Here is a 57,671-nt window from a genome sequence, read left to right as displayed (position 1 = left end):
ATCCTATTACACGCTATCGTTTCAGGTCGTAGTAAAGCTGTTCTACATATCCTTGACGAGCAAAGTGCAGGCATCGTTGCTGCACACGCGGAGAAGGAGAAAGCCTAATGCTAGTCCTGATGGAGACCTGGGAATCTATCAGGGATTTTGTTGGCACAGGCGGCCAGGTTTTATACGTGGTCGCGATAGCACTCTTTATTATGTGGGTTTTAATGATTGAGCGCTATTGGTTCCTACTAGCTGAATATCCAAAAATGAAAGCGGATATTGTAGCTAAGTGGGACGCCCGCCAAGACACCACGTCTTGGTACGCACACAGAATCCGCGATGCATGGATTTCTGAAGCGTCTGAGAAATTAGATGAGCGTATGTTGATTATCAAAACATTGGTTGCAATGTGTCCACTAATCGGCTTACTAGGTACAGTAACAGGTATGATTTCGGTTTTCGAAACCATGGCTACGCAAGGTACTGGTAATGCACGTTTGATGGCATCAGGCATCTCAATGGCAACGATACCAACAATGGCAGGAATGGTTGCGGCACTGTCAGGTGTATTCTTCAGCACTCGCTTGGAAGCTAGAGCGAAAATGGCTAAAGAACAGCTGATTGACAGCTTGCCACATCACTAGAGAGAGATATAAATATGGCACGTAAACAACGTTTTCGTGAAGAGGAAGATGCAGCAGTAGATATGACACCGATGCTTGACATCGTATTCATCATGCTAATCTTCTTCATTGTTACCACTTCTTTCGTAAAAGAAGCTGGTATTGAAGTTAAGAAGCCAAAGGCTGCTCAAGCTCAACAAACTAAAAATGCGAACGTCTTTATTGCTATTCGTGAGAATGGTGAAATTTGGATGGATAAGCGTCAAGTAGATGTTGAGCGTGTTAGTGCTAACCTTGAAAGTATCCTTGCAGAACAACCGACTGAGACCGTAATTATCCAAGCGGATAAAGGTGCTAAGCACGGTGTGGTTGTTAAAGTAATGGACCAAATCAAGGCAACTGATGACGGCCTGAAGATTTCAATAGCTGGAGCTAAGTAATGATTCGTTTTCTGTTTTCACTGATTGCAGGTGGGGCAGTTACTTTCGGCTTATTCTTTTTCATGTCATACCTAATCTCCGGCGGAGCTGATAGGGCTGATGAGAAAAAAGAACAGATAGTGGTCGAAATTTTGACGAATCCACCTGAATCTGAGGTGCAGGAGCGGAAACGTGTTCCGCCTCCACCGCCACCTCCACCGAAGCAGCCGCCTAAACCGCAGCCGCCTCAACCAGAAACTGCTAACCCTGCGGCTGGTGCAATTGGCTTTAACATGCCAAGCATCGACCTAGGGGGTACATCAGGCGGGTTGAGTGGCCCTGGTGAGTTCGGTCGCGACGGCGACGCAACACCAATCGTACGTATTGAGCCAAAGTATCCGGTTCAAGCAGCACGTGACGGTAAAGAAGGTTGGGTACAACTTTCATTTACCATCAATGAGCTAGGTGGTGTTGAAGACGTAGAAGTTATTGACGCTGAACCAAAGCGTATTTTCAACCGTGAAGCCATCCGTGCATTACGTAAGTGGAAATATCGTCCAAAGATTGTTGATGGGAAACCTCAGAAGCAACCTGGGATCACGGTTCAACTAGACTTTAAACTCAATCAAGGTTAAGGAGGCAAGAAATGACGCAATTTAAGAAAGCTACAGCTCTTGCGCTACTTATGTCTTTATCAGGCACTGTTTACAGCACTGCTGTTGTCGCTGCGCCTGATTATGCAAAGATTGAGGAACGTAAAAACGCCAAAACTAAAATCATGGGCGAACGTACGGGTAAGAAAGTAGTAAAAGCTTTTGACCTGTACAACGAAGACAAGATCGACGAAGCAATTGCTTTGCTTAGAGAACTTGAACCGTCTGATGATTTTGACAAAGCAACGGTTAACCGTTACCTCGGTAACATGTATGCACAAAAAGAGCAGTATGATGATGCGATTAAGTATATTCGCTTAGCCATTGCTCCTGATGCGCTCAACTTTAAAGACCAAGCAGACTTATACAAGTTGCTAGGTGACTTGTATGCTGGAACGAGTAAATTCCAAGAAGCGATTAAAACATACAAAGATTGGATGGACTTCACTGGTGAAGAAGATTCAAAAGTATATGCACGTATCGCTCAGGGTTATTATGAGTTAAAGCAATACGCTAAAGTTGAAGAACCTGCTAACAAGGCGATTAAGCTAGAAGAAGAACCAAACAAGCAATACCATATGCTTAAAATCGGTGCTTTCTTTGAGCTTAAAAGATACAAAGACGCAGTAAAAGTTGCTGAAACATTAGTGAAATTGTTCCCAGAAGATCCAAAAATGTGGACTCAGTTGGGTTCTTTCTACATGCAGATTGAAGAATATTCAAAAGGTCAAACTGTAATGGAAGTAGCATATAACAAGGGCTACTTTGATAAAGAAAACCACTATAAGATTCTAAGCAGCTATTACTCGCTTAACGATATTCCTAACAAGGCCGCTGTGGTATTTGAAAAAGCGGTTAAAGAAGGTAAAGTTGAGCGTAATAAGCGTAATGTATCAGCGATAGCGAGCTATCATCACCAAGCTAAAAACTTAGTTGATGCAGCTAAGTATTATGAAGAAGCAGCAAAGTTTGACAACGACGCTGAGCTTTATAGAAAAGCGGGTAGCTTACTGTTAACTGAGCAGAAGTTTAGTGCAGCGGTTGAGCGTTTGAATAAAGCGCTTGAACTTGGTACGGATAAGGAAGGAAGCACGTATTCTGACCTTGCTGAAGCGTACTTATATCAAGCAAAATATAAGCAAGTATATCAAGCAATCGTTAAAGCACAAGAAGATCCAAGAACACGTAAGTTTGCAAGAGGTTGGGCAACGTTCATTAAGGACAAAGCACAACGCAACGGCGTTAAGATCTAAAGAAGAAGCCCCGCAAGGGGCTTTTTTATTACCCAAATTACCTTAAATTGCTATGCCAAATATGATTTGTAATACACTGCGACTGCTGACAAGTGCAGTCATTGCAATACACCTTGCTGGTTGTGAAAAGAATACTTCCAAGCTTAATTATCACGCCGCAAAGCAAGAGATTCAGTTATTAAATAGCTTGCTCATACCAACGCAGTCAATTGAACACAATCCGATTTTTCCATTCTCAGAGAGCTACCTGAAAAGAAGGCACGTTATCTATCAACGCATAGATGAGCGCACTCTTACCAAGTCGCAGCGCGACGAGATAAACTACCTAAAGATTCAGCAACGCTATCCAGAGCGATATCTTCCTTGGCCTACACATGTGAATGTGCTTGATGTTGCGCTACAACAAAATGTTTCACAAGAGGCGCTAGCTAATTGGTTTGAAACGCTAATACAAACGTTGGAATCTGCAAAACAGAGCAATATCTATTTATCACGTGTGGAGCTTGATAAACTAAAAGGTTATGTACTCAATCAGCCGTCTGGTAACTTGCTGATGGAGTACTTAAGAGCATATAAGCCCAGAAGTGGCATAGGGTTATATCAATTACCAAATGGCAAAGAGTGGTATCAAAGTAAGTTGAATTTCTACTACGGCGAACCCTTAGCGCCCAATGTATTGCTTAATAAAGTACAACAAGCCCTTTCTAAAGATAATGATAAACCCGTTGTGGGCGAGTCGTTTGATTTATATAAACCTGCAGCACTGCAAGTTCTAATGCAGCATTGCCAGCAAATAGAAGGCCTCAATTGGCGCGATAACTACGTTAATATGCCTGCTACTTTGGCTCAATGTGAGCTAAAGCTAATACCGCGCACTCAGCGTATGCTATTGGCACTAATGGAAATAGACTTAGGCGTGCACTACCAAGGTTGGTCTTACAAACAAGCTTTGATAACGCTCCAAGCGCGAGTAGAGCTGACAGATGAGCAAGCATCCACTTTGGTGGAGAATGTAGCGCTGCATCCCGCCAGCGTGCTGGTATTTTTATCTCATCTCTAATCGGTATGGGCTTTTTGGCAGCAGCTGTGACATCGTTGAATGGTCGGATCGGCCATTAGATCGTGCATGTTTAGTTGCGTTTCGCAATCACAGCAGTAGCCAAATTGGCCTATATCAATTTGGCATAGTGCGGCTTCAAGCTTTACCAATCTTTGAAAGTTTGGGTACTGTTGAGGATTAAGTTGGGTTGCTGCAATATCTAACCATTCTGAAGGCGAGCTTTGCTCCAATAACTCAGCAAGTTCGCTAGCAAATTTTTGGCTCGATTGTTTCAACTCGTCAAGCAAAGCATGTCTGACCGACGTTAACTCGCTCTGCAGCTGCTCTTGAAATTGTCTTGTTTTGTCTGAATTCATAGTCGCCCTCCTGTGAGCGTCTATTATCATCAGCTTTGTAACGAACTAATATGATTTGAATCAAGTGACGGACACTTTGCGTATTTCTCAAGCACTAAAACCACATCATCTTTATGTTTGAGTGTTTTAATTTCCTCAAAAAGAATGTGGGCTTCAGGGTACTGGCGTTTTAAATAGCCCAGCCATTGTTTGGTTCTCGCTGAAAAGTACTTTTCGCTTACATTCGGATCCTGGTGCATAGACGAATGAAGGATATGATAAATTACATTTTCCCAGCTCAGTGTTTGGTGAGGGCGGTTGTGTACTTTGGCTTTTATTTTGGCTGCCAAGTCGGGCATTGCGAGCGCCCCTCGACCTAGCATCAAGTCGGTACAACCACTCCTTTGTTGGCATAGTAATGCGTCTTCTACTTGCCAGATTTCACCATTTGCAACGACGGGGATTGATAATCTAGATAGTAGAGGTGGGATCTTTTCCCAATAAGCCGGCGGTTTGTAGCCGTCTCTTTTAGTCCTTGCGTGAATGGCAAGGCTCGAAGCGCCAGCGCTTTGCACCGCGTCAACTATTTCAGTGCTATTACTGTCATCATCAAAACCGAGGCGAATTTTCGCGCTAACCACATGCTCAGGGGGGACAGCTTCTCTTACCGCTTTAATGATTTGGTAGATTTGCTCGGGTTCTTTTAGCAACACCGCACCGCCTTTGCTTTTATTCACCGTCTTTGCTGGACACCCAAAGTTCAGATCAACACCGTGTGAGCCAAGCATAACGGCCTTTCGAGCATTAGCTGCTAATACATGGGGTACCTGTCCGAGTAATTGTATCCTTACTGGGGTGCCGGAACGCGTTCTCCCTTGGTTGAGTAACTCTGGGCAGTATCGCGTAAAAACACGTCGTGGGAGAGTAAGGTCTACGACTCTGATAAACTCTGTCACGCACAGATCAAAGCCGCCAATATCTGTAAGTAATTGGCGCATCTTGAAGTCTACAACGCCTTCCATTGGGGCTAATACTAGTTTCATACTACTCAGTGCTTGGCTTAAAAGGCGGCCATTTTAAACGAGCCATAAAGAATTGCTAAGTGTAAATTTGCTTTTTTTAGCTTTTTGATGAAATATTTCTAGTTCATCAATGGTCTTGTACAAAGAATCGTTTATTCCTAAAAGAGAAATCGTCATGAACACAATAAAGAAAAATTCTATAGCTTTAACACTTGGTGCTGTTGTTGTTGGTACAGCTGGCTTAACTGCGACAGACGCGCAAGCAAATCCATTTGCTTTTGAAACCATGACAGCTGGCTATCAGCTAGACGGTACTGAGGGTAAATGTGGCGAAGGCAAATGCGGCGAAGAGCACAAAGGTAAGAAAGAAGGTAAGTGCGGCGAAGGCAAATGCGGCGAAGAGCACAAAGGCAAAAAAGAAGGTAAGTGCGGCGAAGGCAAATGTGGCGAAGAGCACAAAGGCAAAAAAGAAGGTAAGTGCGGCGAAGGCAAATGCGGTGGCGAACACAAAGGCAAGAAAGAAGGTAAGTGCGGCGAAGGCAAATGCGGTGGCGAGCACAAAGGCAAGAAAGAAGGTAAGTGCGGCGAAGGCAAATGCGGTGGCGAGCACAAAGGTAAGAAAGAAGGTAAGTGTGGTGAAGGCAAATGCGGTGGCGAGCACAAAGGTAAGAAAGAAGGTAAGTGTGGCGAAGGCAAATGCGGTTCACGCTAATCACTGATTGATTGCAAAATGCAGAGCAACTTCGGTTGCTCTGTCTTTATGTAGAGGTAGAAAATGCAAATTAGTGAACTAGGTGCGGTCGGACTTGGGTTGCGCAGAGAAATGCTTGATGACATATTGATTGACGCACCTAAACAAGCGCAATTCTTTGAAGTTGCCCCTGAAAACTGGGTCCGAATGGGTGGTAAATTTGGTCGTCAGTTTAAGCAACTAACAGAGAAGCATAAATTTATCTGTCATGGGTTGTCCCTATCATTAGGGTCTCCCGCGCCTTTAGACGTTGAATTTGTAAAAGAATTAAAGCAATTTTTTGATGAACACAATATTTTGCTCTACAGCGAACACCTGAGTTACTGCTCAGGGACGGGGCATATGTACGACTTAATGCCTATTCCGTTTACAGAACAAGCCGTCGATCATGTTGCTCAGCGGATCAGACAGGTTCAGGATATATTACAAAGACGCATCGCGGTAGAGAATGTGTCGTATTACGCGGCTCCAGGCCAGGAAATGTCAGAATTAGAATTCACATTAGCCGTGTTAGAAAAGGCAGATTGTGATTTACTACTTGATGTCAATAATATCTATGTAAATAGCATTAACCATGGCTATGATGCATTAGCGTTTTTGCAAGCTATGCCTAGTGATAGGGTGGCCTATGGGCATGTTGCGGGCCATTATGAAGAAGCTGCGGACTTATTGGTAGACACGCACGGTGCTGACGTGTGTGACCCTGTGTGGCAATTGCTTGAGCAGGCGTACCGTTTGCATGGTGTATTTCCTACTTTGCTTGAAAGAGACTTCAATATTCCCAGTATGTCGGAGCTACAATCTGAGCTGGGGCATATTCATGCCATCCAAAAGCCGTTTATCGAACACATTAAAGGGGTGGCTTGATGTCGTTTATTGATGTGCAAAACGCTTTTATGGCGCATATTAGAAATCCAGAACGCGAGGCCGCTCCGAGTAATCTCGAAGATCGGCGACTCGAAGTTTATAGAGAGCTATTTTTTAATAATATTGAAGGCTTTGTATCATCAGCGTTTCCGGTTCTAAAAAGTTTGTACGCTGAATCGGATTGGCAGGCACTGGTAAGACAATTTTTTGTTGAGCATGACTGTAAGTCACCTTATTTTTTAGAAATCAGTCAGGAGTTTTTATACTTTTTGCAATTTGAGTATGAGCCTCAAGTAACGGACCGCGGATTTATGTTGGAACTTGCTCATTATGAGTGGTCGGAATTAGATGTGGCAGTGTATCAAAGTAGCAATGACTATATCGGTATCAGTGATATCGAACAGCAACCATTGTACTTTAAAGATACTGCGAGAAATCTCTGTTATCAGTATCCAGTACATCAAATAAGTGAAGATTTTCAACCACAGCAACCAAGCGACCAACCACACTATTTTGTGATTTATCGAGATGAAGAAGAGGAGGTCGCCTTTTTATCGTCTAACGCTATGACGGCGATGTTGTTACAAGTAGTTGAGCAAACTCCGGGAATTATGCTCAGAGATTTAATTGAACAGGTGCATCAACAGCTACCACAATTTAGTTTTGAGCAACTTTATGTGGGCGCGCAACAAACCTTGTCCGCTTTCACTGGGCTGGGAATTATTGCCAGTAAAAATTGACATTAATACTTTAACCCAAAAGGCATATCGACTATTATGTGCGCCGTTTTGTCGTGCTAAAAATAAGGTAGTATTATGTCTAAAGGTGAATTTAAAGATCCGTTCAATGCAACTTACTTTATTGCATTCCTTGCTGTTTTTGCAGGCATCGGATGTTTAAATGCAATTCTAGGCTGGGCAACAGCGCTTGCTGCTTAAGCGAGTTAAGAATTGAACAGGCTGCATTTGCAGCCTTTTTTGTACATTAATACAACGTTCTGCGCAGTTTCCTTCATATTCCTTTTCCATAGCGTTCCATGTTTGGTCAATCTTGTTATAATCAATGTTTTGAAAATTTATTTAACAAAGCGTGCCAAAATGACACAAGTTAATTCGTCTATGATCAAAGACAGTATTGTTACGATTCCTAATTATCCTAAGCCGGGTATTATGTTTCGTGACGTAACAACGCTGATGGCAAACCCAACAGCGTTTCAGGCAACCGTAGATAGTTTCGTCGCGGCTTATAAAGACCAAGGATTTACAAAAATAATTGGTACTGAGTCTCGCGGCTTTATCTTCGGTGCGCCATTATCATATGCCTTAGGTATTCCATTCATTCCGGTACGTAAGCCAGGCAAGTTGCCACGAGAAGTTATTTCTCAGTCTTACCAGTTAGAATACGGAGAAGATATTCTAGAGTTGCACGCGGACGCAATCGTGGAAGGAGACAAAGTATTACTAGTGGATGACTTGTTGGCTACTGGCGGCACAATTGAAGCAACTGCAAAGTTAGTTTCACGTTTAGGCGGTAATGCTACTGACGCAGCATTTGTTGTTTCACTACCAGAGCTAGGTGGCGAGCAGCGAGTGATGGATATGGGTATTAAAGTGCTTAAGCTCGTAGAGTTCGAAGGCGAATAATATGAGTTATCAGGTTCTGGCAAGAAAGTGGCGTCCGCAAACATTCCACCAGTTGGTGGGACAGCAACATGTTAAGCAGGCATTGGTTAATGCGTTAAATGAACAAAGGTTGCACCACGCTTACTTGTTTACCGGAACCCGGGGCGTTGGTAAGACTACCATCGCCCGCATTTTTGCGAAAAGTCTTAATTGCGACCAAGGGATCACCTCTAATCCTTGTGGCCAATGTAGCAGTTGTCTGGATATTGAAGCGGGGAAATTTATTGACCTCATTGAGATTGATGCGGCTTCTCGCACCAAAGTGGAAGATACCAGAGAAATTCTAGATAACGTGCAGTATGCACCGACTCGTGGTCGTTATAAAGTGTACCTGATAGATGAGGTACACATGCTTTCCAAGCACAGTTTTAATGCGTTATTGAAAACTCTTGAAGAGCCTCCGCTACACGTTAAGTTTTTGCTTGCGACAACCGATCCGCAAAAATTACCCGTGACTATTTTGTCACGCTGTTTACAGTTCAACCTCAATGCAATGTCGCAACAAGAGATCATTACGCAACTGAGCGATATTTTGCCCAAAGAGCAGGTCAGCTTTGAACAGCAAGCACTCCAAGCGCTAGCTAAAGCCGCAGACGGTAGTATGCGGGACGCCTTGAGTTTGACCGACCAAGCGATTGCGCAGACCAATGGCCAGCTGACGCTTGTGGCTGTGCAGCAAATGCTGGGGTTGATGGATAGCGCACATGCAGTCACCTTATTGACTGCGATCGCCTGTCAAGAAGCCGAAACACTCCTGCAAGCTGTGGACAATATAGCGACACAGAACGGCAATTTTGTCAGTGTATTAGATGATTTGATAGCACTGACACATGCAATGCAACTGGCTCAGCTTGTGCCACAAGCGGCACGTTTGAGTGACTTTGACCCCGAAGACGTTGCGCTCCTTGCGCAGCAGATCGGAGCTGAAAAGGTTCAGCTGTACTATCAGCTACTCCTTAATGGTAAACGTGACCTTCAATGGGCGCCCGAGCAGAAATTGGGGTTCGAGATGTTGATGCTACGGTTATTGGCCTTTGAAAAAACCAATTTACAAGCAACTTCAACGATAACGCCAGCGCAACCAGTAGAAGAGTCAAACAGCAAAGTAGGGGGCTTACGCGCGCTACTTAATAAGTCGAATAATGCCACGCTCAGCACACCGATGATTGAGTCTACGCAGCCGATGACAGTCACGCAGAACGAAAATACTGCCCCCCAACAAATCGATGCTGAACAACCAGTGAGACAGGAACCTGTCGCGGAGCAGGTAGTCGAAATCGCTGAGGAACCGCAGGCCCAGCCAATTGAATCGGTTGAGACTGTTCAGCAAACAGAGTTTGATGATGCTGACCAAGCAATGCAGCAAGAATTCTCACAGCAGTATGAACAGGTGATGGCGCAGGCAAGTGAACAAGGGTTTACACCTGCTCCAGAGCATCAACTAGCTGAGCAAACATCCTCACCTTCGGCTGAGGTGCAGCACAGCGAAGCGCCAGCGCAAAACCTCGCAGCGCAAGAACAGCAAGCGCAATCGGCGATTGCGCGTATTTTACAAAACCGGAATATTTCCGGTGCGGGCCAATTGGTGCGAGCTTCGGAGGATGATGCAAAAAAGCCTCAGGCGCAGCCAGCGCCGATAAGCCAACCACCGACACCAATAAAAAAGAAAGCTGACTTTAAAACTCGCCACAAAACAGATGAAAGCAAGCTTGCGCCAGAGCTATTACAGCAGATAGCACCAGCAGCGAGTAAAAAAGAGCTTGAGCCACAAGCGCCGAGTATTCCGGTGCCAGAAGACTTTAGTAGTCCAATCAGTGACATCAAATTTGCTCACCAGCAAGATGAATGGGCACATTTGATTAAACGCATGGGATTGGGTGGTAGAATGCGTCAATTTGCGCTGCACTCAATTTTTACTAAAGACGGGCATACTTTTAAGCTAGAAGTAGATCAAAGCCAGCACCATCTGGATAGCCCAATGTTACGGCAGAAGTTAACAGCATCCTTATGTGAGATATACGGTTACGAAGTACAACTGGACATAAGCTTTGCGCCAGGGGTAATTGACTCCCCTTATTTAATACAACAGAAAATAGACGCCGACCGTTATCAGCAGGCTGTAGATGTCATTAATCAGGACGCTAACGTAGTACAATTTGTACAAGAATTTGATGCAACGGTCGACGAAAATACAGTTCAGGCATTGTAATCAACGACAATAGCCCTTATCTTTTAGCCCAATTGAATTGATTGTAAGAGAGCATATTATGTTTAAAGGTGGAATGGGTAACATGATGAAGCAAGCGCAGCAAATGCAAGAGCGCATGCAAAAAGCCCAAGAAGACATTAAAAATCTTGAAGTAACTGGTGAAGCTGGCGCAGGCCTTGTTAAAGTCACCATGCTAGGTAGCCACAATGTACGTCGTGTAGAAATTGACGAAAGCCTAATGGAAGACGACAAAGACATGATTGAAGACTTACTAGCAGCAGCATGTAACGACGCAGTGCGTCGCGTTGCTGAAGAGTCAGAAAAGAAAATGGCAGCCATCACTGGCGGTATGCAATTACCACCAGGCTTCAAAATGCCGTTCTAATTTTTTAGATAAATGTTTTAAAGATAGCGCCTGATGGCGCTATTTTTTTATCTGTTATCTGTTATCTGTTATCTGTTATCTGTTATCTGTTATCTGTTATCTGTTATCTGTTATCTGTTATCTGTTATCTGTTATCTGACGTTATCAGTTTCTATACCTGTTGCCACTTTGCTGACTCCATCACATATCGTGCATAGCGAAAATCTTGCAAGCGTTTAAGTGCATCGGCAGCGTATTCGAGTAACACCACATATTGAGGTGTGGTTTTGCTAATAGCTGGCTCAAACACCAGCATGGCGGGCTTGCCTTCTACCATACCGGGTTCGGCATGCCAGTCGGTGAGTGCATTGTAATTACTAAAGTAAAACTGAATGTCTTTTTTGCCTTGTAGTTGTGCTTTGGCCACCATATCTAACTTTATTTCGTCAATGGTCAGTGCTAATAGATCGTCAAACTTACGCTGATTAAACAGTTCGGTATACAGCTTTAAACGGCGTGTATCGTCATCACTAATGGTTTTCTCCATACTTGGCATATAGTGTTTTAGTTGTCCTCTGGCTCTAGCTAATGCTGATTTGATGGCATCTTCTGTGGTGTGAAGTAGTGTGGCACTTTGCTGTGCGCTATAGCCAAAACCATTATTGAGTATTAGTACACTGCGCTGTATCGGTGGCAAGGTCATCAGCCAGTCTAGGTCGTCTAGAGCAGCATTGTGTATCGCTTGATCGATATCAATGGGTTCTTGCACGACCATATGGCCTTCTGGTCTAGCTTGCACAGCTCGGTGATTATCTATCATTAGGTTGTGGGCTAATTTTAATAACCACGCCAGTAAATCGTTTATCGGGGCGCTGTGTGCTAGCGCTTGGTAGGCTCGCAGCAAAGTCGCTTGTACTAGATCTTCACCGTCAAATACAGATCCCGTAATACGCGTACAAAAACGATGTAGAGTAGGGCGAACTTCACTTAGGTGAGCGAGTAAGTCTTGCTCTGTGACGATAGGTTCGTGTTTTGTGCACTTATTTACCATGCTGAGTTGCCTCTTGTGGTGCATGCCACTTTTTACGCTCGGCAAGTGCGGCATAATGTTCAATGGCTTTTGTGTATTTCTCTTTGGCATTGCCTATTACAGGTTGCCCATGAATGGGCAGTACGTGTTCAAAGGGTAAGTTCAGTATTGCTCTTAGCTCATTGCCACTTGGCCGAGTCATAAGCCACCAGCCTACCCCAATATTATAGGGCTTAGCTAAACGAAATAAATGCATGAATATTTTCGCAGGTAAGTTGGTAAATATATTGGGCTTTGGTGTGTTATGCAGCACGTCACCTGCCAGCAGTATACCGTTGTTACGATTTAATATGATACAACCCTCTTTTAATTTGGGGCTATTCATTACCCAAAGCTGCGCGTCCGCGAGCGGTAAATTGGTGTGTTCATCAAGCCACACGTCAGGTTCAAAATAACTGTGTGTATTCTCTACGTCAGTGCGCAGCCCTTTGGTGTATTGTGTATCTTTTAGCGCATAAATGGTGGCATTGTATCGTGCTTTATAAAAGCCATCATCGGCACCGTGCATGGATGCCAAGCGAATGACGTTTTTGACTGTTCCTAGCGCATCTAGCTGCTTGAGTCCTTTTTCACTTAGTTGCATGCTATTGATGAGGGTTAGCGTGTTATCGCTGTTTCTTACTATGGTCATTGAACGTGAGATCCTTGGCTTCAAAAGTAGCGGCATATCCCAGCCTCCTTCAACAAACCAAATGTTTTCGAACACTTCTTGCAATTGACCATGTGCAAAAGCACCAGAGTGAGTAGAAGATGTACACATAACGAACTCCAAAATTTAAGTGTGTTATTAATAAGACGGATAGGACTTTTGAAAAGAGTCGGCTCTGGTACAATTTTTTGAAAAACTCAAAATTGTGTTCGAAATAGGCGATTTTCTAGCTGTTTGGTACCTGATATAAGTTAAGCCGAAAGAGCTTTAACCACAAGCGACAGTGTACTCTACATGATGGTTGTGGTACTTTTCGAAATATAAATAAACGCATGTCAGGTGAATCCTGACAAGCCAATTAGAAAACAGTATTTTATGCAATTATCACCTAGTTTAACTGCCCTTATCGAAGCCCTTCGTTGTTTACCTGGCATTGGTCCTAAATCAGCACAGCGCATTGCGTTTCACCTCCTTGAGAGAGACCGAGACGGTGGTACGCAACTTGGTAATTGTTTGACTAAAGCGATGCAGGTGATTGGTCATTGTGAATCATGTCGAACTTTTTCTGAGGCCGCGCAGTGCGATATTTGTCAAAGCGTTAAGCGTCAAGATAGTCGTCTACTTTGTATAGTTGAGTCGCCTACAGATGTGTTAGCAATTGAGCAAACGGGCCAGTATCAAGGCTTGTATTTTGTATTGATGGGCCATTTGTCACCGATTGATGGTATTGGGCCTAAAGAAATTGGCTTGGATGTCCTTGAGAAAAAACTTATTGCGGGCAATATTGATGAGGTGATTTTGGCAACCAACCCCACCGTTGAAGGCGAAGCAACCGCGCACTTTATTGCTGAGCTGTGCCAAAAATATCAAGTTGAGGCATCACGTATAGCACATGGTATGCCGGTCGGCGGTGAGTTAGATTTAGTCGACGGTATGACATTGATGCATGCATTCTCAGGCCGACGCAGTTTAAGTTAAACATAATGTAATGATTTATAAGTGTTCAGAGTGAAATGGAACACACTCTGATCATGCCGATTGGCAAATTAATTTATTTTTTCCCCTTGAAGTTAAAAAACTCTCCCCCATATCCTTTGACATATTAACACTGCATCTATTGGTTATACCGGAGAGAACAATGACCGCAGCTCAAAAAGAAACATTAGGCTTTCAAACAGAAGTCAAACAACTATTAAACCTAATGATCCATTCTTTGTACTCAAACAAAGAGATCTTTTTACGTGAACTGGTGTCAAACGCATCTGACGCAGCAGATAAACTACGCTTTTTAGCCTTATCAAATGGTGACTTATACGAAGGTGACGCAGAGCTTCGTGTACGTGTTAGCGTAGACAAAGACGCAAATACCATCACTATTTCAGATAATGGTATTGGTATGACGCGCGATGAAGTGATCAGCTCACTGGGTACAATCGCAAAATCTGGTACCGCAGAGTTTTTCCAAAACTTAACAGGCGACCAAGCGAAAGACTCTCAGTTGATTGGTCAATTTGGTGTTGGCTTCTATTCAGCATTTATTGTAGCTGATGCTGTAACTGTGGTTACACGCAAGGCTGGTGAGCAAAGTGCTGTTGAATGGCACTCTAAAGGTGAAGGTGAGTACACGCTTGCTGAAGTTGAAAAGCAAAGCCGCGGTACGGATATCATTCTTCACCTTCGTGAAGATGAAAAAGAGTTTTTAGATGATTTCAGACTGCGTGGCATCGTCACCAAATACTCAGATCATATCTCAATCCCTGTTGAAATGTATAAAGAGCCGGTGCCTGAATCGGAAGGTCCAGATGGCGAGAAAATTGAAGGTAAGCCGGGCGAGTGGGAGGCGATTAACCGCGCAACGGCACTTTGGACCCGTGATAAGTCTGAAATAAGTGACGAAGAATATAAAGAGTTCTATAAACACGTTGGCCATGATTGGGAAGAGCCTCTGACTTGGGCGCACAACAAGGTCGAAGGTAAAACTGAATACACCAGCTTGCTTTACATTCCAAAAAAAGCGCCGTTTGATTTATGGAATCGCGACCGTCAAAGTGGTTTGAAGCTGTATGTGCAACGCGTATTCATTATGGATGACGCAGAGCAGTTTATGCCAAGTTACCTGCGCTTTGTAAAAGGTCTATTAGACTCTAATGATTTGCCATTGAACGTATCGCGTGAAATTTTACAAGACAACAAGATCACACAAGCGATTCGCAAGGGTTGTACTTCACGTGTGCTGAAAATGCTTGAGCGCATGGGTAAAAACAAGCCAGAAGAGTATCAAACTTTCTGGAATGAGTTTGGTCAAGTACTTAAAGAAGGCCCAGCGGAAGACTTTGCAAACAAAGATGCAATTGCAAAATTGCTACGCTTTAGCTCAACTCACACAGATGAAAGCACACAGAATGTGTCTTTAGAGCAGTATATTGAGCGTATGAAAGAAGGTCAGGACAAGATTTACTATGTTGTTGCTGACAGCTTTGAAGCGGCTAAGAATTCTCCTCATTTAGAAATCTTCCGTAAGAAAGGCATTGAGGTGTTATTGCTTTCTGATCGTGTAGACGAGTGGATGATGAGCCACTTAACAGAGTTTGCTGAAAAGCAGCTTCAGTCAATTACACGAGGCGACTTAGACTTAGGCGACTTGGACGACGAAGAAACTAAAAAAGCGCAAGAAGAGAGCGAAAAAGAAGTTGAAGGCTTGATTGAGCGTGTTAAAGGCGTGCTTGGTGACAAAGTTAAAGAAGTGCGTTTTACACACCGCTTAACCGACTCACCAGCTTGTGTTGTTGCAGATGAACACGACATGAGCTCACAGATGCAAAAGCTAATGGAATCTGTTGGTCAGGCAGTGCCAGAGGCGAAGCCTGTATTTGAGCTAAACCCAGAGCATCAGCTTGTTAAACATTTAAATGTTGAACAAGATGAAGATAAGTTTGCACAATGGTCTGAAGTGTTACTGGATCAGGCGCTACTAGCAGAGCGTGGTAGCCTCAAAGATCCGGCAGGATTTGTAACACGTCTTAATAAACTAATGCTTGAACTGAGCAAATAAGTTTAACTAAACATAGAAAAGGGGCCATAGCGCCCCTTTTTTACGCTTATATGACTATTAAGTTAAGCAATTAGTATAAGTCGCTTGAGAATCTTGGACGCATGTGAAAAAATTTAGCCAATTTCAAATTAACCCCGAAAACGAGGAACATAATTATGCGCATTATCCTTTTAGGCGCACCGGGTGCAGGTAAAGGCACTCAAGCACAGTTTTTAATGGACAAATACGGTATTCCACAAATCTCTACTGGTGACATGTTACGTGCTGCTATCAAAGAGGGAACACCACTTGGCCTAGAAGCTAAAAAAGTGATGGACGCAGGTCAGTTAGTTTCTGATGAAATCATCATTGGTCTGGTTAAAGAGCGCATTGCTAAAGAAGATTGTGCAAAAGGTTTCTTACTTGATGGTTTCCCTCGTACTATTCCTCAAGCCGACGCGATGAAAGAGAATGGTATCAGCATTGATCACGTCATCGAGTTTGATGTTGCTGATGAAATCATCGTTGAACGTATGGGCGGACGTCGCGTTCATCCTGGTTCTGGTCGCGTTTACCACGTGGTTTACAACCCACCTAAGGTAGAAGGCAAAGATGATGTGACGGGTGAAGACTTAATTATTCGTGATGACGACGTGGAAGAAACAGTGCGTAAGCGTCTTGGTATCTACCACGACCAAACTAAGCCTCTGGTTTCATACTATCAAGCGGAAGCCGATGCGGGTAATACTCAATACCATAAACTGGACGGAACACAGGCTGTTGACGCAGTAAGTCAACAACTTGCTCAGTTGTTAGGGTAATTGTAGATTATCGAAAAAAAAGCCAGTCAGTGACTGGCTTTTTTTATGACAGAATTTATTTTTGAAGCTGTTTTAGAGGGCTTTTAGCGCTTCAAGAGTTTGCTCGTAATTTGGCTCTGTTGCCAAATTTTCAACCAGTTGTTTGTAGACTACTTTGTGCTCTTTGTTTAATACGAACACAGCGCGGCTCAATAACCCCATATCCTTGATGTACAAGCCATAGTTTTTGCCAAAATCATGCCATACCGAGTCGGAGAGCGTTTGTACTTTATCGATGCCTTCAGTTTGGCAAAAACGTTTCTGTGCAAAAGGTAAATCAGCACTAATAGTTAACATCACAACATCGCTAAATTCGCCAGCAACTTTTTCATTGAAATGTTTGGTTTGCAAGCTACATATACCTGTATCTAAACTTGGTACCACGCTAATTAAAACAGCTTTGTCTTTGAAACTTGTTAATGTAACAGGCACAAATGACCCATCAACAACTTTGAAGTCGGGGGCTTGTTGGCCTACCTTTACACCATTACCTAATAAAGTTACAGGTTTGCCATTTGCGTTTACTTTGCCATTATCTATTTGATTTTCTTGAAAATCTTTTGCCAAAAGCTGTGTTGAAAACAATGCGGTAGCGAGAATTATTGCTTTGTACATAAACAAGTCCTATGTCAGTTATCGTAATCATTGAGAGTGTATTATACTGTTAGCTATGAACCAAGGTTACGGTAGGAATTACGTTGTAAATCAAGGCTGATTTTATTAACATGTGCCGTAAAAATAAGCGGTATCCTAATATAGAATACCTATAATAACAAATGCAACCATTTAATAACATCTCATTAATATTGTGGTTTGTCAATGTAAGAGAGCTTTTATGTCAACATTGGTCTTAATATGTGATGACTCAAAACTGGCGCGCCGACAGTTGGCACGCTCGTTGCCAAGTGATTGGGACATAAAAGTAGAGTTTGCAGAGCACGGTATTGATTGTATTGAAAAAATTAAAAAATTCTCACCAGAAATTCTTTTCTTAGATTTAAACATGCCACAAATGGATGGTTATGGAGTTTTGCAAGCGATCAATGAGCAAGGCTTGAATGTGCTCACGGTAGTGGTTTCTGGAGATATTCAGCCAAACGCACACCAACGAGTTATTGAACTTGGCGCAATTGATTTTATCCGCAAACCCTGTGATTCAGCTAAGCTGGTGGAAATCATTGAACATCATGGTATTCGAGATAGAGCTATTAGAGAAAGCTTGGTTCACAAACTTGGAGAACAGCTAGAACCTGAGATCAGAGATATCTATCAGGAGCTAACGAATGTTGCTATGGGGCAAGCAGGGGATTTGCTTGCACGCTTACTGAATGTATTCGTCGAGTTACCAATTCCTAATGTGAATGTACTAGAGGTAAGCGAGTTGCACATGGCGCTACAAGCTATTGATGCCAATGCCAGTACATCAGGCGTATGCCAAGGGTTTATTGGTGGAGGTGTATCTGGTGAAGCGCTTCTATTGTTGAATGACTCAAGCTTTAAAGAAGTCGCATCGCTTATGAACTATCAAGGCGAGCTAAACGACAAGGTAGAGTTAGAATTGCTGATGGATATTAGCAATATCTTGATTGGCGCAATTTTAACCGGACTATCAAAACAATTAGACATGTCTTTCAGTCAGGGACACCCTGTGGTTTTAGGGCAGCACTGCGATGTGTCTGACTTAGTTAAGGCGAATAAGAGTCGCTGGCAAAGAACATTAGCGATAGAGATCAGTTATGGTATAGAAAACCACAATATTAACTGTGATCTGATGTTATTGTTTACAGAAGACTCGTTAAAAACCTTGAAATATAAAGTCGCCTATTTATTAGAAGATTAAAACTATGCCTGCTGCTGATTTTGAAATGAATGAAATACACTGGTTAATGGACATGTTCAACACAGTTGACATAGGTCTGGTGGTATTAGACAGAGAGTATAGAGTGTGTGTGTGGAATGGTTTTATGGAAAACCATTCAGGACTATTACCCAGTGCGGTTAAAGATAAAGATATCTTTGACATTTTTCCAAGTATTGATGAAAAGTGGTTTCGTTCAAAAGCTGAGTCGGTATTTGTATTGAAGAATCGTTCATTTACAATTTGGGAGCAACAGCCTTATATATTCCGCTTTAAGAACTATCGTCCGATCACTGGAAAAGCGGATTATATGTATCAAAACTCAACCATTATTCCACTGTCAACGGTGACAGGTGAGGTCGGGCACATATGTATCATTATTTATGATGTCACCGATGAAGCGATGAACAAGATTGAGCTGGAAAAGGCGAATCATGAACTGGAGCGTATTAGCCGAACCGACAGTTTGACACAATTAGCCAACCGTGGATATTGGGAAGCAGGGTTACGTAACGAGTTTTTGCGCCTCAGACGTAGTAACGGCTGTAGTTCACTGCTGATGTTTGATATTGACCATTTTAAAACCGTCAATGATGAGTACGGCCATAGTGGTGGTGACGAAGCGATCAGGCATATCTCCGATCTATTGAAAAAAACTTTGCGAGAGACTGATACTGCGGGTAGATATGGTGGTGAAGAATTTGCAGTCACGTTAGTTGATACAGATGCTGAAGGCGCGAGAGTTTTTGCAGAGCGCCTGCGTAGCCTGATAGAAAAGTCATCCATTTTCTATGATGAACAACAGATCAAGATCACGGTAAGCGTAGGGTTTGCAACGTACAGTCCAAGCTTCACAAAACATGAGCAGTGGATTGAAGCTGCTGATATGGCTTTGTACCACTCTAAAGAAACAGGTAGAAACCAAGTTACTCAATATACGCCAGAGTTAAAAAAGGACTCAGTTAAGGCCAATAACGCAAATTAAGTAACACAAGGCAACTTGTGTTACTTTCTACGTGGAATGACTTTAATCCTCTTCTTCTTCTAAAGGACATTGTGCGATGACTTGCGCTTCGCCATTTTCGTCTACTTGCTCAAGTCGAACTGCAAAGCCCCAAAGTCTGTAGAGGTGTTTTAAAACTTCAGCTTTTGACTCTGCAAGAGGGATCCCATTTTGCGGAACATATTTGAGCGTTAGAGAACGGTCCCCTCGAACGTCTACGTCATATACCTGAATATTCGGTTCGTTGTTACTTAGGTTATACTGAGCTGACAATGATGATCTTACCCTTTGATAGCCAACATCATTATGAATGGCTCCTACCTCCAAATGTGGGTTTGACTGTTTGTCAATAATCGTGAACAGCTTGAAATCTCTTATCAATTTTGGAGATAAGAATTGGCTGATAAAGCTTTCATCTTTAAAGTTTTCCATTGCAAAATGTAGTGTATCTAACCAGTCACTACCTGCAAACTCAGGGAACCACTCTTTGTCTTCTTCAGTTGGATTTTCGCAGATGCGGCGAATATCAACCATCATGTTAAAGCCTAGGGCGTAGGGGTTGATACCTGAATAAAACTTGCTGTTATAGGGAGGTTGATAGACTACATTGGTATGACTTTGTAAGAACTCGAGCATGAAGGCATCAGAGACTTTGCCCTCATCGTAGAGGTGATTTAAAATCGTGTAATGCCAAAATGTTGCCCAGCCCTCATTCATCACTTGGGTTTGTCTTTGAGGATAAAAGTATTGGGATATTTTCCTAACGATCCTAATAACTTCCCGTTGCCATGACTCTAGCAAAGGCGCATTTTTTTCAATGAAGTAGAGGATGTTTTCCTGCGGCTCGCTGGGGAAACGCACTTTCTTCATGCGTTCTTCTTGTTGACTAACAGGAATGGTGCGCCAAAGTTCGTTAACTTGTGACTGTAAATAATCTTCACGCTCTTTCTGTCGCTTTTGCTCTTCGTACATTGAAATTTGCTGAGGACGTTTGTATCTGTCAACGCCGTAGTTCATTAGTGCATGACAAGAATCCAGTAAATTTTCTACTTCATCAATACCATGCTTTTCTTCACACTCGGCGATATAGTTCTTTGCAAAAACTAGGTAATCGATAATAGATGAAGCATCTGTCCAAGTTTTGAATAAATAATTGCCCTTGAAAAATGAGTTATGTCCATAGCAAGCATGTGCCATTACAAGCGCTTGCATGGGGAGTGTGTTTTCCTCCATTAAGTAAGCTATACATGGGTTTGAATTAATTACGATTTCATAGGCTAAGCCCATTTGCCCACGTTTATAGTTTTGCTCGGTTGCAATAAATTTCTTACCAAATGACCAGTGACTGTAGCCAATAGGCATACCAACACTTGAGTATGCATCCATCATTTGTTCAGCCGTTATCACTTCTATTTGATTTGGGTATGTATCCAACCTGTAATGCTCTGCTACACGGGCTATTTCAGCTTGATATTCGTTAAGCAGATCAAAGGTCCAATCAGGCCCATCATTCATTGGCTTATAACTCATAAGCTCCCTCCAATGTGGCTAAGCTGCGCCTTGTTGTTGACGGTTTTTCTTGAACAGCTCTCTAAAGATGGGATAAATATCCTCCACTGTGCGAATGTGCTGCATTGCGAAGTTATCATGAGTATTAGCAATTGCTTGATATTCGCGCCATAAGCTTTGATGTGCTCGAGTAGTGATCTCAATATAGGCATAATACCTCACAACTTTGAGTAATTTGTTGGTCATAATATCTGTACAATGTGGCGAATCATCCGCCCAGTTATCACCATCCGAAGCTTGTGCAGCATAAATATTCCAATCACCTTGTGAGTAACGCTCTTTGACAATCTCGTCCATCAACTTCAAGGCACTAGAGACGATTGTTCACCGGTTTCTTGTGAATAGAAAAACTCCTGTTCGTCGACTTCTTTGGCTTGGGTATGGTGCCTGATGTACACCACTTCAATATCTTTGTAAGTACGAGTAAGAAATTGGTACAGCAAAATATAAAAACGTTTTGCCATGTCTTTTGTTGCTTGATCCATCGAACCAGACACATCCATTAAACAAAACATCACCGCTTTGCTGGTTGGATGTGGGCGCTTTTCATAATTTCTAAAACGCAAGTCGTAGTTGTCTATAAACGGCACAGCAGCGATTTTCTGTTTTAGGTCTGCAATTTCAGCTTCTAGCTCGGTAATTCTTTGTTGAGGCGGTACAGGTTCGTCTAATAGAACCCGTAGTTCCTCTTCTGCCTCAGCTAAGCGTCTACGTTTACTCGCAGACATAGCAACGCGGCGTGCTAGCGAGCCTCGCAGTGAGCGTACAATATCTAAGTTACTGGGCATCCCATCATTGCAGAATCCAGCGCGATGGGTTTTCATTTGAACCAACTTATCTAATTGACTTTGTTTTAAGTTTGGTAGCTCCAAATCTTCAAACAACAGGTCTAGATATTCATCTTTTGAGATAGAAAAGACAAAATCATCTTCGCCTTCGCCCTGATCGCTGGCGTCACCTGGGCCTGCTCCTCCACCTTGGCCAGAAGGGGGACGTTGGATCTTGTCCCCAGTGCTGAACTGGTCATTACCTGGGTGGATCCGTTCTCTGTCTCCACCTTTGCCTTGATGAAACACAGGCTCACTGATGTCTCGTTGCGGAATTGAGATACTCTCACCGCTACTCGTATCTGTGACACTGCGTTTGTTGATAGCATCCGACACCGCTTCTTTTATTTGCTTTTTATAACGCCTAATAAAACGTTGTCGGTTTAGGGTACTCTTGTTCTTACCGTTCAGGCGACGGTCTATAAAATGCGCCATAAATCACCCTCTCAGTTTCTAATCGTATTACTGTGATTTTCTAACTCTTAGATACCATTCAGAGAGTAATCGTACTTGCTTCTGGGTATACCCTTTTTCAACCATACGGTTAACGAAGTCTTCATGTTTTTTCTGATCCTCAGCTGAGGTCTTCGCATTAAATGAAATAACAGGAAGTAGCTCCTCTGTGTTAGAGAACATTTTCTTCTCTATAACGGTGCGTAGCTTTTCATAGCTGGTCCACACAGGGTTTTGACCATTGTGGTGCGCTCTCGCGCGTAGTACAAAGTTCACTATCTCGTTGCGGAAATCTTTAGGATTAGAAATCCCCGCTGGTTTTTCAATCTTCTCTAGTTCAGCATTTAAAGCTGCTCTATCAAACAACTGGCCTGTGTCGGGATCTCTGTATTCCTGATCTTGAATCCAAAAATCAGCATAGGTTACATAACGGTCAAAAATGTTTTGTCCATATTCAGAGTATGACTCTAGATAGGCGGTTTGTAGCTCTTTGCCTATAAACTCAACATATTGCGGAATTAAATAGCCTTTCAGATGACTTAAATATCGCTCTTGTACCTCTGCGCTAAATTGCTCACGCTCAATTTGCTGCTCCAGTACATAAAATAAATGCACGGGGTTTGCTGCCACTTCCGCATGGTCAAAGTTGAATACGCGAGACAGTATTTTGAACGCGAAGCGGGTAGATAGCCCAGTCATGCCTTCATCAACCCCCGCATAGTCTCGATATTCCTGATAGGACTTAGCTTTAGGATCTGTATCTTTTAAGCTTTCGCCATCATATACCCTCATTTTCGAGTAGATGCTTGAATTTTCAGGCTCTTTGATACGTGACAGTGAAACAAACTTTGCTAGGGTTTCCAAGGTGCCAGGCGCACATGGCGCAAGAGCAAGTTCACTATTTTCAATGAGCTTGTTGTAAATTTTAACTTCCTCAGAGACTCGTAGACAATACGGCACTTTGACAATATAAACACGGTCTAAAAATGCTTCGTTGTTTTTGTTGTTTTTAAAGGTTTGCCATTCAGATTCGTTTGAGTGGGCCAAAATCATGCCACTGAAAGGCAATGCTGAAATTCCTTCAGTCCCATTGTAATTGCCTTCTTGGGTAGCAGTTAGTAATGGGTGTAGCACCTTTATTGGTGCCTTAAACATTTCTACGAACTCCATCAAGCCTTGGTTAGCAAGACACAGTGCACCAGAGTAGGAGTAGGCATCGGGGTCATTTTGAGCGTAGTGCTCAAGTTTTCTGATATCTACTTTACCCACCAAGGCTGAAATATCCTGATTGTTTTCATCGCCGGGTTCGGTTTTTGCTATGGCAATCTGGTCCAAAATAGACGGGTAGCGCTTAACGACTCTAAACTTGCTAATGTCACCGTTAAACTCATGTAGCCTTTTTGCTGCCCAAGGTGACATTACTGTTTTTAAGTAGCGGGGCTTGATGCCATACTCTTTTTCAAGTAATTCTGCGTCTTCGATTGGGTTAAATAAGGAGAGAGGGTGATCGTTTACAGGAGAGCCTTTGATTGCATATATCGGTACTTGCTGCATTAAGTACTTGAGCTTTTCTGCGATAGAGGACTTACCACCGCCAACAGGACCAAGCAAATAAAGAACTTGCTTACATTCTTCAAGCCCCTGCGCGGCGTGTTTCAAGTAAGATACAATTTGCTCTATCGCATCTTCCATTCCGTAGAACTCATCAAAAGCAGGGTAGCGTGCAATCACGCGGTTAGAGAAAAGCCGGCTAAGGCGTGCATCGCTCGCTGTATCGATCATTTCGGGCTGACCAATCGCCATTAATAGGCGTTCTGGAGCACTTGCATAGGCCGATTTATCTTCTTTACAGATCTCAAGAAATTCGGCGATACTGTACTCTTCTTCTTGTGCTGCTTCATATCTGGCTTGGTAGTGTTCAAATATCGTCATAACGACCTCCAGTAACCTGCTTACATAAAAAAAGCTGTTTTATCTACAAAGGAAAAGGTTACTTTAAGCTTAGTCTTGATATTTGAAATTTGCCTAAAAATTCCAAATATTTAATGCATTTGTGTGGGGAAGATGAGGAAATAAAAAAAGGCACTGACAGTGCCTTTTATTGCAATAATTCTATTGCCGTATTCGTCGTAATTGTTAAGCTAGGTTGCTGTTCGCAAATTCCCAGTTAACTAACGCCCAGAAACCTTTCAAATAGTCAGGACGAACATTGCGGTAGTCGATATAATAAGCGTGTTCCCAAAGGTCAACGGTTAGGATTGGTGTAACACCCGCTTCAGTTAGCGGTGTCGCAGCGTTTGAGGTGTTCACGATATCAAGTGAACCATCTGCAAGTTGTACTAACCAAGTCCAGCTTGAACCGAAGTTGTTAACAGCTTTATCGTTGAATGCTTCTTGGAATGCTGCGAATGAGCCCCACTTAGCGTTAATTAGCTCAGCTACTTTACCAGTAGGCTCACCACCACCATTTGGTGATAGGCTGTGCCAGTAGAATGTGTGGTTCCAGATCTGAGCAGCGTTGTTAAATACTCCACCTTCTGAACTACATACCACTTCTTCTAAAGTTTTGTTAGCGAATTCAGTACCTTCAACTAAGCCGTTTAGTTTAACTACGTAAGTGTTGTGGTGCTTACCGTGGTGAAACTCTAAAGTCTCTTGTGAAATGTGAGGCTCAAGCGCATCGATTGCATAAGGTAGTGACGGTAGTTCAAATGCCATGTTAATCTCCATTTTGTTGTTTGAATGCCAAATCGCAGTACCAAACATAGCGTAGATAATTGCTCTGTTCTATACGAATTGGCATTATAGTGATACTATAATTCCCGAGTATTTTACTCAAGTTTTGGCAAACAGCAATGGCGTTGCCTTAATACTAATCGTAAATATGGTCTTATTGGTGATATTTCAAGCTCGCTTTACTATCACGGACCGAACGCTATCGTCACTTTGAGGTTAAAGATGGAAACCATTGATAAAATTAAACAGCAAATTTCTGAAAACCCGATTCTTCTTTATATGAAAGGCTCTCCAAAATTACCGAACTGTGGTTTTTCGTCACAAGCTGCGCAAGCATTAATGGCATGCGGCGAGCAATTTGCGTACGTTGATATTCTTCTTAACCCAGATATCCGTGCTGAATTACCGCATTACGCTAATTGGCCGACTTTTCCACAACTGTGGGTTGAAGGCGAGTTGATCGGCGGCTGCGATATTATCATTGAAATGTTTCAACGTGGTGAGTTACAGCCACTAATCCAAGAAACAGCAGCAAAGTATAAGACGGAAGAGTCTAGCTCGGCTGAGTAAACATCTTCTATCAAAATCATTCTATTTAGCCCAGCTTCTAGTTGGGCTTTTTTGTGCCTAGTCCCCAAGATTACCATTTTACATAGAATGAAAGTTGACGTTAACGTTAAGCTGCTCCTCCCCCGAACTTGGTATGTCGATTGAGGTAACGATATGTAATCAGCGAACATGCTGAATAATATGCACAGCATCTCTCAAAATACGGGTGACAATTCTAATTCGGTTGAATAATTATTCACTTGTTCTGTGCTTTACGTTTACGTAAACTGGGCTATGGAGGTATTTTTGTTAACTTTTAATTCAAAATGACACTGGTGTCATGGCCTTTTTTTGGTCGATTTTTGTGGTTTTAGCTCTAAATCACCACTTTCGGTTAATTTATCATACCAATGAGAAATATTCATGTTAGTGAATATGTATTCATAATTGTGTTGACTCCAATTTAAAACCTCGCTAGTTTTGAATATCTGTCAAAAAATCTCGTTAGAAGTGTAACCAATGGCAGTTGTAGCAAGGGGAGGAGTCCATGTTATATGACTCGGCACTAGAAAAAGATAACTGTGGTTTTGGCTTGATAGCACATATCAATGGCCAAGCAAGCCACAAACTCATTCGCACGGCAATCATTGGCCTAGATCGAATGCAGCACCGTGGTGGTATTGCATCCGATGGTAAAACTGGTGATGGCTGCGGATTATTATTACAAAAACCCGATAGTTTCTTTCGTGCGATTGCTGCAGAGCAACAATGGCGATTAGGGAAAAACTACGCGGTTGGTATGCTGTTCTTAAACACTGATAGTGAGCTGGCTCAAGCGGCACGAAAAGTTGTTAATGAAGAATTAGAAAAAGAAACTTTAACGCTTGTTGGTTGGCGAGAAGTGCCAACGGATCCATCTATGCTAGGTCCAATAGCGTTAAAACAGTTGCCTAGATTTGAGCAAGTATTTGTTAGTGCACCAGAAGGTTGGCGACCAAAAGATCTTGAACGTCGCTTGTATATTGCTCGACGTCGCATCGAGAAGCGCTTACTCGAGGATAAACAGTTTTATATATCGAGCTTATCTGGCTTGGTAACGGTATACAAAGGGCTAATGATGCCTGCTGATTTGCCAAATTTTTATCTGGATTTGGCTGATATGCGCATGACGAGTGCGATTTGCGTGTTCCACCAACGATTTTCAACCAACACACAGCCTCGTTGGCCTTTGGCTCAACCGTTCAGATATTTGGCTCATAATGGTGAAATAAACACCATTACGGGTAATCGTCAGTGGGCTAGAGCGCGTGCTTATAAGTTTTCTTCACCGTTATTGCCAGATTTACAAAGCGCAGCTCCCTTTGTTAATGAAGAAGGTTCTGACTCGTCTAGTTTAGATAACATGTTAGAGTTGTTTCTGGCGGGCGGGATGGATCTATTTCGTGCAATGCGGATGTTGGTTCCACCTGCATGGCAGAAAAACCGAGCAATGGACGAAGACCTGCGCGCATTCTATGACTTTAACTCAATGCATATGGAGCCATGGGATGGGCCAGCGGGCATTGTAATGTCAGACGGGCGCTTTGCTGCGTGTAACCTAGATAGAAATGGCTTACGACCCGCGCGCTACGTACTGACTCAAGATGGTTTTATCACGCTCGCCTCCGAGGTCGGTATTTGGGATTATGCGGCTGACGAAGTCATAGATAAAGGTCGCGTTGGTCCAGGTGAGTTATTGGTGATAGACACGTTGCATGGAAAAATCTGGCAATCGGATGAAATTGACCAAGATCTTAAAGCACGTCATCCATATAAAGCTTGGTTAGAGCAAAATGTAAAGCGACTGACACCGTTTGAGCAGTTAGATGAACAACAGGCTGGCGGTCGTGACTTAGACGACCAAGCTTTACTGACGTATCAGAAGTTATTCGGCTACAGCAATGAAGAGTTGGAGCAGGTACTTCGAGTAATGGGCCAAAATGGTCAAGAAGCAACGGGCTCGATGGGAGATGATACACCTTTTGCTGTGTTGTCAGAGGGGTATCGTTCGCTGTTCGACTATTTCCGTCAAAAGTTTGCTCAAGTGACCAATCCGCCGATTGATCCACTGCGTGAAAATCATGTGATGTCGTTGGCGACTTGTATTGGTCGAGAGCAAAATGTCTTTAATGAGACGACAGGTCACGCCAAACGTTTACAATTTGATTCACCTGTATTGTCTTATTCAGATATGCAACAACTGCGTAATGCGGATGACGAGCACTACTCTATTTGTAAGGTTTCGTTACAGTATTCGCCTGAAGAAGGCTTACAAAATGCCATTGTACGGATCTGCGATGAGGCTCAGCAGAAAGCTCAGGCAGGTTGTGTGATGGTGGTACTGAGTGACCGCGATATCAGTGAGCACACTTTGCCAGTGCCCGCAGCGATGGCTGTGGGGGCGGTGCAGCAAAGGCTAGTGAATATGAACTTGCGCTGTGACTCAAACATTATCATTGAAACCGGCAGCGCAAGAGATCCACATCAGTTTGCTGTGTTACTTGGTTTTGGCGCAACTGCGATATATCCATACTTGGCATACGAATCCTTGGTCGCTATGTGTGACTCTGGAGTAATTAAAAAAACCTACCGTGAAGTTACGTTGGCGTATCGCAACGCCATCAACAAAGGTTTGTATAAGATCATGTCGAAGATGGGCATCAGCACCATCGCCTCGTATCGTTGTTCAATGCTTTTTGAAGCCGTTGGCTTGTCACAGAGTGTTGTTGACCTTTGCTTCAAAGGCGTAGCAAATCGAATTCAAGGCGCGTGTTTTGAAGATTTCTCTGAGGACCAGACGAAATTACACAAACTGGCGTTTAGTAAGCGCAAATTATTGAGCCATGGCGGATTGCTTAAGTATGTACATGGTGGTGAATATCACGCATACAACCCTGATGTGGTGCAAAGCCTCCAGGTAGCGGTACGCTCGGGTCGTTATGAAGATTACCTAAAATACGCGCAATTGGTAAACAATCGCCCAGTAACAAACTTACGCGATTTACTCGCGTTAAAAACCCAAACGCCAATCAGCATAGATGATGTTGAGCCTGCTACAGAGCTTTATAAGCGCTTTGATTCAGCCGCAATGAGTATTGGTGCCTTATCCCCTGAAGCGCATGAAGCGTTAGCAATAGCGATGAACCGCTTAGGTGGATTTTCTAATTCGGGTGAAGGGGGTGAAGATAAGTTACGCTTTGGCACCGAGAAAAACTCACGGATCAAGCAGGTTGCTTCTGGTCGCTTTGGTGTTACACCACACTATTTACAAAGTGCCGACGTTATTCAAATCAAAGTTGCGCAGGGTGCAAAACCGGGTGAGGGTGGGCAGCTACCGGGAGAGAAAGTGACGCCATATATTGCCAAACTGCGTTACTCGGTGCCTGGTGTTACCTTGATCTCACCACCACCGCATCATGATATTTACTCAATTGAGGATTTGGCTCAGCTTATTTTTGACCTAAAACAGGTAAATCCTGATGCCTTAATTTCGGTCAAGTTAGTTTCTGAGCCAGGTGTCGGTACGATAGCCACAGGGGTTGCAAAGGCATATGCCGATTTGATAACTATCGCAGGCTATGACGGTGGCACAGGTGCCAGTCCGCTGACATCGGTTAAATATGCCGGCAGCCCATGGGAACTCGGTTTGGTCGAAACTCAACAAGCGCTAGTTGAAAATGGCTTACGTCATCGTATTCGTCTACAAACAGATGGTGGTTTGAAAACAGGCTTAGACATTATCAAAGCAGCAATTTTGGGGGCGGAGAGCTTTGGTTTTGGTACTGGGCCTATGGTGGCACTTGGGTGTAAATACCTGCGCATTTGTCATCTGAATAATTGCGCTACAGGGGTTGCTACTCAAGACGAAACTTTACGTCAAAAGCATTATCACGGTTTACCTGAGATGGCGATGAACTACTTTAAGTTTATTGCGCAAGAAGCACGTGAGTTAATGGCGCAGCTGGGTGTTAAACGTCTGGTTGATTTAATTGGTCGTACGGATCTATTGGAAATGATAGAGGGGCGTACCGCCAAACAGAATAAGCTGGATCTATCGGGTTTACTTGCTAAGCCAAATAATCCATCAGGTGAAACGCTGTATTGTAGTGCTGCCAATACGTCTCACTATCAAGGTGAGTTGAATGAGCTACTGTTGGACAAAGCAAAACAGGCAATTGACGACAAAACCGGAATTTCTTTGGTCAACCGAATTGGCAATACAGACCGCTCAGTAGGGGCAATGTTGTCCGGTTATATAGCTAGTAAACACGGCAATCAGGGAATGGCGGCAGATCCAGTTGCTATCGAATTGCATGGTACTGCGGGTCAGTCATTTGGTGTGTGGAATGCTGGTGGCTTGGAAATGACTCTGGTGGGCGATGCGAATGATTACGTTGGTAAAGGCATGGCTGGCGGTAAGTTGGTCATCAGACCCCCCATGGGATCAAGCTTTGCCAGCCATCAAGCGACTATCATGGGTAACACCTGTCTGTATGGTGCGACTGGAGGTAAGTTGTTTGCCGCAGGACGTGCTGGAGAGCGCTTTGCTGTTCGTAACTCGGGGGTACAAGCCGTGGTTGAAGGTGTCGGTGACAATGGTTGTGAATATATGACTGGCGGTGTTGTGTGTATTCTAGGTGCAGTGGGTGTCAACTTTGGTGCGGGCATGACCGGCGGCTTTGCATATGTTCTAGATGAAGGTAATGACTTTGCAAAACGTATTAACCCCGAGCTTGTTGAAATAGTTGAGCTAGCACAGCTACCGTCTCATCAAGAGCATTTACGAGGTCTGATAGCCGAGCACCTTGAATTAACGTGTTCATCAAGAGCAGAGCAAGTATTAGCTAACTTTGATTTGTATTTACCAATGTTCAAGTTAGTAAAGCCAAAATCAAGCGATGTAAAAAGCCTATTAGGGCATAGAGCGCGCAGTAGCGCTGAGCTTCGTGTGCAGGCTCAATAGGGGGAAGTATGAGCGAAAACGTTTATCAATTTATTGACGTACAAAGAGTTGACCCGCGTAAGAAACCAATTTCAACGCGTAAGCAATCTTTTGTGGAGATTTACGAGCCTTTTTCTACCAGTCAGGTGAATTCGCAGTCGGACCGATGCCTTGACTGTGGTAATCCTTATTGTGAGTGGAAATGTCCAGTACACAACTATATACCACAATGGTTAAAGTTGATCAGAACAGGGCGTATATTCGAGGCTGCTGAGTTATCTCATCGTACCAATAGTTTGCCAGAAGTCTGTGGCCGTGTTTGTCCGCAAGACAGGTTGTGTGAGGGAGCTTGTACTCTCAACGATGAGTTTGGCGCAGTGACGATTGGTAATATTGAAAAGTACATCACCGATACTGCTTTTGCTCAGGGCTGGAAGCCTGATATGTCGTATGTGGTTTGGAGTGATAAAAAGGTGGCGATTATTGGTGCAGGTCCTGCGGGTTTAGGCTGTGCTGATATATTAGTTCGCAACGGTGTGAAGCCAGTTGTGTTTGACCGTAACCCTGAAATTGGTGGGCTGTTAACGTTTGGTATTCCTTCATTCAAATTAGAAAAGTCGGTGATGGAAAAACGTCGTGAAATCTTTACCGAAATGGGGGTGGAGTTTGTGCTTAACACCGAGGTCGGGAAAGATATCAGTATGGATGAATTGCTGTCTCAGTATGATGCGGTGTTTGTTGGTGTAGGTACCTATCAAAGTATGCGTGGTGGGTTGGCGAACGAGGATGCACAAGGCGTTTACGATGCATTGCCATTTTTGATTGGTAATACTAACCGCGTCATGGGTTATGATGAGTCAAAACAACCCTTTATCGATATGGCGGGTAAAAAAGTTGTTGTACTTGGTGGCGGTGACACTGCAATGGACTGTGTGAGGACATCGGTGCGTCATAACGCAACGTCAGTGGTGTGTGCGTATCGCCGTGATGAAGAAAATATGCCGGGTTCTCGCCGTGAGGTAAAAAATGCCAAAGAGGAAGGGGTTGAGTTTAGATTTAACCTACAACCTAAGGGGATTGTAGTTGATGACAACGGCCACGTTAAGGGCGTAGAAATGGTACAAACTCAGCTCGGTGAAGCCGATGAAAATGGCCGTCGCAGAGCAGAAGAAGTACCGGGCTCTGAGCATATATTGGACGCTGATGCGGTGTTAATGGCCTTCGGGTTTAAACCACATAGCTTGGACTGGTTAGCGCAATATGACGTAGAAATTAACCATTGGGGCGGCATTGAAGCACCAGAAAAAGGCCAGTTTACTCACCAAACTAGTAACCCGAAAATTTTCGCTGGCGGTGACGCGGTAAGAGGTTCGGATCTAGTCGTAACCGCTATTTTTGAAGGCCGTAATGCGGCTGAGGGGATCATGGATTATTTGGGTGTTTAAGCCAAGCAAAGGTTTTAATGATTCAAACTAAGTAGTAAGACCATCGAGCCCGCATATGCGGGCTTTTTTGTGAAACTGAGTGCCATTGACGGTAAAGTGAGCACAGTGGTGGTGTCAATCAACGCAATTATATATTTCAGAAGAAGCGGTATCATAAAAGCTTTCACTTTAGATGCCCTGCGAGTTTTCGCCTAGGAAAGCCCGACTCCATGTTGGCCACTCAGATTATTCGACAGCAATCTACAGCATCATGCGCTTTGTACTGTCAAAAGCTCTTGCGCGCTGGCTTTGGTGGTGGCACTAATTTTGTCACCACCGATCAGACGGGCAATTTCTTCAACACGCATATCATGCTCTAGTGGTTTCATAGAGGTGAAGGTTTCACCGTTTTCAACAACTTTAGCGACAAAAAACTGCTGATGACCACTACATGCAACTTGTGGTAAGTGTGTTACACAAATAACTTGCGTTGATTGACCCAGCTGTCTGAGTAACTTACCCACCTGTGATGCTGTCGGGCCTGAGATGCCCACGTCTACTTCATCAAATATCAATGTTGGGGTGGTAACACGCTGTGCGATAATAACCTGAATAGCTAAGCTAATACGTGAAAGTTCACCACCCGAAGCGACTTTGCCTAGTGGCTGTAGTGGTTGGCCGGGGTTAGTTGAAACTAAAAACTCTATGTCATCAAAGCCGCTGGCTGCGGGTTTTTGTTGTTGTTTTTGTGTTAGCTCAATGGCGAAACGACCATTTTCCATGGCAAGAGAAGCCATACTTTTTGAGATCAGTTTATTGAGCTGCCCAGCTGCCGTTTGTCTACTTTCACTGAGCCCTTTGGCGGCAATATTGTAGGCATGTATAGCATCGGCAATTTCTTGCTCCAGAGCATCTAAACGCGCTGAATCTGAGCTGATTTCGTTTAGTTCAAGTTTCAACTGCTGATGAAAAGCGTATAGTTCATCTGGCTTTATCGCATGCTTACGTGCCAAGTCCATCGCTTTTGACAGGCGCTCTTCTAGCTCTTGTAGACGCATTGGATCTTGCTCAATGTTTTCTCCATAGCTACGCACTTCGCGACAGGCTTCTTCTATTTGTACTGCGGCTTCTTCAAGCATTTGTGCGATAGAGCTCAGCTGGTTGTCATAGCCTGCCAGTTCACAAAACTTTTGCGCGCTATGCTGTAATTGACTGAGCACGGTTTGATCATCTTCATACAGGTGAGCAAGCTCTCGTTGACAAGTTTCTAAGATCGTCTGGCTGTGGCTTAAGCGACTATGTTCGGTTTCTATTTCCTCAAATTCACCCTCTTGCAGTGCAAACTCATCTAGTTCAGCAACTTGATATTCGAGTAGTTGTTGCTTTGCAGCTTGTGTTTGCTGTTGCTTTTGCAGCTCGCTATATTCACGTTGTAGCTTATTGAAGTGACTATATTGGGCATTGACTGCATTGAGCAAAGCATGGTGCCCCGCATAGGCATCAAGCAGATGAAGTTGATGCTCAGGTTTGAGTAATAATTGATGAGCATGTTGGCCGTGAATGGAAATTAAATGTTGACCTAGCTCTCTGAGTTGGCCTGCGGTAACGGCAATGCCGTTGATATAGCTTTTGCTGCGACCATTTTTACCAATAACTCGGCGTAGAATACAATCCTGATCTTCGTTGTTGAGCATATGCTCACTTAAAAATTGTTTTGCGATGGGAAGCTCTGAGATATCAAAGTGTGCGCTTATTTGCGTTTTGTCTGCGCCGGGACGAATGGCTGCGGCATCAGCTCGTTCACCGAGGCACAATGACAGTGCATCAATAGCGATAGACTTACCGGCACCCGTTTCGCCGGTAATGGCGGTCATACCAGAGCGCCACTCAACTTGTAGCGCGTTTACAATAGCAAAGTTTTTAATTTCTAAGTTAATAAGCATACTGTGCATCCAAACAGTGGTTATACTGTTAATCTATACAGTATGCTGATTAAAAGCAACTCGAATTTGATTAATTCAACACAATATTTACTAGCTGGCTGTTAACCTTTGTCTTGCATCTAACATCTGTTGTGCAGTCTGCTCACCTAACTCATTGTCGCCCCTATCGTCAGAGCCTTCTTCATGTACCTCAGCGTCGGTTTCCATACCCATCGGCACATCCGGAGTTTTGATCAGCGTAATTAATGCTGGCAGTATTTCGTAGTAGAAATCTTTATTGTAGGCAATGCCATTGCTGGGTAATTCCGCTACGAAATATTGCAGTTGCTCAGCAAGTAGGTCGATATTACCAGTGATCCTACACTTACCTAATTCAGTACCAACGGTACGGGTAAATAATTCACTGACTAGCTCAAGCTGACTCAGATTGGCTTCTGTGTGCGCTTGAACGACAAAGAAGTTACTGACGATTGCATTGATTTTTGGTGCGTATTTAGGGCGCAGTATTTTGGCGTCTACATACTCAGCAGTTTTATGTTTAAAGTTGGTTGTTATCTCTTTTAAACGGTTATTAAAAACTTTCTTTTCGGCTTCACGTGCCTTTTTGCGATTATTTTCTATCACGACGTAAACTCCAAGTAATGTAATTAGAAGTAGCAGTGTGAAAAAAACAATGTAACTGATCATGTTGGGTCAACTTTCCTAAATTAGAAAAATATTTCTATGTATTTTGCGGTATCATACAGGTATTAGTAAAGCCTGCTACCCCAATTTAATTTTTGCCTAAGTACGTTGTAGTACGAGTAAGATTTTGGGTGGATCAAACGCAGTGATTTATCTGCTTTTTTTATCACCACTTCGTCACCAGGAAGTACGGCAAGCACCACATGGCTATCGCAGCTAACTTGCAAGCTATCGGTATTTTCAAGGCTGAGCTTAAGCCGAATTTCATTGTTAGCATCGACGACCAAGGGGCGGCTAGAAAGTGTGTGCGGAAACATGGGCACCAATGCCATCGCATTGAGCTGAGGCGTTAGAATAGGCCCGCCACCGGATAAAGAGTAGGCGGTTGATCCGGTAGGAGTAGAAACGATGAGGCCGTCAGAGCGTTGTGAGAACACAAATTCGCCATTTATAAAGGCTTCAAACTCTATCATGTGCGCTACTTTATCCGCGTGCAAAACAGCTTCATTTACCGCAAGATTAGCGCTTTTCAGTTCGGCGTGACGATACACTTCAACTTCTAACAAAAACCGTGACTCGGAAATAAACTCGCCACGCAATACTTCTTCAAGACTTGCCTCGAATCCATCTGGATTTAAATCCGTTAAAAAGCCAAGGTTGCCTCTGTTAACGCCGATAACGGCCACATCAAAGCGCGCCAACACGCGAGCTGCACCGAGCATGTTTCCATCACCGCCAACGACAATGGCTAAGTCACATTGGTTACCTAACTCAACGAGTTCTGTGAGCGAATTGTTATCTATGTTAGATATTTGCGCTCCTACGCGCGCTTCAACCAACACGGTGTAACCAAGTGCTTGCAAAAAGGTGTATAAGCGTTGTAAGGTCAACGCCGCGCCTTCATGACTCGGCTTACCAATTAAACCAATGGTTTTGAAGGGAGTCGTCATGTTGAATGTCCTTGATAATAATAGCGCAAGACTAACTTAAAAAGTTATGACTTGAAACTGGCAAATGATGTCACTACATAAATAATATGAAATTAACAGCACGCGACCAACAAATCTTTTCTGCCGTGATGAGCCTATACTGCAACGGCGAAGGGCATCCTGTTGCTTCAAGTAAAATAGCGAAGCAAAAAGGCATGGCAGTTTGTTCTGCCACCGTTCGCAATGCAATGGCCAGATTAGAGAAAGAGGGTTTATTATATTCACCTCATACATCGGCAGGGAGAGTGCCCACAGATTCTGGCTTGAAATATTGGCTGGATGAGTATTTCGCACTCCCACAAATAGCAAATTACTGGCAGCCAGAACAAAATCAATTGGTAGAATTTGCACACAGCTTGAGTCAAAAATTCAATGTTTGTTGTTGTGTTGGTTTGCCACAAGCAAGTTCACAGTTAGTATTTCGAGTTGAAGTGTTAGCTTTCGATAGTAGCACTTGGCTGGTGTTGCTCATTGACCGAGCAGGTCAATCACAAAACATTTGTATCAATAAACCCAGTGACGATAGCGACCAGCATAGATATCTGTTTGCAGCATGGATGAACACGGTATTTAGTCAGCAGACCTTAATAGAGGGATTACATCGCATGCGTGCTATGGCGCACAGTGCTCCTGAAAATTGTCGTGAACAATTGGCCCAATGGACAAGGGAACTTCATCACCAACTGGGCACTGATAACAGTATTGTTGTGGGAGAGAGGTATTTATATCAAGGCCTAGATATAGAAACTGAGCTCAATATTGGTGTGTCGTTTTTACATCAGGTTGAGGATAAACTTGCGTTTAAAAACGGTTTGTCGGTGGTGTTGGGGGAGGAGTTGAGCACCCTTAATGTTAAACGGTCGATTGTTTTGAGTGTTCCCTATTTTAACAAAGGCGAATATCAGAGTAGATTTTGTGTAATTTGCCCATCTAATGCACCGATAGAGGCAATCATTACACAATTTTCCCAAATCACGCCATTAGGGGCTTGAATCTCAAAATTCAATCCCCATAATTAGCCACAGTTGTAAAGAATTGGAGAAATCTTACATGTCTGAGCAAACCAATGCCCCTGAACATGAACAAGAAGCAGCTGAGCAAACAGCTCAAGCGCAAGAAGAAACAAAAGTACAAGACGAAGCACAAGTTGAGCTAAGTCCAGAAGAAGAAATTGCGGGTTTGTATGCTGAGCTAGAAGCTGCGAAGCAGACTATCGCAGATCAACAAGACAGTGTGGTACGTGCCGCTGCTGATGTTGAGAATATGCGCCGCAGAGCGGCTCAGGATGTTGAAAAAGCGCATAAGTTTGCACTCGAAAAGTTCGCGAACGAGCTCTTACCTGTGATTGATAACTTAGAGCGCGCTATTGAGTTCTCTGATAGAGAAAACGAGACCTTAAAGCCTGTGCTCGAAGGTATCGATATGACCCTGAAAAGCTTCTCTGACGCAGTAGCGAAGTTTGGTGTTGAAACTGTAAACCCACAAGGTGAAGCATTTAACCCAGAGTTGCACCAAGCTATGTCTATTCAGCCAAGCAACGATGTATCACCAAATACTGTGCTTGCGGTAATGCAAAAAGGTTATACCCTAAACGGTCGTTTACTACGTCCTGCAATGGTTATGGTTTCTAAAGAAGCCGAATAAGTTTTCCTTGGAAACATAAAAAAAGCCGAGTTACTCGGCTTTTTTTATGCCCGACTTTTGTAAAAGTTGATAGCTACAACACAATACCACCGCGCTTAACATTAAACAGGCAAAAGGTAATGCGGTACTGGGTTTAATAAAGGCTAAGATCGGGCCCACAAAGGCGCCACTGCCAAAACGTAAAGTACCAATCACCGCAGTGGCGGTACCGGTATGTTTTTCAAAAGCGATTAAGATTAAAGCATCGGCATTACTGGCGATAATTCCCAAGCTCATCATGAGTGGTGCAATGGTGCTGGCAAAGATCCATACGTTGACTTGTAAGGTGCTTTCGAATACCAAGGTTGTGCCTGCTATCATGCCAATGATAAGCCCAATATAAAGTAAACGTCTGGAGCCTAGTTTTGGCACCAGCCGTGTATTGAGGAAATTGCCAAACATTAATGCCATTACATTGAGTGCAAATAGCACCCCAAACAGTTGTTCTGAGACATTGAAGTAGTCAAGGTAAACAAAAGGAACGGATGTTAGGAAGCAGAAAAATGCAAAGGATGCTGCCATGGAGGTGAGTAAATCCATACGACATAGCTTGTTAGACAATACCTGTTGATAGTTTTTAAAGAAGAAGTGAGCGGAAACTTTATCATCGCTAAACCTTGGTACATCAATGTTGGCGAATGTAATAAAAACAAACACCACGATGGCATATAAGGTTAAACACCAAAATATTGCACTCCAATGCCATACTAGCATAAGCGCAGCGCCGATACTTGGGGCTAACAACGGAGCCAGCATCATAATCATAGAAACATAAGACATGCCTTTAGCAGTATCTTGTTGATAGAAGTGTCGAATAATTCCAGGGACGACCACGCTGGCTGCTGCGCCAGTAAAAGCTTGTGCAACCCTTAGCAGATTGAATGTCTCGATGTTGGTACTCATTGCCAGTAGGGCTGAACTGATAGCAAATCCAAACAGCCCAAAACGGGCTAAGAGGGTACGCGAAAATCTGTCAGCTAAAGGACCAAAAACTAACATACCTAGCGCATAGCCCGCCAAGTAGCTACTTAAAGATACCTGAACTTTTTCCAAAGAAGTGTTGAGTTGCTCGGCGATAGCAACCATTGCTGGAAGGTATAGGTCTATTGCAAGCGGTGTTAGGGCCACTATACTGGCTAATAGTGGTAAAAATAACCGACCGAGAGGATGAGCGTGCTGCACAAGAGTCCAAAATGATTGATTTGTGCCAATTCTAACAAATTTAGACGCGTTCAGGATAAATTATGAGTCAGGGTGCAATAATTTGAGTTAAGACTTTACTTTCGCCCTCAGGGCACTTGAGTAGCAAGTCAGATGTTTTAAACTAGCAGCAAACTTAATGTTACGGGAATTAACTGCATGAAGAAACTACTTACTGCCTTGGCTATTACGTTAGCCATTACAGGGTGTAAAACCTCTCCAACTGGGCGCACACAGATCACGCTATATTCAGATCAAAAAATGAATGAGATGGGCGTTGCCAGCTTTGCACAAATGAAAGAGCAGCAACCAATTGAAGCAAACAAGGCAACTAACGCTTATGTGAAATGTATTGCCGATCATCTCATTGAGCAATTGCCTTCAGAATATGCCAATCAGCAGTGGGAAGTGGTGGTATTCAAAGAACCCAGTGCCAACGCCTTTGCTCTGCCAGGTGGAAAAATAGGCGTACATACAGGGTTATTGGACGTTGCAAAAAACCAGCATCAACTTGCTGCGGTAATGGGACATGAAGTGGGTCACGTAATAGCGCAACACGCAAACGAGCGGGTATCGCAAAACAGTTTACTCCAGTTTGGCTTGCAGGCGAGCAATGTTGCATTGCAGATGGGCGATGTTCAATATCGTGATGCGATTATGCAAGGGTTGGGTCTAGGGGCACAATTTGGCGTGGCATTACCTTTTAGCCGCTCACACGAAAGTGAAGCGGACGTCATCGGATTGGATCTGATGGCCAAAGCTGGCTTTGACCCAGAAGGGTCGGTGGCTTTGTGGCAAAATATGGAGGCGGCATCTAGCGAGCGTCCTCCAGAGTTTATGTCAACACACCCAGCGCCACAAAGTCGGATCGCAAACCTACAAAAAGGTATGAATAAAGCACGTGAGCTTAAGCAACAGGCCTGGCAATCTGGGCGAAAACCGCAGTGTAAATAAGTTGCCATTTAGTTTTCAGCGCCTACTGTCATCTATAGTTCGCATTGACTGCTATAGTTAATGCGCACTTAGAGTAGGCAGTTTGGGTGCTGACGCCCTAGAGAAATTTGATCTGGCTCAAAATAGGCGACAACACGCAAAGGATGAGGACAAAAGTCCTTATCTGTGGATGCTTATTTATCTATGCTCGCCAGTTATCTACAGAGGGCTAACACTAAGATAGGCGGGTTTAGATACCGATTGCCTTATTACCAGTGAACTCATGCAATAATCAAGTGGAATCATTATGCAACAATTACCTACGGTCGATTATCGTGCGCCAGATGCCGCAGCACAATTTGTCGAGTCTTTACGCAATACAGGCTTTGGTGTGTTGAAAAACCATCCAATCCCTCAGCAATTAGTTGAGTCTATCTACAAAAACTGGCAAGAGTTTTTTAACTCAGAACAAAAGCATGAGTTTTTGTACGATAAACAAACTCAAGATGGCTATTTTCCGCCGGATGTATCTGAGGTTGCAAAAGGCTTTACGGTAAAAGATATCAAAGAGTACTTTCATGTGTACCCTAAAGGCCGTGTACCTGCGCAATTAGAAGCAGAGGTTAGAGAATATTACCGATTAGCGAATGAATTTGCTGCAGAGTTATTGAGCTGGGTGCAAGAGCAAGCACCAGAGGATGTGCGCGCGAAGTTTTCAATTGATCTTAAAGATATGATTGCAAATTCTGAACAAACTTTGCTGCGTATTTTACATTACCCACCAATGACAGGTGATGAAGAGCCTGGTGCAATTCGTGCAGCTGCGCATGGCGATATTAACTTATTAACGGTATTACCGGCAGCAAATGAGCCAGGTTTACAGGTGCAAACCAAAGAGGGTGGTTGGCTTGATGTGCCTTGTGATTTTGGTTCTTTAATCATTAATATCGGTGATATGTTGCAAGAGGCGTCTGGTGGCTATTTCCCGTCTACGATTCACAGAGTAATTAACCCAACAGGGAAAGCCTCAACCAAGTCTCGTATCTCTTTACCACTGTTTTTACATCCTCGTCCGGATGTTGTGTTATCTGAAAGATATACAGCGGATAGCTACCTTCAGGAAAGGCTAGCTGAACTCGGCGTTAAATAAAAGAGAGCGGCTAAGCCGCTCTTTTTTATGAAATTCAACAAGTTAACAAGTCTCACTCGCGAACTTTATTCCTATAAAATCAATATACTTATCAAATTTACGCTGACAACCTGATGATTCTGTGCAATATTAGAATTTTTCATTGTCGAACAAATTCGGCAAAAAAATAATGACAACGCTGTCATTTTGTGTGTAACATTAATTCAACACGACTCAATGCTCAGCAATAATTATAAAATTGAGCCAACTCCAATCGATAGAGGTCGCTACATGATGGCTAAACAGGTGCAACAAGACCAGTTATATATAGGTATAGACGGCGGAGGAACCAAATGCCGCGCTACTATCTACTCAAAGCAACACGGTGTGCTAGGCACTGGGCTAGGAGGTCCGGCAAATCCACTTCATGGTCTTGAACGTACGTTAGAGTCAATCATGGTTTCTACACAGCTAGCCTTACAAGATGCAGGCTTACGAGTAGAGCAAGTTCATGAACTCAACGCTGGAATGGGCCTCGCTGGCGTTAATTTACCTGCTTTATATGACAAAATTATGCAGTGGGATCATCCTTTCCAACAGATGTTTTTAACGACCGACTTACACACGGCATGTATTGGCGCGCATGAAGGACAAGATGGTGCTGTGATTATCACAGGAACGGGCTCATGTGGATTTTCTATCGTTCGTGGGCGTTCTGTTAATTATGGCGGTCATGGCTTTGCGCAAGGAGATATTGGCAGTGGTGCTTGGATGGGTTTAGAAGCCATTAAAGCGGTTTTACTGGATCTGGATGGACTAGGTAAAACGACCACAATGAGTGATATGCTCAAGTCTCACTTTAATACACTCACAGCAATGGGGATTGCCGAACAAATGGCTGGGCAACCGTCAGCCGGATACGCCAAATTGGCTCGTTTCGTATTTAGTGCCGCAGAGCAAGAAGATGAAGTTGCGCTATCCATTGTTACACAAGGTGCGGACTATATTAGTCGTCTTGCTAAGCGCTTATTGGAAAATAAACCGCCTCGTTTATCCATGATTGGCGGGTTGGCAGAGCCACTAAATAAATGGTTAGACCCTGATGTAGCCACGATCGTTGAGCTTCCTAAGCAGCCACCAGAGATGGGCGCGATTTATTTTGCGATTCAGAATGTAGAGCAGAATTTGGAAAAGGTTAATTAATGACGACACATGTATATCGAGCAAATAAGCTATTTGATGGTTTTGATTTTAAAGAAAATGTTTGTTTTACAGTAAAAAGCGGGAAAATAAGCTTTGATGTTGACGCTCATAATGACGCAATTGTAACGCTATCAGGGCTAGTGGTGCCAGGATTCATTGATGTTCAGGTTAATGGCGGCGGTGGGGCATTTTTTAACGCTCAGCGCTCGACTGAATGTTTAGAGAAAATGGTACTAGCGCACGGTCAATTTGGCTCTACAGCTTTGATGCCAACGTTGATCACGGACAAAATTGAAGTGATGAAAGAAGCGGCAGATGCGACAGCCCAAGCTGTGGAGAACAAGCAAAAAGGTATTGTTGGGATCCACTTCGAAGGGCCCCATTTATCTCACCCTAAAAAGGGGACCCATAGCGAACAATTTATCAGGCCAATTTCAGAGGAAGAGTTTGCTATCTATGCTCGCCAAGACTTAGGCATAAAAATGGTCACCTTAGCACCAGAGACTGTGCCATTGGAAGATATCAGGCGTTTGGTAGCACTCGGTGTTAAGGTCAGCATTGGCCATTCAAATGCTGACTTTGATACGACAATGGCCGCACTGCGAGTGGGTGCTGACGGTTTTACACATTTATTCAATGCTATGTCTGCGTTTACGTCTCGGGAGCCTGGGGTTGTGGGTGCCGCTCTGTGGGATGACAATAGCTGGTGTGGACTGATTGTTGATGGCCATCATGTGCATAGTACTTCGGCAAAGCTGGCAATTCGTACCAAGCAGCGTGGCAAAATAATGTTAGTCACAGATGCAATGCCACCCGTTGGCACAGATGATACGGAATTTGACTTTTTCGATGGTCGTAAAGTGATACGAACTGGTACTAGGTTGAACTCTACCACAGGTGAACTCGCTGGTAGTGTGTTAGACATGAGCAGTGCTGTGCGCAATACCGTGAATGAATTAGACGTGTCGCTCGGTGAGAGCTTACGGATGGCGTCACTATACCCAGCGCAATATTTAGGGCTTAAAAGCAAAGGGCATTTACTTGAAGGAGCGGATGCTGACTTTGTGGTACTAGACGAGCAACTGTTCACACAATCTACCTACATCACTGGACATCAATTATAGATTTCCCTGAACGAAAACCCCGTTGCTGTTTAACGGGGCTTTTTCCTTTTAAGAGGGCCCAAATGAATACAACAACAAAGAAAAAACGCCTCGCATCATTGGATGCATTGCGAGGGATGGATATGTTTTGGATTTTAGGTGGGCAGTCAATTTTTGCTGCGCTCTTTGTGCTAACGGGTTGGCAAGGGTGGAAGCTCTTCGAGGCACATACAGTACATAGCCCTTGGCATGGTTTTACGTTTTATGATCTGATATTCCCTTTATTTATATTCCTCTCTGGCGTGGCGATGGGACTCTCGCCAAAACGTATTGATGCGCTACCTTTCTCACAGCGCAAACCTTACTATCAAAAAGCGCTGAAAAGGCTACTGTTATTGTGCTTTTTAGGTGTTTTGTACAATCATGGTTGGGGAACTGGCATACCTCTGGCTCTGGACGAAATACGCTATTCGAGTGTACTGGGGCGTATTGCAATCGCTTGGTTTTTTTGCGCGCTCTTAGTGTGGCATACCAGCGCGCGCGTTCAAGGGATAGTTGCTGTGGGTATCTTGTTGTTTTATTGGCTACTGTTATGTTTTATTCCGGTGCCGGGCGGAGTATCTGGCGACTTGAGTGCAATGGGTGCGGGCAGTTGGAACGCATGGTTTGACAAATATTTTTTGCCGGGAATTAGTTACCAAAATCGTGTTGTTGACCCAGAGGGGATACTTTCCAGTTTGCCAGCTATTGTTAATGCGCTTGCTGGTGTATTTGTCGGTCGCTTTATTGCTCAAGCAGAATCTTTTGGGCAATGGCGCAGTGTGGCAGTACTTTTTGCAGCAGGGTTGTTAAGTGTATTGCTGGGTTGGCTATGGAATTGGCAGTTCCCCGTAAACAAGGAATTGTGGACCAGTTCATTTGTATTGGTAACGATAGGCTGGAGTGCCATGTTGTTTGCTGTTTTCTATGCTTTAGTCGATGTATTAAATGGACAACGCTTTGCGTACCCATTCATCATTATTGGCGCAAACTCCATCATCATTTATCTCGCGTCTTCATTGGTTAACTGGGGCTATATTAGTCAAAGCGTGTTTGGCGGGGTGGTGGTAGCATCAGCGCCGCCATGGCAGCCATTACTGTCTGTTATCACGCTGCTATTAGTGCAGTTGTTGGTATTACACTGGATGTATAAACGCAAGATTTTTGTCAGTGTTTAAGCTTAAAATTAATTAATTTCAATGCCAGCAAGCCCGCATAAAATGCGGGCTTGCGTGTTTTTGACCTAAAAATAGAGAATTTTTCTTCACTTTTACTTTACAAAGCTTTTTATTCTGATAATAATGACAGCGTTGTCATAATGGTAATGCCTAATTACAGTGTATCCCAATTAGGTTTGATCTGGCCTTGCTTTGATTGCACGCGAAGCAGGGTTCAGATCCCATTTTTCTTTGTACTCAACACCGAGCCTATACTATGCAAATTGTTATTTTGAATGATGCCGCAGAAGTGGCAGCCTATGGCGCAGATATTTTCTCAACTCAGTTACAACGCAAAGCTGAATCGGTTCTGGGCTTGGCAACTGGCTCAACACCAGTGGCTCTATATCAAGAGCTTATTCGCCGCAATCGCGAGGGGTTGATCAGTTTCAAAGACGCAACCACATTTAATCTAGACGAATACCTAGGGCTAGATGGCGCTCATCCACAAAGCTATCGCTTTTTCATGAACGAACAACTGTTTAATCATATCGATATCGATAAAGACAACACGCATGTTCCACCAGGTGATGCGAAAAACCCGATCACAGCATGTCAAGATTATGAAGCTCGTATGGCTGCAGCTGGAGGGGTTGACTTACAACTGTTGGGTATTGGTCGTAATGGACATATTGGTTTCAACGAGCCTTCATCTGGTTTAACTTCTCGAACCCGGGTAAAAACTTTGACCAGAGAAACCATCGAAGACAATGCGCGGTTCTTTGAAGAAGGGGAATACCAGCCGCACTTGTCCATCACTATGGGCATTGGCACAATTTTAGACGCAAAAAAAGTCGTATTACTTGCGACGGGTGAAAATAAGGCTGACGCCGTGCATGCCATGGTAGAGGGGCCACTAACCGCTGCTTGTCCTGCCTCGGCATTGCAGCTACATAAAGATGCGGTGATAGTGATTGACCTAAAAGGCGGCGTCTAAGCTTAAAGATATTGAATTTTATCAACATATCGAAGCTGAAAATCAAAAGCTTCAAGATTACCTTGCCTCTTTGTAGTGTGGAGTTACACTATAGTTTTAAGCCCGAAAGGGCTTTTTTTTGGTCTTTTTTCAAGCGCTAAGCGCGTTCTGTGCGGTGGTAGGAGTTTAGCTTTTGATGTGTATGTGGTAGCTTTATGCAAACATTTTCAACAAGGATCAGGCTTTGTTACATTACTCGTATATGCACCTTAATCGTGCCACCAATGAACGCAAAGATCAGCAGTGGATAGAACAACAAATAAATTCAAACAGCCGTTGGCTACTTATTGATAAAGATAGAAACCTAGTCAATGTGGCCTGTTGCGAATTGCAATTGCTCAGTCTCTCGCAGGTGAGTCATTTCGACAGAAGAAATGCCGTTTTACTCGGTGTAGATGAGCAGCACAGTTATTTTGCTTTGGATGTGTCTGGGTCTGAACATTCTGCAAAGCTGTTGGCCACTAATGAACTTGAGTTTGTTGATATGCGAAATATTGGCCTGCAACTAGATTATAACATGGCCTCGGTTGGTGTATTGGCTAGAGGATTGTGCTACTGGCATAAAACTCACCGTTTTTGTGGGCGCTGTGGCTACACCAATGAGAGCATAGAAGCTGGGCACGCCCGAGTTTGTCAAAATAGCCAATGTAAACATATGACATTCCCACGTACGGATCCGGCAGTGATTATGCTCATCACGCACACTTTTGAAGATGGTGTAGAACGATGCCTAATGGGCCGTCAAGCGAGTTGGCCACAGGGAGTGTACTCAACGTTAGCGGGTTTTGTTGACCCAGGGGAAACTCTTGAGCAAGCGGTCATAAGAGAAGTCAAAGAAGAAGCCAACATTGATGTGGAAGACGTTGAATATATCGCTTCACAGCCTTGGCCATTTCCCTCATCGTTGATGCTGGGCTTTATCGGCAAAGCGACCTCCACAGACATCAAAATTGATCAAGATGACTTAGAAGACGCGCAGTGGTTCTCTCGTGAACAATTAAGTGCATTTGGGCAGTGGGGTGATACAGACTCGGGTTATAAGCTAACTCGTCCAGATTCCATCTCTCGTTATTTAGTTGAATATTGGCGCGCACATATAAAGGTGTAAAAATGAAAAAAAACACAAAGCTGGTCGGTGCTGGCCGTAAATCTCAATACACACAGGGTGTCGTGAATCCTGTTGTTCAGCGCGCTTCAACCGTGGTGTTTGACAGTGTTGCAGATTTACATGAAGCCATCAAAGAGCGGGGAAATCGTACGTTGTTTTATGGTCGTCGTGGTACCCATACGCACTATGCCTTGCAAGACGCTATCATGGAGCTTGAAAACGGTGCAGGCTGCGCTTTGTATCCCTGTGGTGCGGCGGCAATAAGTCAAGCGTTGTTATCTTTCTTAAAAGCGGGCGATCATCTGTTGATGGTGGATACCGCTTACGAACCGACTCGGGACTTCTGCGATAAAATTCTCGCGGGCCTTGGGATCAGCACCACTTATTACGACCCAATGATTGGCGCTGGCATTGACGCTCTGATCCAGAAAAACACCAAAGTGCTATTTTTAGAGTCGCCAGGTTCCATCACCATGGAAGTACAGGATGTGCCAAGCCTAGTTAAAGTGGCAAATCAGCATGGTGTGATCACTATGTTGGACAATACCTATGGCAATGGTTGGCATTACAAGCCATTGGATCATGGCGTAGACATTAGTATTCAGGCGGCAACAAAATACATAGTCGGGCATTCAGATGTGATGATGGGCGTGGCTGTGGCAAATGAAAAGCACTGGCCAACTCTTAGAGAAAACTCTTATCTGTTAGGGCAATGTACTTCTGCTGATGATGCTTATCTTGCTTTGCGAGGCTTACGCACTATGCCTGTTCGCTTGGCGCAACATGAAAAATCAGCATTGGCAGTGGCACAATGGTTGAGTGAACACCCATTGGTGGACCATGTTAGGCATCCAGCCATGCCCACATGCCCAGGGCATGAGTTCTTCAAACGCGACTTTAACGGCAGTAATGGCTTATTTTCAGTTGTGATGCGTACTGGTACTCAAAAAGCGATTAATGCGTTTCTAGATGCATTAGAGCACTTTAAAATGGGATTCTCGTGGGGTGGCTATGAGAGTTTGGTGACTGCCAATAAATCAGTTGCAGGGCTGCGCAGTACCACTGGTTGGTCACAAGGGCCGATAATACGCTTGCACATTGGTCTTGAAGACGTTGAGGACTTAATTGAGGATTTAGAACAAGCCCTTAAGATATACGAGCAAAATTGCTAATCAGCGATAGCGTATCTACTAATAAAAAAGCCCGCTTAATGCGGGCTTTTTTATGTAGGAGCCATTAAAGAGATGTTTTTTCTTCAAGCTCTTTAGCTGCATCTGGGTCGTTAAAGGTTGCTAGGTCAAACTCGTTTTCTGACTTGGCAACAATACAAGTAACCATACAGTCACCAGTTACGTTGACCGCTGTACGCGTCATATCTAACAGTCTGTCTACACCTATAATGATTGCAATCCCCTCAACAGGTAAACCAACTTGATTTAGCACCATAGCTAGCATGATGAGGCCTACTCCAGGTACGCCAGCTGTACCGACCGACGCTAATGTGGCTGTTAAAATTACCATCAGATAATCAGCAATGCTTAAATCAATCGCATAGACTTGTGCAATAAATACCGTTGCTACACCTTGCGTAATGGCCGTGCCATCCATATTGATGGTTGCGCCAAGCGGCACTGTGAAGGAGGCCACTGAATTGTGTGCGCCAAGCTTTTTAGTCGCAGTCTCTAGTGTCACTGGCATCGTGGCACTGGAGCTTGATGTACTGAACGCAAACATGCATGCGTCTTTCATTTTCTTAAGGAAGGTAATTGGGCTCAGGCCCGTCAACGCCTTTAAGATGATGGAGTAATTGATAAGGCCGTGAATAAACAGTGCGAAAAGCACAATGAAGAAGTATTTAGCCAAACCCCAGATTAAGTCAATTTCAATGGTGGTGAACAGTTTTGCCATTAAACAAAACACCCCGTAAGGCGCTAAGTTCATTAAAATGGTGACTAGTTTAAGCACTACCGTGTTTAGGTCATCAAATACTTTGGCGACACGCTTACCCGGTTCGCCACTTAGTGCCATGGCAATACCAAATAGCAATGCAAACACGATAACTTGTAACATATTGCCATCGGCCATCGCACTAATGGGGTTGGTAGGGAACATATTGATAATCACCTGAGCCAAAGTGGGTGCTTCTTGCACTTCATAGGTGGCATTCGTCGGTAATTCTTGGCCAACGCCAGGCGCAAAAATAAGCGCTAAGGAAATAGCAACGGTAATGGCGATGGCAGTTGTCATCAAATATAAGACAATTGATTTGCCTCCCAAGCGGCCTAATTTCTTGGGATCACTTAGACTACAGGTTCCACATACAAGGGAGATAAAAACCAATGGAACTACTAACATTTTTAAGCTGGCAATAAAAATTTGCCCACCGACGTGAAAAAGTCCATCAACTAAAAAGCTTTTGACAGGGAAATCGAACAGACCAAGTGGAATCAAATATTCAGTTTGGCCAGAAAACAGTGCTTGGAGTGATAAGCCCAGAATAATACCGGCCAACATACCCAGCATAATCCGTGTGGTTAAACTCATTTTGTTATTTTTTTGCATGTTCATAATTGAGATTTACAACAATAGATCTGCATAGCCTAACAGGCCGCCCGCATTTGACCAAAAAAAATCGGTGAGAAAATACGAAAAAACTGTGATTTTTGAGCGCTTTCTAAGGTAGTATGAGAAAAAATTTAACTTCAAAATTGTGCTAGGGAGAGAGGTTAATGCCTTTAATGCGCTGGTTAAGCATCATGATGCTGAGTTTGCTACTGACCGCTTGTGGTGGCGGTGGTTCAATTGAGAAAAGTACAGATGGTACTGATGGCACGACCGATCAAAGTGGTGACATCGTGCTGACTATCCAAGCGCTAGACAGCGACGGAGATCTTCTTGATGAAAACAACCCCGTATCGCAGGACAATTTAGGTGTTGTGACTGCAACGATCACTCAAGGTGATGTGCCTGTGACGGGTAAGCTTGTTGTATTCAGTTTATTGCATGCGGGCAGGTTGAGCCCCGAGTCGGGCACCGGTGCGACCAATTCCTCGGGCATTGCTACCATTTCCATCGCCAGTGGGGAGAATCGAGGTTGGGGTCAAGTGACGGCCACATATGTTGACTCTGAGGGTGAAACTCACACAGAAAACACGGTATTTTATTCATCGGGTGACGAAGCCGACGCGCAAGAAGATGGTACCAAGCTGTTGATAAAAGTGCTGGCAGACTGTCCCGCTGGATGGGAAGGTGAACGAGACACAATTGCACTCAGCGATCTTGCTACAGTGTGTAATGCCACCAACAGAATCGATGCTATTCAAGAGGTTGACGTACTAGTGGGTGCAGCTAGCACCAAATCAGGGCTTGGAATATCAGGCGTGCTTGTTGAGTTAGAAGCTGATATTGGTACGATTTTGTCTGGCCAGAAGAGTGTCACCGATAACTTTGGCTTTGCGTTGTTCAAGTACCGTCCGCCACTACAAGGTGGTGCAGGGCAGCTCACAGCAAGCTTCAATGAAGTGGAAACTGAATTTGCCTTTACCAGTGGCGCAGAGGATCTGTCTCTCAATATAGATAATGGCCTGCGCCAAGACTCAGAGGGTAATACTATTGCGTTAGGGGCTGGTGAAACCACGTTGATCACGGTTGAGATTAGGGATCAAAATGGCGATTTTGTGACGACGCCTTTAGATGTGGCATTCTCGTCAGGGTGTGCTGAGAGTGATAAAGCACAAGTCGATAGTAACGCCACCAGCGTAGGGGGCATTGCCTACTCAACTTACAAAAACTTAGGCTGCGATATCGCAACGGGTGATACGGTTTCCGTGACCATTTCAAAAGGTGGCAACTCAGAGACTGAACAAGTAGTCATTCCCGTTTCACCAGCCAAGCCTCAAGCGATAGAATTTGTGGACGCTTCAGAGAGCCTGTTAGCGCTTCGTGGAACAGGTGGAACACAACGCAAAGAATCATCTGAATTAACCTTTAAGCTCATTAACAGCTTAAGCGGCGGTGCCGCAAATCAAAGGTTAGATTTCAGACTTAGAGCCAAACACAGTGACGCAACATTAGTGCCGCAGAGCGTCCGTACAGACTCGCAGGGTGAAGCAAAAGTGATCGTAAGCTCGGGCAACGTCTCCTCAAGTTTTGTGGTACAGGCATGCTTTATCCCGAGTGAGCTTATACCAAGTAACAGCAATGATGAAGTCACCTGTTGGCAAGAACGTTTTGATGAGTGTACTTCTTCTGCAAAGCCGGCTGATTGTCCCAGCGGTGAGATCACCTTAGTACCACAAGATGAAGCCATTATGTCGGTATCAAGCCGCTTGAGCGTGACCAGCGGTTTACCAGTAAACTCAACTATGTCTTTGTCGATTGAGACGCTCAATACTGAGACACTCAATGTAAGTAATAAAGAAGTACCAATTGTGGTTAATGTTGCAGATAGATACGGTAACTTCGTGCACGATGGCACCAAAGTGTACATTAGCGCCGAGGGTGGCGCTGTTGGTACCGTTGATGGTACTCAGTTTAATGCCGAGCTTGAGTGCGAAACCATTGATGGGCGTTGTAGCGCAACTTGGGTGAGCCAGAATGTGATCCCATTTTATACGAACAAACCAGCAAGTGACCCTCGCAGCCCAATTGATTGTTCACAACCAAATCAAGTTGGATGCTCTCAGAATTATTGGGGCAACAGGCTATATTCATATAATCCCAAATTATTATATAAAGCCAAAAAATCTTATTTAGTAGGACAGGGAAATTCAGCGCCGAGCCACCAACAAATTTTGAATGTTGGTAATAACCAGCTCAGCACTACAGAGTTAGAGAGCACTCGTAATTGTGATTTATATTTTGGTCACTCTGCGCCTTGTACATATGGAATTCTAGATGCATCAGTACACGAGGATGGGGTGCCATTGGCAGGTCGTGCAACCTTGATTGCTATCACCGATGGAGAAGAAAACTTCAACGATGTAAACGGTAACGGCTTGTTTGATGAGAATGAATTTAGCCTAGTGTACGATGTACCAGAGGCATTTCGTGACGACAATGAAAATGGCAGCTTTGACGGTACTAATTGTTTACCAAACAGTGACTCAAACCCTTGCTCTCCATTAAATACCAATGCGGGACACTTTGAAAAGCTATGGGATAGTAACGGCGATGGTACGTTTACCGATAAAGATAGAAAATACAATGGACTAAGCTGTACAGCAGCGCAGCAACAAGCGGGCGCATGTAGCAAGTCAATCATCGATGTGTTTGATACCGCTGAAATTATTATGTCTGGTAGTGAGGCATTTTATCGTTTTGTAGTAAGCAAAGATGCGAGCCTAGCCAACGGCCATACAATACCTCAAGACTGTAGTGATCTAGAAATAGAAGGTACGATAGCACTTCAGCTTGAGCCATCAGAGTTAGATGCATTTTGTGATATCGCGCAGGTCAATTTTGCCACTGTAAATAATATTGGCAGTGTGCAAATATCGCTATATTACAGCGACATTCATAATAACCCATTACCACAGGGAACAGAAATTCAAGTGAGTGCAGATAATGGGGTTTACACAGGTGGAACCAGTTTTGTAGTTCCTAATCAGTCAATGAAATCAGCAGCAATGATAGCATTCACCATTTCCAATGAGATTGAGGCCAATCAAAGAGAGGATGGTACGGTGTCATTTGTCTTTACCACACCGGCTGGAGTGGCGACAACGGCCAGCATAACAGTCAAAGACGCTGGATAATAAAAAATAAAAATGCCAACCTTCGGGTTGGCATTTTTGTATTGATTCCTTTATATTGCGCTGCTTAAATTTGGCTTTGTACTTTTTGCTTAAAATAGCAACAGCAATTGTGTAATTAATCATTAATCAGCTAAAAGATTGTATTTAAAGCTTGTAACAATAGGTGTTTGTAGATATACCTATAAATATTAATCGCCCGAGATGGGCAAAAACTCAGACAAGAATGGGTCAAAAATAGGCAGCTATGGGCAAATCGCTAGTAATTGTAGAGTCTCCCGCAAAGGCAAAAACAATTAATAAATACTTAGGTAAGGACTATATCGTAAAATCCAGTGTTGGACATGTGCGTGACTTGCCAACATCCGGTGCAGGAAAGACAAAAGGCTTGGCTACGAAAAGTCCAGCCGAAGTCAGAAAAATGTCTCCTGAAGAAAAGGCCATATATAAGAAGAACAAAGATTATGCGAATCTCGTTGCGCGTATGGGCATTGATCCGGAAAAAGGCTGGGAACCTCACTATGAAGTACTGCCAGGAAAAGAAAAGGTGGTACAAGAGTTAAAGAAGCTAGCTGAGAATGCAGACCAAATTTATCTCGCAACCGATTTGGATAGAGAAGGGGAGGCCATTGCTTGGCACCTTGAACAAATTATTGGTGGCGAACCTGAAAAGTATAAGCGCGTTGTATTTAACGAAATTACCAAAAATGCTATCCAGCAAGCGTTTGAGACTCCAGGGCAGCTGAACACCGACATGGTTTACGCCCAACAGGCGCGACGTTTCCTAGACCGAGTTGTGGGTTTTATGGTGTCACCTTTGCTTTGGCAAAAAGTGGCCAGAGGTTTGTCTGCGGGTCGAGTACAGTCTGTCGCCGTGCGATTGTTGGTAGAGCGTGAAAGAGAAATCAAGGCCTTCATTCCTGAAGAGTTCTGGGATATTCATGCTGACGTTACCGCTGCGAAGCAGCCGATCCGTTTAGAAGTAACAAAGTATCAAGGCAATGCCTTTAAACCAGTAAACGAAGCGCAAACAATGCACGCAGTTGCAGAGTTGGAAAAGAGCGCTTATCGTGTTGTTAAGGTTGAAGAAAAGCCAAGCAAGAGCAAACCCAGTGCGCCATTTATCACGTCGACCATGCAACAAGCAGCGAGTACGCGATTAGGCTATGGTGTAAAGAAAACCATGATGTTAGCTCAGCGTTTATATGAAGCGGGTTACATCACCTACATGCGTACAGATTCGACCAATTTGTCAAATGATGCGGTCGCCATGTGCCGAGATTATATCGGTACACAATTTGGTGATAAATATTTACCAGCAAACCCAGTTAAGTACAGCGCAAAAGAAAATGCTCAAGAAGCTCACGAAGCAATACGTCCTTCAGATGTGAACGTTTTATCGGGCCACGTTGAAGGGGTCGATGCGGACGCGAAGAAGCTATATGAACTTATCTGGCGCCAGTTTGTGGCGTGTCAAATGACGGCTGCGGAATATGATCTGACAACGCTGACGATAGCCGCTAATGACTATACGTTAAAAGCTAAAGGGCGTGTAATGCGTTTTGATGGTTGGACTAAAGTACAACCTTCTGTGCGCAAGAAAAATGAAGAAGAGCAATCACTTCCACCTGTCAGTGAAGGGGATGCGATTGATTTAGTGGCCTTAGACCCAAGACAGCACTTTACTAAGCCACCGGCTCGATTCAGTGAAGCTAGCCTTGTAAAAGAGCTTGAAAAACGAGGTATTGGTCGCCCTTCAACTTATGCGTCGATTATTTCGACTATTCAGGATAGAGGCTATGTGCGGGTTGAAAACCGTCGTTTCTTTGCTGAAAAAATGGGTGAGATAGTTACCGATCGCTTAGTTGAGAACTTTAATGACCTGATGAACTTCGACTTTACCGCGAAGATGGAAGACAGACTCGATGATATTGCAGAAGGCGAACGTGTTTGGACTCAAGTTTTAGATAAGTTTTATGCGGACTTTTCTAAGCAACTTGAAATTGCCGCGGGAGAAGAAGCAGAAGGCGGGATGCGTCAAAACGTCATGGTTGAGACGGATATTGACTGTCCTACCTGTAATCGTAAAATGGGTATTCGTACAGCGTCTACTGGTGTGTTTCTTGGGTGTACTGGCTACAACTTGCCACCAAAAAGCGCTGTACCACAACAATGAATCTGGTATCGGGTGACGAGGCGATTGCCGCTGATGTTGAAGATGTGGAAACAGAAACATTGATGCAGATGAAGCGTTGTCCAATCTGTGAAACGGCGATGGATTCATACCTTATCGATGAAACGCGTAAGTTGCATGTATGTGGTAACAATCCTGCATGTAAAGGTTACGTTGTCGAAAAAGGCACCTTTAAGATCAAAGGCTATGACGGTCCTATCATCGAGTGTGATAAGTGCGGCTCAGATATGGAGCTTAAGTCGGGGCGTTTTGGTAAATACTTTGGTTGTAGCAATGAAGAGTGTAAAAATACTCGTAAGCTGCTTAAAAATGGTGAGCCTGCGCCACCTAAAGAAGACCCAGTTCACTTGCCAGAGCTTGAATGTGAGAAGTCGGACGCCTACTTTGTATTGCGTGATGGTGCGTCAGGTATTTTCTTAGCGGCTCATACTTTCCCTAAATCGAGAGAAACTCGTGCACCTAAGGTTGCTGAGCTGAAACGTTTTAAGGATAGGATATCGCCTAAGTTCCATTACTTAGCAGATGCACCTGAGCAAGATGATGACGGTAATTTGGCTATCGTGCGTTATTCGCGTAAAACCAAAACTCAGTATGTGATGACTGAGGTTGATGGTAAAGCGACTGGTTGGAAAGCCACTTATGAAAAAGGTAAGTGGATAGAAGAAACCAAAGCATCTAAGAAGAAAAAGTAACAACAAAAAGCCGGGGAAACCCGGCTTTTTAGTGAAGTCTGAATGAGGTGATTAGACTTTAAATTCTGCGATTAGATATCAACGCTGCTTACAGTTTGATAGCTGTTGCTTGTTAGCTCTTCATTTACGCAATCTAATACGTACTTATTAAGATCTTTTGCGTCTACGCCATCGTCATTTGCCCACTCTAAGCACATTTGCGTAAACTCTTGCACTAGCTCTTGAGGTGCAACCGTTTTTTCGTCAGCGAAGCTGCTTGTTGCAACGAAAGTAAGTGCTGTAACCATACCAAGAAGTGTATTTTTCATTGTTTTTGCCTTAAGTTAATTGGACATGCACTTTTTAAACTAAAAATTTGATGTTGAACAACGAAAAAATTTACTCGTTAAGAGCAAATAAAATGATGTTAAATTTGCTGTGTTGAATGAATGGCAATAGTTTAATGTTACACCTACCGTGACGCTAATGGCCCGCAGTATCTTCTAGTTAATATTCTGATTTGAAAAGTGAAATACTAATCTTGGTTAGGTGTTTTGAGATAATGGATAAACGTGGCAAAGGCCTATAAAACTTAAATTAGCAGGGGCCATACAGGTAGGCTCTATTGGTTTGATATACGCAACAACCTTTAAGCATAAATTTATGTATGTTTAGCAAATTAATCACATCATAAAAAAGAAATTGACGAAAATGGATTTACTGTTTATTTTCTCGCTGATGTTTCAAGAAGGGCCATACTAATCACTGGTCAACCCAATATTAAGCAGATACTCGCTCGCTTAGCGGAGCGTTAAATTACTTTTACTGTAGTCATAATATTGGGATGATTTTGAATGATAGAGCCTAGTGTTATTAGTGTAATTCCACCTATCGTCGTCTTGACGCTCGCGATTCTCCTCCGCAGACCTATTTTAGCGCTTGTTATTGGCGCTTTGGTTGGTTTGGCGTTAGTGGATGTGGGAACCATCTTACCGAACTTTGCCGATGCTTCGCTGAAAGTGATGGCTGATGAGACCATCGGCTGGCTGATCTTAGTATGTGGTAGCTTTGGTGCGCTGATCGCGTTGTTAGTACGCACAGGAGGGGCGTTAGCCTTCGGTCGCAATGCGTTGAAAATGGCTAAGGGACGCAAGTCGTCGCTATTGATGACCTATCTGTTAGGTGTCGTTATATTTATTGATGACTATTTAAATGCGCTAACGGTTGGTGAGACCATGCGTAGAGTCACTGACAAATTTAAAATTTCGCGTGAAATGCTGGCCTATGTCGTTGACTCAACCGCTGCACCAATCTGCGTACTGGTGCCGCTTTCTACTTGGGCGGTATTCTTTGGTGGGTTGCTGGTAGATAATGGCGTTGCAGAGCAAGGCCAGGGCATAGCAACCTATATGCAGGCTATTCCTTATATGTTGTATGCTTGGGTCGCGGTGATCATGGTGCCACTAGTGGTAACTGGAGTTGTGCCCCTACTTGGCCCTATGAAACGTGCAGAACTTGCGGCACAACAAGGGCAACCGGCACTCGTTCAAGTGGACTTGGCAGATGTGCATACACCCGATGATTACGCAGCAAAGGCGATAGAGCAAGAGTTTGAACACGCAGATGAGCAAGGCAAACTTTACAACTTCTTAGTGCCTATCTGTTTATTGGTGGCGTTTACGGTATATTTTGATATCGATGTTTGGAAAGGCTTACTGGCGACTTTGGCGGTTACGGTGCCTTTTTATCTAGCACAAAGATTGATGCCGCTTGCCGATATGCTTGAACAAATGATTGATGGTTTTAAATGCATGTTGCCTGCAATTGGTACGGTTATCGCTGCCTTTATTTTTAAAGATGTCTGTGATCAGCTTATGCTACCGCAGTATGTTATTGATTCATTAAGTCCGTATATGACGGCACAATTGCTACCTGCGATGGTATTCCTATCCATGGCTATCCTAGCGTTTGCGACCGGCTCTAGCTGGGGTATTTTTGCTGTAACTATTCCTATCGTGATGCCTTTGGCTGTGGCGGTTGATGCGAATATTCCGCTGGTGATTGGCGCTTTGTTATCGGCTTCATCATTTGGCAGTCAAGCATGTTTCTATTCAGATTCGACCGTACTTGCGGCACAAGGCTCTGGATGTAACTTAATAAGCCACGCGGTCACACAGTTACCTTATGCTTTAATTGCAGCGGCTATCGCATTTATCGGCTTTTTGCTGATGGCTTAAAAGGCTAAGGGCATGACTTCATGCCCTTTGTCGGTTAGATGGCACCTAGCACGTGCCGAACTACTACTCTTTTATATGTTGTTTTATACAATCCCAATTAAGAACCAGAACTCAAGCAAGGTAATCGTGCCATGCAATATGGTTTAAAATGCCCATTCATGTTTACGACCTCAAGCGAGTAAGACATAATGCAATCGAAGGTTACGCATAATAATAAGCGCAATCGTAACCATGACACCAGCCAAAACATACAGATGATGAAAGTTTAAAGGTTGGTGTTTCTAATGTTTTTAAAGGGGTTTTTATTTAATGTGTGAACTATTGGGCATGTCGGCAAATGTCCCAACGGATAT

General features: G+C 43.7%; 47 protein-coding genes and 3 pseudogenes (2 of these 50 running past the window's edge). 35 read left to right on the top strand and 15 right to left on the bottom strand.

What is annotated here, in order from left to right; all coding sequences use genetic code 11:
• From C2M32_RS12090 to C2M32_RS12065, 6 genes are all read left to right on the top strand, one after another.
• Positions 1-108 carry the 3' portion of a MotA/TolQ/ExbB proton channel family protein gene (locus C2M32_RS12090; protein WP_105169290.1) on the top strand. It extends 1,257 nt beyond the left edge of the window, so the window shows 108 of its 1,365 coding nt (coding positions 1,258-1,365); its start codon lies beyond the left edge, outside the window; the stop codon is at positions 106-108.
• Positions 108-632, top strand: a complete 525-nt coding sequence (locus tag C2M32_RS12085; RefSeq protein ID WP_105168646.1) for a MotA/TolQ/ExbB proton channel family protein — start codon at positions 108-110, stop codon at positions 630-632. Before C2M32_RS12090 ends, C2M32_RS12085 begins: the two co-directional genes overlap by 1 nt.
• Before the next feature lie 14 nt (positions 633-646).
• Complete coding sequence (locus tag C2M32_RS12080) at positions 647-1,051, top strand: ExbD/TolR family protein (protein WP_105168645.1); 405 nt, start codon at positions 647-649, stop codon at positions 1,049-1,051.
• Positions 1,051-1,665, top strand: coding sequence for an energy transducer TonB (locus C2M32_RS12075; protein WP_070984817.1), 615 nt, complete (start codon positions 1,051-1,053; stop codon positions 1,663-1,665). Before C2M32_RS12080 ends, C2M32_RS12075 begins: the two co-directional genes overlap by 1 nt.
• An 11-nt stretch (positions 1,666-1,676) precedes the next feature.
• The gene (locus C2M32_RS12070; RefSeq protein ID WP_105168644.1) at positions 1,677-2,936 is read left to right on the top strand and encodes a tetratricopeptide repeat protein; all 1,260 of its coding nucleotides are present in this window, start codon (positions 1,677-1,679) and stop codon (positions 2,934-2,936) included.
• Between the two features lie 61 nt (positions 2,937-2,997).
• On the top strand, positions 2,998-3,996 hold the full coding sequence (locus C2M32_RS12065; protein ID WP_158678213.1) for a hypothetical protein: 999 nt from the start codon (positions 2,998-3,000) through the stop codon (positions 3,994-3,996).
• Here the strand turns inward: C2M32_RS12065 and C2M32_RS12060 are convergent.
• Together C2M32_RS12060 and C2M32_RS12055 are read right to left on the bottom strand one after the other, a co-directional pair.
• Positions 3,993-4,352 (bottom strand): conjugal transfer protein TraR, encoded by a 360-nt coding sequence (locus C2M32_RS12060; protein WP_105168642.1) that lies wholly within the window; start codon positions 4,350-4,352, stop codon positions 3,993-3,995. The two genes, C2M32_RS12065 and C2M32_RS12060, sit on opposite strands and share 4 nt — an antisense overlap.
• Positions 4,353-4,381: 29 nt before the next feature.
• Complete coding sequence (locus C2M32_RS12055; protein WP_105168641.1) at positions 4,382-5,374, bottom strand: tRNA-dihydrouridine synthase; 993 nt, start codon at positions 5,372-5,374, stop codon at positions 4,382-4,384.
• A gap of 154 nt (positions 5,375-5,528) precedes the next feature.
• On the opposite strand from C2M32_RS12055, the gene C2M32_RS12050 reads away from it, so the two are divergent.
• The 7 genes from C2M32_RS12050 to C2M32_RS12025 all read left to right on the top strand — a co-directional run bounded on the left by C2M32_RS12050 (position 5,529) and on the right by C2M32_RS12025 (position 11,247).
• The gene (locus C2M32_RS12050) at positions 5,529-6,065 is read left to right on the top strand and encodes an HvfA family oxazolone/thioamide-modified RiPP metallophore (protein ID WP_105168640.1); all 537 of its coding nucleotides are present in this window, start codon (positions 5,529-5,531) and stop codon (positions 6,063-6,065) included.
• Positions 6,066-6,128: 63 nt separating this feature from the next.
• Entirely contained in the window at positions 6,129-6,971 is an 843-nt protein-coding gene (locus tag C2M32_RS12045; protein ID WP_105168639.1) for an HvfB family MNIO-type RiPP peptide maturase, read from the top strand.
• Positions 6,971-7,711, top strand: coding sequence for an HvfC family RiPP maturation protein (locus C2M32_RS12040; RefSeq protein ID WP_105168638.1), 741 nt, complete (start codon positions 6,971-6,973; stop codon positions 7,709-7,711). Before C2M32_RS12045 ends, C2M32_RS12040 begins: the two co-directional genes overlap by 1 nt.
• A gap of 75 nt (positions 7,712-7,786) precedes the next feature.
• Positions 7,787-7,909 carry a hypothetical protein gene (locus C2M32_RS21030; protein WP_267894531.1) on the top strand — a complete coding sequence of 41 codons (123 nt, stop codon included), beginning with the start codon at positions 7,787-7,789 and terminating at the stop codon, positions 7,907-7,909.
• Between the two features lie 159 nt (positions 7,910-8,068).
• Positions 8,069-8,614 (top strand): adenine phosphoribosyltransferase, encoded by a 546-nt coding sequence (gene apt, locus C2M32_RS12035; protein WP_105168637.1) that lies wholly within the window; start codon positions 8,069-8,071, stop codon positions 8,612-8,614.
• Position 8,615: 1 nt separating this feature from the next.
• Positions 8,616-10,862, top strand: a complete 2,247-nt coding sequence (gene dnaX, locus C2M32_RS12030; protein ID WP_105168636.1) for a DNA polymerase III subunit gamma/tau — start codon at positions 8,616-8,618, stop codon at positions 10,860-10,862.
• Positions 10,863-10,920: 58 nt separating this feature from the next.
• Positions 10,921-11,247 carry a YbaB/EbfC family nucleoid-associated protein gene (locus tag C2M32_RS12025; protein WP_105168635.1) on the top strand — a complete coding sequence of 109 codons (327 nt, stop codon included), beginning with the start codon at positions 10,921-10,923 and terminating at the stop codon, positions 11,245-11,247.
• Positions 11,248-11,398: 151 nt separating this feature from the next.
• Here C2M32_RS12025 and C2M32_RS12015 read toward each other — a convergent pair whose 3' ends face one another.
• Both C2M32_RS12015 and C2M32_RS12010 read right to left on the bottom strand, forming a co-directional pair.
• Positions 11,399-12,277 carry an RNA polymerase sigma factor gene (locus C2M32_RS12015; RefSeq protein ID WP_158678212.1) on the bottom strand — a complete coding sequence of 293 codons (879 nt, stop codon included), beginning with the start codon at positions 12,275-12,277 and terminating at the stop codon, positions 11,399-11,401.
• Positions 12,267-13,076, bottom strand: a complete 810-nt coding sequence (locus tag C2M32_RS12010) for a hypothetical protein (RefSeq protein WP_105168632.1) — start codon at positions 13,074-13,076, stop codon at positions 12,267-12,269. The genes C2M32_RS12015 and C2M32_RS12010 overlap by 11 nt, the downstream gene beginning before the upstream one ends.
• A gap of 264 nt (positions 13,077-13,340) precedes the next feature.
• Here C2M32_RS12010 and recR point away from each other — a divergent pair, with 264 nt between their 5' ends.
• The 3 genes from recR (at position 13,341) to adk (ending at position 16,817) form a co-directional block, all read left to right on the top strand.
• Positions 13,341-13,943, top strand: a complete 603-nt coding sequence (gene recR, locus C2M32_RS12005; protein ID WP_105168631.1) for a recombination mediator RecR — start codon at positions 13,341-13,343, stop codon at positions 13,941-13,943.
• A gap of 160 nt (positions 13,944-14,103) precedes the next feature.
• Positions 14,104-16,017: a molecular chaperone HtpG gene (gene htpG / locus C2M32_RS12000; RefSeq protein WP_105168630.1), complete on the top strand. Its 1,914-nt coding sequence runs from the start codon at positions 14,104-14,106 to the stop codon at positions 16,015-16,017.
• Positions 16,018-16,172: 155 nt separating this feature from the next.
• Positions 16,173-16,817 (top strand): adenylate kinase, encoded by a 645-nt coding sequence (adk, locus tag C2M32_RS11995; protein WP_070984846.1) that lies wholly within the window; start codon positions 16,173-16,175, stop codon positions 16,815-16,817.
• Positions 16,818-16,889: 72 nt separating this feature from the next.
• On the opposite strand, the gene tpx is transcribed toward adk, so the two are convergent.
• Positions 16,890-17,471 carry a thiol peroxidase gene (gene tpx / locus C2M32_RS11990; protein ID WP_105168629.1) on the bottom strand — a complete coding sequence of 194 codons (582 nt, stop codon included), beginning with the start codon at positions 17,469-17,471 and terminating at the stop codon, positions 16,890-16,892.
• A gap of 220 nt (positions 17,472-17,691) precedes the next feature.
• On the opposite strand from tpx, the gene C2M32_RS11985 reads away from it, so the two are divergent.
• Both C2M32_RS11985 and C2M32_RS11980 read left to right on the top strand, forming a co-directional pair.
• Positions 17,692-18,696, top strand: coding sequence for a response regulator (locus C2M32_RS11985; RefSeq protein ID WP_105168628.1), 1,005 nt, complete (start codon positions 17,692-17,694; stop codon positions 18,694-18,696).
• 4 nt (positions 18,697-18,700) lie between these two features.
• On the top strand, positions 18,701-19,699 hold the full coding sequence (locus C2M32_RS11980) for a sensor domain-containing diguanylate cyclase (RefSeq protein ID WP_105168627.1): 999 nt from the start codon (positions 18,701-18,703) through the stop codon (positions 19,697-19,699).
• Positions 19,700-19,741: 42 nt separating this feature from the next.
• On the opposite strand, the gene C2M32_RS11975 is transcribed toward C2M32_RS11980, so the two are convergent.
• The 4 genes and pseudogenes from C2M32_RS11975 to C2M32_RS11960 form a co-directional block, all read right to left on the bottom strand.
• Positions 19,742-21,247, bottom strand: a complete 1,506-nt coding sequence (locus C2M32_RS11975; protein WP_105168626.1) for a SpoVR family protein — start codon at positions 21,245-21,247, stop codon at positions 19,742-19,744.
• A gap of 18 nt (positions 21,248-21,265) precedes the next feature.
• A pseudogene (locus C2M32_RS11970) lies at positions 21,266-22,548 on the bottom strand (YeaH/YhbH family protein).
• A 27-nt stretch (positions 22,549-22,575) separates the two neighbouring features.
• On the bottom strand, positions 22,576-24,498 hold the full coding sequence (locus tag C2M32_RS11965) for a PrkA family serine protein kinase (RefSeq protein WP_105168625.1): 1,923 nt from the start codon (positions 24,496-24,498) through the stop codon (positions 22,576-22,578).
• Positions 24,499-24,702: 204 nt separating this feature from the next.
• Entirely contained in the window at positions 24,703-25,284 is a 582-nt protein-coding gene (locus C2M32_RS11960; RefSeq protein WP_070991546.1) for a Fe-Mn family superoxide dismutase, read from the bottom strand.
• A gap of 240 nt (positions 25,285-25,524) precedes the next feature.
• Here C2M32_RS11960 and C2M32_RS11955 point away from each other — a divergent pair, with 240 nt between their 5' ends.
• From C2M32_RS11955 to C2M32_RS11945, 3 genes are all read left to right on the top strand, one after another.
• Positions 25,525-25,872: a Grx4 family monothiol glutaredoxin gene (locus C2M32_RS11955; protein WP_070985589.1), complete on the top strand. Its 348-nt coding sequence runs from the start codon at positions 25,525-25,527 to the stop codon at positions 25,870-25,872.
• Between the two features lie 526 nt (positions 25,873-26,398).
• The gene (gene gltB, locus C2M32_RS11950) at positions 26,399-30,853 is read left to right on the top strand and encodes a glutamate synthase large subunit (RefSeq protein WP_105168624.1); all 4,455 of its coding nucleotides are present in this window, start codon (positions 26,399-26,401) and stop codon (positions 30,851-30,853) included.
• Positions 30,854-30,861: 8 nt separating this feature from the next.
• The gene (locus C2M32_RS11945; RefSeq protein ID WP_105168623.1) at positions 30,862-32,277 is read left to right on the top strand and encodes an FAD-dependent oxidoreductase; all 1,416 of its coding nucleotides are present in this window, start codon (positions 30,862-30,864) and stop codon (positions 32,275-32,277) included.
• A gap of 248 nt (positions 32,278-32,525) precedes the next feature.
• On the opposite strand, the gene recN is transcribed toward C2M32_RS11945, so the two are convergent.
• From recN to nadK, 3 genes are all read right to left on the bottom strand, one after another.
• Positions 32,526-34,199: a DNA repair protein RecN gene (recN, locus tag C2M32_RS11940; protein ID WP_105168622.1), complete on the bottom strand. Its 1,674-nt coding sequence runs from the start codon at positions 34,197-34,199 to the stop codon at positions 32,526-32,528.
• A gap of 90 nt (positions 34,200-34,289) precedes the next feature.
• A complete protein-coding gene (locus C2M32_RS11935; RefSeq protein ID WP_442792716.1) occupies positions 34,290-34,883 on the bottom strand; it encodes a hypothetical protein in 594 nt (197 codons plus the stop codon).
• Positions 34,884-34,948: 65 nt separating this feature from the next.
• Positions 34,949-35,833 carry an NAD(+) kinase gene (gene nadK, locus C2M32_RS11930; RefSeq protein WP_105168621.1) on the bottom strand — a complete coding sequence of 295 codons (885 nt, stop codon included), beginning with the start codon at positions 35,831-35,833 and terminating at the stop codon, positions 34,949-34,951.
• Between the two features lie 86 nt (positions 35,834-35,919).
• Between nadK and C2M32_RS11925 the strand changes: the two genes are divergently transcribed.
• Together C2M32_RS11925 and grpE are read left to right on the top strand one after the other, a co-directional pair.
• Positions 35,920-36,864 carry an HrcA family transcriptional regulator gene (locus C2M32_RS11925; RefSeq protein WP_105168620.1) on the top strand — a complete coding sequence of 315 codons (945 nt, stop codon included), beginning with the start codon at positions 35,920-35,922 and terminating at the stop codon, positions 36,862-36,864.
• Between the two features lie 58 nt (positions 36,865-36,922).
• The gene (gene grpE / locus C2M32_RS11920) at positions 36,923-37,516 is read left to right on the top strand and encodes a nucleotide exchange factor GrpE (RefSeq protein ID WP_105168619.1); all 594 of its coding nucleotides are present in this window, start codon (positions 36,923-36,925) and stop codon (positions 37,514-37,516) included.
• Positions 37,517-37,546: 30 nt separating this feature from the next.
• On the opposite strand, the gene C2M32_RS11915 is transcribed toward grpE, so the two are convergent.
• Positions 37,547-38,737 (bottom strand): Bcr/CflA family efflux MFS transporter, encoded by a 1,191-nt coding sequence (locus C2M32_RS11915; protein WP_105168618.1) that lies wholly within the window; start codon positions 38,735-38,737, stop codon positions 37,547-37,549.
• A 177-nt stretch (positions 38,738-38,914) separates the two neighbouring features.
• Here C2M32_RS11915 and C2M32_RS11910 point away from each other — a divergent pair, with 177 nt between their 5' ends.
• The 8 genes and pseudogenes from C2M32_RS11910 (at position 38,915) to C2M32_RS11875 (ending at position 47,635) form a co-directional block, all read left to right on the top strand.
• A complete protein-coding gene (locus tag C2M32_RS11910) occupies positions 38,915-39,709 on the top strand; it encodes a M48 family metallopeptidase (RefSeq protein ID WP_105168617.1) in 795 nt (264 codons plus the stop codon).
• Positions 39,710-39,995: 286 nt separating this feature from the next.
• The gene (locus C2M32_RS11905) at positions 39,996-40,838 is read left to right on the top strand and encodes an isopenicillin N synthase family dioxygenase (protein ID WP_105168616.1); all 843 of its coding nucleotides are present in this window, start codon (positions 39,996-39,998) and stop codon (positions 40,836-40,838) included.
• A 270-nt stretch (positions 40,839-41,108) separates the two neighbouring features.
• A complete protein-coding gene (nagK, locus tag C2M32_RS11900) occupies positions 41,109-42,020 on the top strand; it encodes an N-acetylglucosamine kinase (protein ID WP_105169289.1) in 912 nt (303 codons plus the stop codon).
• Entirely contained in the window at positions 42,020-43,144 is a 1,125-nt protein-coding gene (gene nagA, locus C2M32_RS11895) for an N-acetylglucosamine-6-phosphate deacetylase (RefSeq protein WP_105168615.1), read from the top strand. The genes nagK and nagA overlap by 1 nt, the downstream gene beginning before the upstream one ends.
• Before the next feature lie 62 nt (positions 43,145-43,206).
• Positions 43,207-44,340, top strand: coding sequence for a transmembrane glucosamine N-acetyltransferase NagX (gene nagX, locus C2M32_RS11890; RefSeq protein WP_105168614.1), 1,134 nt, complete (start codon positions 43,207-43,209; stop codon positions 44,338-44,340).
• Positions 44,341-44,596: 256 nt separating this feature from the next.
• Positions 44,597-45,392, top strand: a pseudogene (gene nagB / locus C2M32_RS11885) (glucosamine-6-phosphate deaminase).
• A 165-nt stretch (positions 45,393-45,557) separates the two neighbouring features.
• Positions 45,558-46,463, top strand: a complete 906-nt coding sequence (gene nudC / locus C2M32_RS11880; protein WP_105168613.1) for an NAD(+) diphosphatase — start codon at positions 45,558-45,560, stop codon at positions 46,461-46,463.
• A gap of 2 nt (positions 46,464-46,465) precedes the next feature.
• Positions 46,466-47,635, top strand: coding sequence for a cystathionine beta-lyase (locus tag C2M32_RS11875; RefSeq protein WP_105168612.1), 1,170 nt, complete (start codon positions 46,466-46,468; stop codon positions 47,633-47,635).
• A gap of 64 nt (positions 47,636-47,699) precedes the next feature.
• Here the strand turns inward: C2M32_RS11875 and C2M32_RS11870 are convergent, their stop codons facing one another.
• On the bottom strand, positions 47,700-49,025 hold the full coding sequence (locus C2M32_RS11870; protein ID WP_105169288.1) for a dicarboxylate/amino acid:cation symporter: 1,326 nt from the start codon (positions 49,023-49,025) through the stop codon (positions 47,700-47,702).
• A gap of 167 nt (positions 49,026-49,192) precedes the next feature.
• Between C2M32_RS11870 and C2M32_RS11865 the strand changes: the two genes are divergently transcribed.
• Positions 49,193-52,219, top strand: a complete 3,027-nt coding sequence (locus C2M32_RS11865; RefSeq protein ID WP_105168611.1) for a hypothetical protein — start codon at positions 49,193-49,195, stop codon at positions 52,217-52,219.
• A gap of 244 nt (positions 52,220-52,463) precedes the next feature.
• Positions 52,464-55,102 (top strand): annotated as a pseudogene (gene topA, locus C2M32_RS11860) (type I DNA topoisomerase).
• A 71-nt stretch (positions 55,103-55,173) separates the two neighbouring features.
• Here topA and C2M32_RS11855 read toward each other — a convergent pair.
• Positions 55,174-55,410, bottom strand: a complete 237-nt coding sequence (locus C2M32_RS11855; RefSeq protein WP_105168610.1) for a hypothetical protein — start codon at positions 55,408-55,410, stop codon at positions 55,174-55,176.
• A 525-nt stretch (positions 55,411-55,935) separates the two neighbouring features.
• Here C2M32_RS11855 and C2M32_RS11850 point away from each other — a divergent pair.
• On the top strand, positions 55,936-57,318 hold the full coding sequence (locus C2M32_RS11850; protein WP_105168609.1) for a Na+/H+ antiporter NhaC family protein: 1,383 nt from the start codon (positions 55,936-55,938) through the stop codon (positions 57,316-57,318).
• A 309-nt stretch (positions 57,319-57,627) separates the two neighbouring features.
• Positions 57,628-57,671, top strand: the beginning of a protein-coding gene (locus tag C2M32_RS11845) for a class II glutamine amidotransferase (protein WP_105168608.1). 721 nt of this gene lie beyond the right edge of the window; only the first 44 of its 765 coding nucleotides appear in the window; it begins with the start codon at positions 57,628-57,630; its stop codon lies beyond the right edge, outside the window.

The sequence above is a fragment of the Pseudoalteromonas sp. T1lg23B genome (assembly GCF_002964665.1).
Classification (GTDB): Bacteria; Pseudomonadota; Gammaproteobacteria; order Enterobacterales; family Alteromonadaceae; genus Pseudoalteromonas.
This window is presented reverse-complemented; position numbering and strand designations above follow the sequence as displayed.

Excerpts from the sequence above, each read along its gene's own strand:
- C2M32_RS12085 (WP_105168646.1), top strand. The coding sequence starts at position 108 with ATGCTAGTCCTGATGGAGACCTGGGAATCTATCAGGGATTTTGTTGGC.
- C2M32_RS12080 (WP_105168645.1), top strand. The coding sequence starts at position 647 with ATGGCACGTAAACAACGTTTTCGTGAAGAGGAAGATGCAGCAGTAGAT.
- C2M32_RS12075 (WP_070984817.1), top strand. The coding sequence starts at position 1,051 with ATGATTCGTTTTCTGTTTTCACTGATTGCAGGTGGGGCAGTTACTTTC.
- C2M32_RS12070 (WP_105168644.1), top strand. The coding sequence starts at position 1,677 with ATGACGCAATTTAAGAAAGCTACAGCTCTTGCGCTACTTATGTCTTTA.
- C2M32_RS12065 (WP_158678213.1), top strand. The coding sequence starts at position 2,998 with ATGATTTGTAATACACTGCGACTGCTGACAAGTGCAGTCATTGCAATA.
- C2M32_RS12060 (WP_105168642.1), bottom strand. The coding sequence starts at position 4,352 with ATGAATTCAGACAAAACAAGACAATTTCAAGAGCAGCTGCAGAGCGAG.
- C2M32_RS12055 (WP_105168641.1), bottom strand. The coding sequence starts at position 5,374 with ATGAAACTAGTATTAGCCCCAATGGAAGGCGTTGTAGACTTCAAGATG.
- C2M32_RS12050 (WP_105168640.1), top strand. The coding sequence starts at position 5,529 with ATGAACACAATAAAGAAAAATTCTATAGCTTTAACACTTGGTGCTGTT.
- C2M32_RS12045 (WP_105168639.1), top strand. The coding sequence starts at position 6,129 with ATGCAAATTAGTGAACTAGGTGCGGTCGGACTTGGGTTGCGCAGAGAA.
- C2M32_RS12040 (WP_105168638.1), top strand. The coding sequence starts at position 6,971 with ATGTCGTTTATTGATGTGCAAAACGCTTTTATGGCGCATATTAGAAAT.
- C2M32_RS21030 (WP_267894531.1), top strand. The coding sequence starts at position 7,787 with ATGTCTAAAGGTGAATTTAAAGATCCGTTCAATGCAACTTACTTTATT.
- apt (WP_105168637.1), top strand. The coding sequence starts at position 8,069 with ATGACACAAGTTAATTCGTCTATGATCAAAGACAGTATTGTTACGATT.
- dnaX (WP_105168636.1), top strand. The coding sequence starts at position 8,616 with ATGAGTTATCAGGTTCTGGCAAGAAAGTGGCGTCCGCAAACATTCCAC.
- C2M32_RS12025 (WP_105168635.1), top strand. The coding sequence starts at position 10,921 with ATGTTTAAAGGTGGAATGGGTAACATGATGAAGCAAGCGCAGCAAATG.
- C2M32_RS12015 (WP_158678212.1), bottom strand. The coding sequence starts at position 12,277 with ATGGTAAATAAGTGCACAAAACACGAACCTATCGTCACAGAGCAAGAC.
- C2M32_RS12010 (WP_105168632.1), bottom strand. The coding sequence starts at position 13,076 with ATGTGTACATCTTCTACTCACTCTGGTGCTTTTGCACATGGTCAATTG.
- recR (WP_105168631.1), top strand. The coding sequence starts at position 13,341 with ATGCAATTATCACCTAGTTTAACTGCCCTTATCGAAGCCCTTCGTTGT.
- htpG (WP_105168630.1), top strand. The coding sequence starts at position 14,104 with ATGACCGCAGCTCAAAAAGAAACATTAGGCTTTCAAACAGAAGTCAAA.
- adk (WP_070984846.1), top strand. The coding sequence starts at position 16,173 with ATGCGCATTATCCTTTTAGGCGCACCGGGTGCAGGTAAAGGCACTCAA.
- tpx (WP_105168629.1), bottom strand. The coding sequence starts at position 17,471 with ATGTACAAAGCAATAATTCTCGCTACCGCATTGTTTTCAACACAGCTT.
- C2M32_RS11985 (WP_105168628.1), top strand. The coding sequence starts at position 17,692 with ATGTCAACATTGGTCTTAATATGTGATGACTCAAAACTGGCGCGCCGA.
- C2M32_RS11980 (WP_105168627.1), top strand. The coding sequence starts at position 18,701 with ATGCCTGCTGCTGATTTTGAAATGAATGAAATACACTGGTTAATGGAC.
- C2M32_RS11975 (WP_105168626.1), bottom strand. The coding sequence starts at position 21,247 with ATGAGTTATAAGCCAATGAATGATGGGCCTGATTGGACCTTTGATCTG.
- C2M32_RS11965 (WP_105168625.1), bottom strand. The coding sequence starts at position 24,498 with ATGACGATATTTGAACACTACCAAGCCAGATATGAAGCAGCACAAGAA.
- C2M32_RS11960 (WP_070991546.1), bottom strand. The coding sequence starts at position 25,284 with ATGGCATTTGAACTACCGTCACTACCTTATGCAATCGATGCGCTTGAG.
- C2M32_RS11955 (WP_070985589.1), top strand. The coding sequence starts at position 25,525 with ATGGAAACCATTGATAAAATTAAACAGCAAATTTCTGAAAACCCGATT.
- gltB (WP_105168624.1), top strand. The coding sequence starts at position 26,399 with ATGTTATATGACTCGGCACTAGAAAAAGATAACTGTGGTTTTGGCTTG.
- C2M32_RS11945 (WP_105168623.1), top strand. The coding sequence starts at position 30,862 with ATGAGCGAAAACGTTTATCAATTTATTGACGTACAAAGAGTTGACCCG.
- recN (WP_105168622.1), bottom strand. The coding sequence starts at position 34,199 with ATGCTTATTAACTTAGAAATTAAAAACTTTGCTATTGTAAACGCGCTA.
- nadK (WP_105168621.1), bottom strand. The coding sequence starts at position 35,833 with ATGACGACTCCCTTCAAAACCATTGGTTTAATTGGTAAGCCGAGTCAT.
- C2M32_RS11925 (WP_105168620.1), top strand. The coding sequence starts at position 35,920 with ATGAAATTAACAGCACGCGACCAACAAATCTTTTCTGCCGTGATGAGC.
- grpE (WP_105168619.1), top strand. The coding sequence starts at position 36,923 with ATGTCTGAGCAAACCAATGCCCCTGAACATGAACAAGAAGCAGCTGAG.
- C2M32_RS11910 (WP_105168617.1), top strand. The coding sequence starts at position 38,915 with ATGAAGAAACTACTTACTGCCTTGGCTATTACGTTAGCCATTACAGGG.
- C2M32_RS11905 (WP_105168616.1), top strand. The coding sequence starts at position 39,996 with ATGCAACAATTACCTACGGTCGATTATCGTGCGCCAGATGCCGCAGCA.
- nagK (WP_105169289.1), top strand. The coding sequence starts at position 41,109 with ATGATGGCTAAACAGGTGCAACAAGACCAGTTATATATAGGTATAGAC.
- nagA (WP_105168615.1), top strand. The coding sequence starts at position 42,020 with ATGACGACACATGTATATCGAGCAAATAAGCTATTTGATGGTTTTGAT.
- nagX (WP_105168614.1), top strand. The coding sequence starts at position 43,207 with ATGAATACAACAACAAAGAAAAAACGCCTCGCATCATTGGATGCATTG.
- nudC (WP_105168613.1), top strand. The coding sequence starts at position 45,558 with ATGCACCTTAATCGTGCCACCAATGAACGCAAAGATCAGCAGTGGATA.
- C2M32_RS11875 (WP_105168612.1), top strand. The coding sequence starts at position 46,466 with ATGAAAAAAAACACAAAGCTGGTCGGTGCTGGCCGTAAATCTCAATAC.
- C2M32_RS11870 (WP_105169288.1), bottom strand. The coding sequence starts at position 49,025 with ATGCAAAAAAATAACAAAATGAGTTTAACCACACGGATTATGCTGGGT.
- C2M32_RS11865 (WP_105168611.1), top strand. The coding sequence starts at position 49,193 with ATGCCTTTAATGCGCTGGTTAAGCATCATGATGCTGAGTTTGCTACTG.
- C2M32_RS11855 (WP_105168610.1), bottom strand. The coding sequence starts at position 55,410 with ATGAAAAATACACTTCTTGGTATGGTTACAGCACTTACTTTCGTTGCA.
- C2M32_RS11850 (WP_105168609.1), top strand. The coding sequence starts at position 55,936 with ATGATAGAGCCTAGTGTTATTAGTGTAATTCCACCTATCGTCGTCTTG.